Here is a 56699-nt window from a genome sequence, read left to right as displayed (position 1 = left end):
AAACTGAAGATCGGCGCCACGGTCGTCGTGAAGGCCAATCCGCCCGCGGGCTCGCGCAACAAGGGCTTCGAGGACATCGTCGTTCAGGAGTTGAGCCTCTCTCCGCAGGTGACGCGATATCGCCGCGAACGCTTCGAGACGCCGGGCGGCGAGACGATCATCGCCGCTTGTCGATGGCGGTGAAAATCCGCGCATAGATGGCGCGGTCGTGGTCTGGCCGGGTTTCCTCCGGGGCCTGCCGAGATGATTATGGCGTCTGGTTGAGGTCTATGCGGCGGCGCGCGGTCGCGGCCTGCCGTGGCGGGGAATGCTGGGGTAAGCTTGGCCTTTTCGAAGGCAAGCACGGCGTCGATCTCGACTTGCCGGTTCCGTTCGACGCCGTGCCCCACACCGTGCCGGGCACGCATGTCCGATCAATATCGCGGAAAGCTGGGCGTTCGTCCACATGGCGCCAGCCAATCCGACCATGCCGACGCGGGGTCGGCGAGGCTGTTTTTATGCGCCGGGTGTCAGGAGCCATTTTGGCGTGAGAATACGTTTTAAGGGAAATCAACGAGTTAACTAAAGCCATGATGCTTGAGAATATCCATTTAATTCGATAATATCGCTTGCCGAAGCCAGCTAATTTGAGAATTTGCTGTTCCAACATTTCTATAGAATTGCGAACGGCGACGCACGACACGGCCCAGTTTTCCGGCCAAAGCGACGTGGGAAGCCGTCAAACGTGAGAATATTATCGGTCAATATTATCACGTTCGATGGCTTTTTGGATTCGGATTCGGATATTCTCAAGCCAAGATGGCTCCTGACACACGGATCGACACTGCGATCGATTGCTGTCGGAGCATTATCGCCTGACCGACCTTCGCCGGCATGCGATAGGACCAAGAGGCTTCGACGATCAGTCGCCGCGCGACGATGCTGCCGGCTTTGGTGATGCCGGTCAATTTCCGCTTGCTTCCGCTCGAATGCTCGCCGGGAACGAGGCCGATGAAGGCCATGAGCTGGCGGGGATTGTCGAAGCGCCGCATGTCGCCGATCTCGGCCACCACACCGGCGGCGACCACGAGCGCGACGCCGCGTAGCGCCTGGAGAGCCTCGACGACGGGGCCGAGAGACCATTCCGGCACGAGCGTTTCGATCTGCGCTTCGATGAGATCCTTGCGGGCGATCGCCTGATCCATGGCGTTGAGATAGGTCTGAAAGGCGATTTGCTGCGCCGGATGATCGAAGCTCTGATTGGCGAGCCAGACCCGATGCTTCTTTTTCCATACCGCGCCGGCATAGCGACGACCATGACGGAGAAGGAAGCCCTGGATGCGCTGCCGAGCCTGGCGCAGGTCCTTCGTCGCGGCCTCGCGGGCGCGAATGAGATCGCGCATCGCCTCATGCGCTTCGTCTGTAAGCCGTGCGAGCGTCCCACCTCGAAAAGCTTCGAGCGGCGCGCGATCCTCCTCGAGTGATTTGGTCATGAGGAGGGTCGGGCGATGGATCATTCCATGCTTGAAGCCATGCATGAAGGCAGGACTTATCAACGGGTGGAGCTGATCACCGGCGGCCGGCGCCGGCGCAGCTGGACGTCCGAGGAGAAGGCCAGGATCGTCGCGGAGAGCGCGGAGCCGAACGCCAACATTTCGGACGTCGCTCGACGCAATGGCGTAAGCCGTGGACTGTTGACCGTCTGGCGTCGGCAGGCCTGGGAGGCGCGAAGCACGTCCGAGCATGAAGCGCTGTTCGCTGCGGTGCGCGTGAGATGCGTCGAGGAGCGCGACGCGGTCTCTGTCGCGTCCTGTACGATCGAGGTCTCGATCGCCGATGCGACGGTCCGTGTGCCGATGGGCGCGGACAGCGCGACGGTCGATGCGGTGATTTCGGCGCTGCGTCGTTCGCGATGATCTCTATCGGCGCGCAGCGACGCGTGTTCGTATCGACGCGGCCGGTCGATTTCCGTAAAGGGGTGCATGGGCTCGTCGCTCTGGTGGCGGAAGATTTAAAATGCAATCCGTACAGTGGCGACGTCTATGTGTTCCGCGCCAAGCGCAAGGACCGCTTGAAGCTTTTGCTATTCGACGGCTCGGGAACAGTTCTGGCGACCAAATGGCTGGAGGACAGCGGATTCGCCTGGCCGCCAGCGCAAGACGGTGTGGTGTCTCTGACGCCGACGCAGTTCGCTATGTTGTTCGATGGCTTCTCGGAATGGTCGCGCATCACGCTGAAGACGGTGAAGAGGCCGAACAAAACTGCGTGATATTGCTTGTATTCTCTGGAGCTTTAGCGAGCGCAGTGGTACATTCTCGTCATGGCGCTTCGCTCCACGCCCCTTCCATCGGACCCAGCTCTGCTGACGGAGCTGGCGCTTGCGCTCGAAGCGGAAAACGAGACGCTGCGGACAACGATCGTGACTTTGAAAGCGCTGATTTTCGGCTCGCGCTCCGAGCGATTGTCCGGGCTGAGCGCGGAGCAGCTCGCGCTCGACCTTTTGGATGGTCGCGCCAAGGAGATTTTGACGTCGACGTCGGCGAACGACGACATTCCGGCGGCCGAGGAAACCGCGAAGGCGCCGCGCAAAAGAGCTGAGCGCAACATCGGGAAGCTGCCCGAGCATCTTCCTCGCTGCGACCGCGTGATCGAGCCGGCGACGACGCAGTGTCCTTGCTGCAAAGGACAAATGAATCGCATCGGCGAGGACGTGAGTGAAGTGCTCGACCGTGTGCCGGCCGTGCTGCGCGTCTTGCTCACGATCCGTCCCAAATATGCGTGCCGAGCTTGTGAAAGCGCTGTCGTGCAAGCGCCGGCGCCGGCGCAGCTCATCGAAGGCGGCATGGTCTCGACGGCGCTCGTCGCCCATATCGCCGTCGCCAAATATGGCTGGCTCTCGACCCTCTATCGTCAGACCGCCATCCTCGCCGGCCTGGGCGTTGTCCTCGATCGACAGACGCTGGCGCGCTGGATGAAGCAGACAGCCTGGATGCTGAAGGGGCTCTACGATCTGCAATTGGAGGTGATGCATCGCTATCCGCGGCTCTTCTGCGACCAGACGCCGATGCCTGTGCTCGCGTCCGGACATGTGAAGCTCCGACAGTTCTGGGCGCATGCGACCGACGACCGCCCCTGGGCGGGACCGGCTCCGCCGGCCGTCGCCTATGTGTTCGCGGACGGCCGCAGCAAGAAGGAGATCGCGTCGCAGCTTTCCGGCTTTACCGGAATCTTGCAGGTCGACGGCTACGCCGCCTACAAGGCGCTGGTCAAGGACGAGGGCGCCGAGAGCCGTATCACGCTCGCCTTCTGCCTCGCGCATGCGCGCCGCAAGTTCGTCGCCGTGTTCAAAACGACGAGCTCGCCATTCGCCAAAGAGGTCATCGACACGATCGCAATGGTCTATGCGATCGAGAAGCGCATTCGCGGCAGAAGCGCCGACGAACGGCGCGCTGTCCGGCAGGCCGAGACAACGCCGATCATGGACGCGCTGCATGCCCGCTTGATCGCCGTGCGCGACGGGCTGTCGCAAATCTCGCCGCTGATCAAGGCGATAAACTATACGCTCGCGCATTGGAGCGGATTGACGCGCTTTCACGAAGACGGCCGCATCGAGCCGGACACCAATATCGTCGAGCGCCCCATTCGATCGATCGCGATCGGCAAGCGCAACTCGCTTTTCGCCGGCGACAATGGTGGCGCCGAAACATGGGCGATCCTATCGACGCTGATTCAAACGGCGCGGCTCAATGGCGTCGATCCGGAGACATGGCTCGCGGATGTGCTGGAGCGCATGGTCTCCGGCGCGACCACCAACAATCGGCTCGCCGAGCTTCTCGTGTGGAACTGGAAAGCCGCGCGTGACCAGGCCGAAGCGGCGGCATGATCCACCATCAACGCAACAGGCTCGGCTCGCTCGCCGTCTCCGCGTCCCTCGTATCGGAGCAGATCGACTCTTTGATCAGCCGCTCCGTCGTCTGCTCGAAATAGATCCAAAGGTCCGTGTGCAGATCGGAAAACTGCCGCCACACGACGCTGTCGAAAAAGCGCCGCGGCGCCCTCACCATGATCGTCGTGCGGCGTTGCCGCGAATAGCGGAACGGGCGCACGCCGTAGCGTCGGCATAGAGCGATGAACAAGCGCACCGACCATTCGTCCGGGAGACTGAACTTCATCTCGACGGGAGGATCGCTGCGCGCCGCCTCATCGAGCTTTGCCCTCAGCCGATCCGCCGCCGCGCTGGCCGCCTCGCGCTCTCCGGCGCTCGTCGCGCCGAAATGCAGCGCCTCCACCTTCCGCAACCGCTCCCGAAGCTGGTCTTCGATCGTCATCGGCGTCGCTCCTCAAAAGCACGACGCCATCCCTCCGATCAGAGGTCAACTGCCCAGCCCCCGCCGTCCACAGCCGATCGGTGTGGCACGGCCGCACCGCTTACCTTCGTCTGGAACCCAGACCGATGTGAGCTCTCCGGCGCGGGACAAGCGCGCCAGCATCACCGAGTCGCGTCGATCCGTTTTGACGTGATCGCCGGCGCGTCTCGGCGTGTGCGCCGGCGACACGACTTCGCATGCATGGCCGGCCGCGACGATCTGACGGTAGAGACCATAGCCACAAGGGCCGGCCTCATAGACGAAGTGCAGCTTGCCATGCCGACCGCCGAGCTTCTTCAATAAGCTGCCGACCGCGTCGGGTGCGTTGGCGATCTCACCATAAAATCGGACTTCGCCATCTCGGCCAGCATCCGCGATGGCGACGGCAATTGTTTCCTTATGGACATCGAGCCCAATGTAGCTGTTAAACTCCATGGCGGTCCGTCTCCCTGTGCATGAGGATAGGCGCTTATGGCGCAACCCTCGCTGCTTGCACATTGTGGAGACGGGCCACCCCGTCCGCCACCAAAACGGTCATATCGTCTGGCCCGTATCATTTCGGCCATGATGACCCCTCCGTGCCAACGATGTTGAGACAAACACCCCGCGGGAGTTTACCCTTGAGGGCCGAGGTCGAAACATCCCATGGTTATGCGCCCTATCACTGATGGAAAGACTCTTGCGGCGTCTGGCGCCGAAGCTGAGGAAGGCGGGAGGCCGACGATTGTTTCGGCGCCAGACGCCGCGTCGCCGGAACTCGTCCTTCGCCCGCGTCGGCGCACGTTTACGGCCAAAGACAAATTGCGCATCCTCGATGAAGCGGATCGCGCGGCTGGGGTTCCTGGAGGCATCGGGGCGATCATACGCCGCGAGGGGCTCTATTCATCGGCCCTGACGGACTGGCGTCGCCAACGCGCCGCCGGGGCCTTTGAAGCGCTGAGCCCTGTCAAGCGCGGCCCCAAGGTCGTAGAGCCCAATCCGTTGGCGGCCGAACATGCGCAATTGCAGCGCGAGAACAGGCTCCTGACAAAACGCCTGGAGCGCGCCGAGGCGATCATCGAAATCCAAAAACGTATGGCCCGCCCCGTCTGCAAGCAGTTTTATCGAGAGCGCCTTCTGATGGGTCTGCGTCAACGTATCCGGCCTCGGGGCGAGCCCCCGGCCAAGATGGAGATACGCGCGTTCCGGTCCTCATAAAAGTCTCGGCGTCGAACGCCGTTTTTTGAACCAGGTTTCCAGAACGCCGTTCGACTATCAGTCAGGCCATCTTTCGATCCACCACCCGCAAACATCGTCGGACGATCAGCAGCACATGCGCCGAACGACCAGTCTCACGCCGCCAGGATCGCCTCCTTGTCGGCAAATGTTTCTCCACGCCGCAGCACCGCCCAGGAGATCCGCGCCAGCTTGTTGGCAAAGGCGACGACCGCGACATTCTGATGCACGCGGGCGAGCAGCGTCGTCAGCCACCGCCCGAGCGACGTGTCGCGTTTGGCGACATGGGGGAGCGCCGCCCGCGCGCCATGGATGAGTTGCCTGCGCAAATATCGGTTGCCCCGCTTGCTGATCCCGAGCAGTTTCGGCTTGCCCCCCGTCGTCGCCTGACGGGGGACCAGGCCGAGCCAGGCCGCAAGATCGCGACCATGCTCGAACGTCTCGGCCTTTCCGATCGCCGCCAACAAGGCCGAAGCGATCAGGGCGCCGACGCCCGGTATTGTCGCCAGTCGCCGGGCGTCCTCGTTCTCTTTGGCGAAAGCCGTGAACTCCGCGTCGAAGGCGGCGATGCGCTTGTCCAGCTCGCGCCATTGCGTGCGAGCGTCGTCGACGAGCCTGTACATCCGGTCGCTCAAAGTGTGTCGGCCCCCTTCGTCCAGCATGACGGCGAGATAATCCGCGAGATGACGTTTACCCTTGGGAACGACGATTCCGCGCTCCAGAAGGATCGCCCGCAGTTGGTTGATCAGCGCCGTCCGTTCGCCGACCAGTCGGTCGCGAGACCGATGCAACGTCTGGATGTCGAGCTGATCCTGCGTTTTCAGTTCCACAAAGCGCATGGTCGGCCGCGTCGCCGCCTCGGCGATCCCTTCAGCGTCGCGATCGTCGTTCTTCTGCGCTTTCACATAGGGGCGAACATATTCGGGCGACATCAGCCGAACCTCGTGGCCATGAGCCGCGAAGACCCGCCCCAGATGATGAGCGCCGCAGCACGCTTCCATCGCGACGACACAGGCCGGCAGCTTCGCTGCCAAGCCGATCAGCGTCTCCCGCGTCGCCCGCCGCCGCATGACCACCGTCCCGGCCGCGTCGAAGCCAACGAGACTGCAAATATTCTTGCCGATGTCGATCCCGAGCACGGAAACCTTCGTCTGAGCTATGGCCGAAAGTGGGTGATGACGGCGTGAGGCAGGCGGCGTAACGGGGTTGGTGACCAAACCTGCCCGAACCTCCCGAAGGAGCGTTACGCCATGACCGAGAATAATGTTGTCGCCTTCAAACAGGAAGGCGCAATCGACGACCCGCTCACGGAAATCCTGCGTTCCGGCGCGAAGCGGCTGATCGAGCAGGCCGTTGAGGCGGAGTTCGCCGCGTTTTTGGCGCAGCACGCCGATCTGAAGCTGCCGGATGGGCGCCAGCGCGTCGTTCGTCACGGCCATGACCCTGTCCGCGCGATCCAGACGGGCGTTGGGCCTGTCGAGGTGGAAAAGCCAAAGGCGCGCGACCGCGGCGCTGGCGACGACGAGCGCATCCGCTACGCCTCGTCGATCCTGCCGAAATGGGCGCGGCGCACGAAGAGCCTCGACGTTCTCTTGCCGGCTCTTTATCTGCGCGGCGTTTCAACCGGCGATTTCCAGGATGTGCTGACGGCCTTGCTCGGCAAGAGCGCGCCCAATCTTTCGCCCGGCGTGATCGCGCGGCTGAAGGGCGACTGGGATGACGATTATAGCCGCTGGCAAAAGCGCGATCTGTCGGCGCGGCATTACGTGTATATCTGGGCCGACGGCGTCTATTTGCAAGCGCGAATGGAGCCGCAGGCCGAATGCATGCTGGTGATCATTGGCGCGACGCCAGAAGGCAAGAAGGAACTGCTCGGCCTCTCAGCGGGCATGCGCGAGAGCGCGCAGAGCTGGAAGGAATTGCTCGTCGATTTGAAAGCGCGGGGGCTTGTCATCGCGCCGGAAATCGCCGTCGGCGACGGGGCGCTCGGCTTCTGGAAAGCGCTCGACGAGGCGTTTCCGTCGACGCGCCATCAGCGCTGCTGGGTGCATAAAACGCTGAATGTTCTCGACAAGCTGCCGAAGGCCTTGCACAGCGCCGCGCATAAGGATTTGCGCGAGATCTGGCTGTCGGAGAGCCGCGCGGCGGCGCAGACGGCGATGGATGTTTTCGCCGAGAAATTCGCGGCGAAATATCCGAAGGCGGTCGATTGCCTGACGAAAGACCGCGATGCGCTGCTGACGTTTTTCGATTTTCCTGCCGAGCATTGGACGCATTTGCGAACCTCGAATCCGATCGAAAGCGCCTTTGCGACGGTGCGGCACAGAACCGTGCGCACGAAAGGCGCGCTCTCGCAGGACACGGCGCGACTGATGGTGTTCAAGCTGGTGATAGAGGCGTCGAAAAGCTGGCGCAGGCTGCAAGGACAAAAGCTGTTGCCGAAGCTCATCAGCGGTGTAAAATTCCGCGACGGAATCGAAATCGCGCCCGATCAAAAGTCCGCCGCTTGATTCACGCCGTCACCCACATTCGGGCATAGCTCCCTTCGTCTTCATGACCAATCCCTCCGTTCTATCGCCGGCGAGCCTACTACGCCGGAAGGAGGGGCGGGCCATTCCATAAAAGTTGCTCTGTTGCTGGGGCTCCCGATCGTGAACGACGAGGACTCCTGATGGACGCCGTAGCGGCGCTGGCGCCACGCAGTGGCCTGATCGCTGCGGCCTGCGCAGCGCTGGGCCTTTCGCGCGCCAGCCTGCACCGCCGCGAGGCTGCGCGTAAACAGCCGCCGGCCGTCGCGAGGGCGCGTCCGAAACCTCTGCGCGCGCTGACCGACACCGAGCGACAGCATATTCTCGAGATGCTGCGCGGGCCGCGCTTCGTCGATCTCGCGCCCGCCGAAATCTACGCCTGCCTGCTCGACGAGGGCGTCTATCTGTGCTCGATCCGAACCATGTATCGCATCCTCGCCGAGCACGGCGAGGTCCGCGAGCGACGGCGGCAATTGCGCCATCCCGCCTATCAAAAGCCCGAGCTTCTGGCGACCGGACCCAATCAGGTCTGGTCCTGGGACATTACGAAGCTGATGGGGCCGGTCAAATGGACCTACTTCTACCTCTATGTGATCCTCGATATCTTCAGCCGTCGCGTCGTCGGCTGGCACATCGCCGACGCGGAAACCGCCGCGCTGTTCAAACCTCTGTTCAACGACGCTGTCGAAAAGCACGGCGTGGAGCCCGGCCAGCTCACTCTGCATGCCGATCGCGGCGGACCGATGAAAGCCAAGGCCACCGCCCTGCTGCTCGCCGATCTCGGCGTCACCAAATCGCATAGCCGACCCTATACATCGAACGACAATCCATTCTCCGAAAGCTGCTTCAAGACACTGAAATACCAGCCGCAGTTCCCAAATCGCTTCGGCTGCGTCGAGGATGCGAAGACATTCGTTCGCCACTTCTTCACTTGGTACAATCGCGACCATCACCACGCTGGCATCGGATTGATGACTCCGAATCAGGTTCATTTCGGCCAAGCCGAAGAAATCTATGACGCCCGCCAGAAAATCCTCGATCGCGCCTTCGAGGCCAATCCCGAACGTTTCGTCAGAATACCGCCGAGCCCACCCCGAAAGCCAACCGCCGCCTGGATCAATCCACCGCTCAAAACACAAGAACTCCAAGCTTAAATTCCAAATCCCGCTGTCTCAAAATCGTTGACACGCTCCGCGGGCTTTTGACCCACGCCGCTCACGGTGGTTTGCCACCTGCTCCTGCAAGCCGATGGCGAGGGACCTACCCTCATCTCTCACGCCGCTTGCTGCGGCACACTGAAGTCGGACAGCCACAGCGCATTTGGCCGCGCCGCTCGAAATTGCCGGTTCACCTTGTCGAGCGGGCATGGAGCCTTCGGCGCGCTGCGCAACGGCGCGCCCTTCGGTGAACTGCCATCCGCCTTTCGGACACTGCAACAGTTCATGCTCAAGAAGCCGGGCGGCGACCGTGAGATGGTCGAGATATTGGCTCTGGTCCTACAGCACGACGAGCAGGCTGTGCTGACCGCCGCCGAACTGGCGCTGGCGGCCGGCGCGCCGACCAAGATGCACATCTTGAACCTGCTGCACCGCCTGGTCGACGGCAAGCCGGTCGACGCGCCGCCCGTGAAGCCGCCCAACGCGTTGACGCTCACTACTGTTAGCGGCGGCGAAAATCCGCGCATAAACGGCGCGGTCGGGCTGGGTCCGAACGGCTGGAGGCGTCAGAGCGCTTTCTCTGGCGCGGCCCGGTAATTACGGGCTGGATATGTTGATTTGGCGCGAGCTGCGGTCGGAACAGGAACACGTCAATCGGCGCGAATGGATTCACATGGGGATCGATGCGCGTGGCGGTGACGTCCCTCCACGCCCATGATGCTGTCGTGCTCGCGACCGTCAAGGACGCTTCGCGCCGCGCCGCGGCGCCCTTCGGGCGTCCTTGACGGCCGCTGCGCGCGCGTGCGCGACCGCGATGTGCCGGTGCGGCCGCATGCGCTCGAAACCTATGACCAGCTAAAGGACGATCGAGATGAATGAATCCGACACGCGGCGCGCTCGCGCCGGCGCCCTCAATCTGCATGGACTTCTGGCGCATTGGAACGAGGTCGCCAGCGAAGCCTGGGTCGATACGCTGCTGGGCTGGGAAGAGCGGGAGCGAGGCCGCCGCGGACTGGAGCGCCGATTGCGCGCCGCCCATATCGGTCGCTTCAAGCCCCTCTGCGACTTCGATTGGAACTGGCCCAAACGCTGCGACCGCGCCGCCATCGACGCGCTGATGACGCTCGAGTTCCTCGAGGACGCCACCAACGTCGTTCTCGTCGGTCCGAACGGCGTCGGCAAGTCGACCATCGCGCAAAACATCGCCCATCGAACGCTGATCGAGGGACATGCCGTCCTGTTCACCAGCGCGGGCCAACTGCTGGGCGATCTCTGCGCGCTGGACAGCGACTCCGCCTTGCGCCGTCGCCTGCGCCACTATGCCCGGCCCCAACTGCTGGTCATCGACGAGGTCGGATATCTCTCCTATTCCAACCGGCACGCCGATCTGTTGTTCGAATTGATCTCGCGCCGCTATCAGAACAAGAGCACGCTGGTCACGACCAACCGACCGTTCGCAGAATGGCGAGAAGTTTTTCCCAACGCGGCCTGCGTGGTCTCTCTGGTCGACCGTCTCCTTCACCACGCTGAAATCGTCTCCATCGAAGGCGACTCCTGGCGCCTCAAGGAAGCCCGCGACCGCGCCGAGCAACGAACCCGCCAGCGCCGCGAGGTCAAATCATGAGAAAGCCGAGGAGATCGCCGGCGCATCTTCGTCCGCTCTCGATCGATATTCCCCGGACCTGGACGCCCGAGCAGGCGCTGGCCTTGTTCGAGCTGATCGACGATCTGCGCGACAAGATCTGGGCGCTCTATGGCGACCGAATGCAGGAATTGCTCCGGGATCAACGTGGCGACGACGGCGCCAGCGACGAAGGATCTCTCTGAACCGCCGAATATCCCGTGGTTCGATCGGGACGGCCATCCCGTCGTCCCGACCTGAGCGCTGCAATGCTGGCGCGCGCAGCGGCCGTCAAGGACGCCCGAAGGGCGCCGCGGCGCGGCGCGAAGCGTCCTTGACGGTCGCGAGCACGACAGCATCATGGGCGCGGAGGGACGTCACCGCCACGCGCATCGATCCCCATGTGAATCCATTCGCGCCGATTGACGTGTTCCTGTTCCGACCGCAGCTCGCGCCAAATCAACATATCCAGCCCGTAATTACCGGGCCGCGCCAGAGAAAGCGCTCTGACGCCTCCAGCCGTTCGGACCCAGCCCGACCGCGCCGTTTATGCGCGGATTTTCGCCGCCGCTAACATCACGCCGAGCGAATGCGCGAATTACTTTGCGGCATCCGGCTATGATGCAGTTTGATCGGATTCCGCTCTATCACGCTGTGTCCGGCAATCTGAAAAGGCTCGGAATGTTCCGCGCCGAAGTCTGCCGGGCTTGGATGCGCGCTCTGCGACGGCGTAGTCAGCGTTCGCGCCTGACCTGGGAGCGCTTCCAACGCCTCATCGCGCTCTACATCCCCAAGGTCCGCGTTCTGCATCCCTATCCGAACCAGCGCTTCGCGTCTTGACTCAAGGCAAGAGCCGAATGCGGTAATTCTGCACGTACGGATCTGTGCGGGGGGCGTGGGGCAACCCACGTCCCTGCCGCGACCCTACCACATCCATGGGCTCAGAAAGCAAGTCGCCTATGATTGCGGCGATGACCTCCCATATCGCGTCGAGGTGACGCTCGCCAATCTCAATTACGTTACCATCGGCGATGGCGAGGTCGCGCTGGTGAGCAACGGGCGATAGCAAGCCGCGGGTGCGCCTCCATTGCATCATCGAGCGCGACGCGGCGAGCAGGGCCGCAGCCGCAGATTTCGAGGTGATCACCAACGACGTGACGTGCGAGGCGGCCGAGATCACTGCCCTTTATGAGGCGCACTGGCGGATCGAACTCTTGCTCCGCTGGCTGAGCAGCATCTCTCGATCCGCACAGGTTCTTGGGCAAGAACGAGAACGCCATCAAGGCTCAGCTGCTGGCGACGATGATCGCCCTCCTACTGCTGCGCATCGCCGCGCACGGCCACCGCGTCGCTCTGCCGGCGCTGCGCTCGCGGGTTGTTTCCTGTTCGCGCGCCCATCCGTCGCTTCGATCGACGAGCCCCCCTCCCCAAAAAAATACCACGTGCCGACGCGCGTCCTCTCGAATCAAAGAATCCATCAGGAGCGCTCGCCGATGAACTGGACGCCACGTACGAGGAGATTTTCCAAATCGTACCCTCGCGCGCGAGCGGCTTCGTAAATCTCTGGATAACGCGATGCATAAGGGTCCAATTGCGGGGACTTCGACCAATAGTCGAAATGCCATTTTGAAAAATGCTTAGCCGCTTGTCCCTCGAATAAATCCCTGTAGATTTGAAAGCGCTTGCCGTTCATCTCGTGAAGAAAGATCTCAAAGTCATTGGCGTTGCCACCCTTGTCATAGATGAGCCGCTCGAATTCTTCTCTGTTGGTCAAGAGATGCGCCCAAGGATCGAGATTCAAATGGAAAAGGTGATGGCCGTAGGCGGAATGCCACAATGGATCGAACTGAATGAGCACGAGACTACCTGGTGCAGTGACGCGGATCAGCTCGTCATAGGCCTTGGCCGGCTCGGGAATATGCTCGAAGGCGTTGACGCTGAAGACGAAGTCGAAAAGCCCGTCCCTGTAGATCAGATCCTGCGCGTCGACCGTGTGAAACTCGACCCGACTCGGATCGTATGGAATATTGTTGCGAGCGAATTTGGCGCTTATGCCGGCGAGAAGCGTCCCTTCGTATTGGGTGGTGTAACGGACGATATCTGTAATATATATTTCTTCTACGATGTCCAGTAGAAACGGCGCATGAAGCCCGAGCCCCCCCCCGAGATCGATGCCTCGACGATATTTCGTGACCCTGAAACCAAGGTCTTCGGCGGCTTGTCTTAAGTTTCCAACATCGAGTCTGTGTTGCACAATGTCCGCTAGCTCGTCATACATTGCTCTGCTCGCCTTTCCGACTTGGTCCTGCTTTGCTTTGGGTCGTTTTCCGCTAGTTTAGGAGAATTAAAAACCGATGAAAAGGGTGCGGTGCAAATTGCGCGAATGGCCGAGCGATCTGGGTTTGATATTGCACCGGGATCAGGCAACGCGCACTGCGCTCCAGTTTTCGGGGTAAGCATTCGGTGAGGCACGCAGATTGATCATTTTCGGCCAGCGACGGCTGCGCGAGAATCAGGCGGCGACTTTTTTGGCCTGCTAATCGGCGGCCCAGCGTCACGACAGCAAGGTGGCAAGATCATTGATCTTGTGATCGTTGATACGGGCGAGCGCCTCGGTGAGCCAAGCCTGTGGGGCGACGCCGTAGGCGATACTCTTGTAGATCACGGCGGCGTCAGAGCTTTTCTCCGCCAAGCCCTCAATATGCCAGCGCTCGTCGCCTGCCGCTTCAATCCGCAGATGAAGGCTGGCTATGTCAGGCTCGTGGAAGCTGGGGAGCCCGCCAAGGTCGCCATCACCGCCGTCATGCGCAGAATGATCGTCCTCGCCAACGCATAGTTGCGCGATGATCGCATTTGGGCCGAAAAAGCCATTGTCCATAACGGATACTCTAGCAGCCTCTCAAATTCTCGCGGCTGGCTTCAACCGCTCGAGATCGGCGTCGACCATCTCGCGGATGAGCGCATCGAGCGAGGTCTCGGGCGCCCAGCCGAGCGCCTTGCGTGCCTTGGAGCTGTCGCCGAGCAGAATGTCGACCTCCGCCGGGCGGTAGAATTTCGGATCGATCACCACATGCGCCTCCATGTCGAGGCCGGCATGGGCGAAAGCGATGCGGCACATGTCGCGCACTGTGGTCGTGACGCCCGTCGCCACGACATAATCGTCCGACGTCTCCTGCTGCAGCATCAGCCACATGGCCCGCACATAATCGCGCGCATGGCCCCAGTCGCGCTTGGCGTCTATGTTGCCGAGGCGAAGCTCCTTGGCGAGGCCGAGCTTTATGCGCGCCACGCTATCCGTCACCTTGCGGGTGACGAATTCTATGCCGCGCAGCGGGCTCTCATGATTGAAGAGAATGCCCGAGGAGGCGTGCATGCCGAAGCTCTCGCGGTAATTGACCGTGATCCAATGGCCGTAGAGCTTGGCGACGGCGTAAGGCGAGCGCGGATAGAAGGGCGTCTCTCGCTCTGCATCGGCTCCTGAATGAGGCCGTACATCTCGGAGGAGGAGGCCTGATAGAAGCGCGCGCCGGGGGCGCCGAGACGCAGCGCCTCGAGCACCTTGGCGACGGCGACGGCGGTGATGTTGGCGGTGAGAATGGGCTGGCGCCAGGAGGAGGCGACGAAGGATTGCGCGGCGAGATTGTAGACCTCGTCCGGCTTCACCTCCTGGACGATGCGCAGCAGGCTGGAGAGATCGCTAAGATCGCCGTCGAGCAGCTGCACGTCATTGGCGACGCCGAGCCAGCGCAGGCGATGGTCCTCGACGCCGCGGTGCGAGGAGCGGCGGATCACGCCAGAGACTTCATACCCCTTGCTGAGCAGAAGCTGTGCGAGATAGGCCCCATCCTGTCCGGTAATGCCCGTCAGCAGCGCGCGTTTCGTCATGCACCCCTCTAATTCAAATCCACGTTCGCGGCTTTCATCATCGGTCGAACGGCCCTCTATATACGATCTAGGCGTAGCTGGCGATGTCACATAACGGAGGGTAACGCGAGAGGGACGATCTTCGGGCCATGAGACAGTCGCCCGTGAGCTACAAGCGCCGTCGCTTCCCGCCGTCGATCATCGCCCAGGCCGGTGGGCTTTATTTCTGATCTCCACTTAGCCTGCACCTCGTCGAGGAAAAGCTCTTCGAAAGGGGGATCGATTGGTGCCTCCGGATGCAGTGAGGGCTGTGCGCGGCGTCGCTCGCCGCAGCCTGCCCCGTATCGCGAGCCTCCTCAGCCAGCGCAGCTCATGCACAGTCACGTAACGATTTAGTCCGTTCGTGTCCATCCGCGAACAACCGCGGGGTGTCTATCTCGGCGCGTGGGCGTGGATCGTCAGGGCGATTGCGTTCCAAGATCGCCAATGCTGGCCGCGCGCGCCACGGCATAGCAGGCGACTTCTCGGAGTTCGTATCCGTTGAACTCGACCGTGGTGACGTCATCCTGCTACCGGCGCGACGTTTCCGGGTTCCCATAACGCCCGTTCCGCGAGTTCGCGCGCATGGGGGCCGAACGCGCTCGCCGCCTCTCGTCACAGCCGCGGCGCGATGGGTACCCTCGACCGTTGTATCCGCGCTTGGCGCCGCGCAGCTCAGAATAATTCACGTACCTGTCGAGCAATGGCCCGTTCCAGCGTGCGAATTTCGATGCAGATGATTTCGTAGGCGAGCGCTGGCCACCTCTCGGCAACAGAGAGACGACGGCAATCGCGCCAATCCTCCAGCCTCTGGTGGAGGCGCACGACCTCGAGGCCCCGTGCTTCGTCCTGCGGGCTGGCGTGCATCGCTCGGCGTCCCGAGGTCACTGTCGTCGCCCTGTTGTCGTTCGCCGACGGGGCGCTCTCGTTCAAGTCTTGCATTTTCACGCGCCCGTCTCGTTCCTGTCTCTGACGCAGGACCCGGCGTCGCGTGCTCTCCGCCGGTGCGCCACGTCGGTAGTCGATTTCAAACCTTCAACCACTCCTTCAGCTTCGTCCATCGCTTTCGCCCGGCGCCGCTTCTCACCGCGATCGCCAGCGCGCGGCGCTGGCCGACGAGGACGACGAGGCGCTTGGCGCGGGTCACAGCCGTGTAGACGAGATTGCGCGCCAGCATGGTGTAATGCTGCGTGGCCAGCGTGATGACCACGGCAGGATATTCCGAGCCCTGCGACTTGTGGATCGTCGTCGCATAGGCCGGGACCAAGGCGTCGAGCTCGGCGAATGGATACACGACCTCTCGACCGTCGAAGTTCGCGACGAGTGAGGCCTCGTCGTCGTCGATGCGCAGGATCGTGCCGAGGTCGCCGTTGAATACGTCACGATCGTAATCGTTTTCGGTCTGCATGACCTTGTCGCCTGGCGCGAAGATCGAGCCGAATTTCTCCACCTTCGCCGGCGGGTTGGGATTGAGCGCCTTCTGCAGATCGACATTGAGCGCTCGCGCCCCGAGCGCGCCGCGCTGCATCGGACAGAGCACCTGAATGTCGCGGATCGGGTCGAGACCGAAGCGCCGCGGAATTCGGTCGCGAACGATTTCCACCACCGTGGCGGCTCCCCTCTCGGGATCTTCGGCGTCGACGAACCAGAAATCCGATTCCTCGCCGCGCCGCGGCAATTCCGGCATTTCGCCGCGATTGATCCGATGGGCGTTCACGATGATGCGGCTTTCGGCGGCCTGCCGGAATACTTCGGTCAGGCGTGCGACCGGCACGGCTCCGGATTCGATGATGTCCGCGAGCACCTGGCCTGGTCCGACCGACGGCAATTGATCGACGTCGCCGACCAGCAAGAGCGCCGATGGCCCGGGGATCGCCTTGACGAGCGCGTACATGAGCGAGATGTCGACCATGCTGGTTTCGTCGATGACGAGCAGGTCGCAGTCGAGCGGATTGTCCGGACCCCGCCGAAATCCGCCGGTCTTGGGATCGATCTCCAACAGACGGTGGATGGTCTTCGCCTCTATCCTGGTCTGTTCGGCCATGCGCTTGGCGGCGCGGCCGGTCGGCGCGGCGAGCAGAATTTTCGTTCCCTTGGCGACCAGAATGCGCAGAACCGCGTCGAGCAAGGTCGTCTTGCCGACGCCGGGACCGCCGGTGATCACGGCGACTTTGGAGCGGAGCGCCATCTTGATCGCCGCGCGCTGCGACGGCGCCAGGGTCTTTCCCGTCCGCTTCTCGACCCAGGGGGCGGCCTTTTCCACGTCGATCTGCGGCCAGGGCGGCGAGCCTCGGAGCAGCGCCCGCAGCCGCTCGGCGACGCCGCGCTCGGCGGTGTGAAGCCCGCGCAAGAAGATGCAGGGCTCCCCGCCGATCGTGTCGCCGACGACTTCCGCGCCCGCGAGCTCGTGATCGAGCGCCGTCCGCACGATCGCCTTGTCGACGTCGAGCAGCTTGACCGCCAGTGTGAGAAGGCTTTCGATAGGAAGCCCGCAGTGACCGTCGTCGGTCGCCTCCTGCAGCGCGAAGGATACGCCGGCGCGCACGCGTTGCGGCGCTTCTTTCCCGACGCCCATCTTCATGGCCATGGCGTCGGCGGTCCGAAAGCCGATGCCTCGAATATCCCGGGCGAGCCGATAGGGATCTTCGGTCATCACCCGAATGGCGTCGAACCCATAGGTCTTGAAGATGCGCACCGCTCGCGAAGTCCCGACACCATGCGAATGCAGGAACACCATAATGTCGCGGACGGCCTTCTGCTCGGCCCAGCCGGCGGCGATTCTTTTGGCGCGGAACTCTCCGATCCCCGAGACCTCCTTCAGCCTTTCCGGGGTCGCTTCGATGGTTTCGAAGGTGGCCACGCCGAATGCGGCGACAATTCTCGCGGCGAGCTTGGGACCGATGCCCCGGACCATGCCGGAGCCGAGATATTTCTCGATGCCCGCCGCCGTCGTCGGAGGCGTGGTCTTCAGAAAATCCGCTTTGAATTGAAGCCCATGAGCGCGGTCGTTGATCCAGACGCCGACGGCATGAATATATTCGCCCGCGGAAATTGACGCGGCGTGGCCGACGACCGGCACGAGGTCGCGCTTGCCGCGCGCTTTCACCTTCAGAACCGCGAAGCCATTCTCCTCATTGTGGAACGTCACGCGCTCGACCGAACCGACGAGCGTTTCCCGCGAGGTGCCGCTCTGCGATGGCTGTTCAGGTTTCAAGGCGAGGCTCGGGCGCTTCGAGAGGCTTCGGACTGTTCGATAATCTGACCGTCGCCAAGAGAGGCTGCGCCGCGGGCGAGGCGTCGACGACGCGATACTCGACGCCACAGCGCCGAACAGCGCCTTTCCGACGGCGCAGCCCGTCGCGCACATAGGCGCGAGCCTCGTCCTCCGACGCGAATTCGCGCGCGAATGTTCGCCCCCGACAGCCGATCCGGCCGAAGGAGACGCGCACGATCCACGCTCCGAACAGATCGCGCCCGGCCTCGACGCGCCAGGAACGATGGCGGTTCGCCTCCGGATTTCGGCCCTGCAACGCAATCGCGATCTCGTCCATCGCCGCCATGCCGGCCCTCCACGCCGCCGCTTCGCATTCGCACACGAATGAATCACGAATGGGAATCCGGAGCAAAGGGAGAGGAAGCATGGCTACCGCTAGCGCCGTCCGCGCCGACAAGGGTGCGTCGCTTTGCTCCCGCGCGTTCCGCGCGCCCTTGCAGCCCGGCCGTCTCGCGGTCGGCCGACGGCGTTTTGGGAAAGGAGAAGGAGAAATCGAGCTCTCCGCTCCGCCCGACCCGAGAAAGGGACGGAACGCCATGAGCCATGACCCGGAAATCGAACAGCTGCGGGCGAAGACCAATTGCGCCGCGCTGCTGGAGCGCTCGACGCCGCCCTGGCGGCTCGATCGCCGAGAGAGCACGAAGAACTGCCTCAAATATCGACGTGGAGAGGGAGAAATCCTGATCGTCAATCACGAGGGCCGCGGCTGGTGGGATCCGCAGAGCGAGGCGAAGGGCGACGTCTTCGATCTCGTTCAGCATCTCGAGCCCCGTCTGAATTTCGGCGAGGTCCGCAAAGTGCTGCGCCGCTTCACCGGCGTCGTCCCGCGATTTCCCAGCTTCCAGCGCTCCCGAGGAGAGTCGAGGCCCGCGCTCGCGCTCGCCAAGCGCTGGGAGCGACGCCCCCGGCTGCAGACGGGCTCGACCGTCTGGCGCTATCTCGCCGGCGCGCGTGCTCTGCCGCGACGCGTCCTCGAACGGGCGCGCGCCGCCGACGCGGTGAGAGAAGGCCCCTATGGCAGCGCCTGGTTCGCGCATCGCGACGATCACGGCGCCGTGACCCATATCGAAATCCGAGGCCCCGATTTCAAAGGATCGGTGAAGGGCGGCGACAAGATGATGTTCCGCCTTCCCGGCGGTTCCGCGCCACTGACGCGCTTCGTGCTCGCGGAAGCGCCGATCAATGTGCTGAGCGTCGCCGCATTCGAAGACGTCCGCGACGACACGCTCTACGCCGCGACCGGCGGCGGCATGGGGCCGAAAACCATCGAAGCGATCGAGACGATCGCCGTCCGCCTCGCGAGAACCCCGGTGTCAGGAGCCATTTTGGCGTGAGAATACGTTTTAAGGGAAATCAACGAGTTAACTAAAGCCATGATGCTTGAGAATATCCATTTAATTCGATAATATCGCTTGCCGAAGCCAGCTAATTTGAGAATTTGCTGTTCCAACATTTCTATAGAATTGCGAACGGCGACGCACGACACGGCCCAGTTTTCCGGCCAAAGCGACGTGGGAAGCCGTCAAACGTGAGAATATTATTGGTCAATATTATCACGTTCGATGGCTTTTTGGATTCGGATTCGGATATTCTCAAGCCAAGATGGCTCCTGACATCCTGGCTGCTGCTCGTCGAGGCGATTACCGCCATTCAGCTCACCGGCACGGCCCTCGTGCCATCGGCGTGCGTGAAGCTTCCAGGAGCCCTTCCCGTTGAAGGGCGAGTGGAAATGCCAGTCGCCGCCCGGAAGCTGAACCGCGGGTCACCGCCCGATTTGAACGGGATCGTCGAGGAGGCGCCGGATGGAGGGTTGGCCGACGGCTGATGGCTATCATATCCGGATCAGCGGCGCGGGCGATTCCGCCAGTAGCCGAACTCGTCCTCATGAATCTCGACATCCAGCTCCGCTACGCGGGCTTGCAGCCTGCTCTGCACATCCGCGACCGCCTTGTTGTAGATAATCGGACCGATCTCTTCGACGAAGAATTGGAGCAGCCCCTCCGCCGCTAGATTGCCGATCTCATTATCCATCTTCTCTTCGAAATAGCGTCGAATCGACAAGACCGCTTCCTTCGCAGACTCTTTCGGTATCTCGATCGCCACCGCGCGTTCCTTTCACGCATAGAGCTTCGCTACTTCCGAGCCGATCGACGCATTGCCCTGGTCGACGCCGTTTGGCGCATCGCGCGGGAAAACGTCTGGCGCGTCGATTGGAGACCCGTCCTTGGCGGCCGGTCGCGCTGAGCGCCAGACTCAGCAATCGGCCGATTGATATCCATCCCCGTCGGCGAAGTCGGCGGCGTCTTCGTCCGTCTCCCGCTCTTCGTCGCACAGTCCCAGGATCCCGTCGAGATCGCCGTCGGTGCCCGGGCGCTGCAGCAGGCCCTCATCCTCCAGCCTTTCGATGTCGGGCAGCTCGCGCAGGCTGGCGAGGCCGAAGGCCTCCAGAAATTTCCGTGTCGTGACATAGGCGAAAGGCGCGCCAGGCTCGGGCGCGCGCAACGCCCCATCGATGAGATCGAGACGCTTCAGCCGGCCGATGACGTCGCGGATGATCTCTCGGCCGGCGAGTCGCGAGAGTTCGGCCCGGGTCGCGGGCTGCAGATAGGCGATGGCGGTCAGCGCCAGCAATTCGGTGGGCGTCAATTCGGGCGCGCCGCCGTCGCGCGGAACGCCCGAGCCCGCCACGCGGATCGCGCCGGCGAAACGCGGCCGCGTGCGAAACTGCCAGCCACCAGCGACGACGACGATGTCGTAGGGACGCCCGCGCAGCTCGTCGACGATGTCGGTGAGAAGATCGTCGAGATTGCACCCCTGCCCGACCAGCCGCGCGAGCGTCTCGCGCGGCACCGGATCGCGCGCGGAAAAAATCGCCGCCGCGACGCGGCCCATCCATTCACGCCAGCGCATCGGCTCGGGCAAGTCGGCGAGATCCGCGTCGAAAGACATATCGGGTCCGGCTTTCCGGGATCGCCTCATTGGCGGTCCTCAGAGTCCGTAGAGACGAAAAGTCGGGCGGCCCGACAATTCGCGCACGGCGCCGAGTTCGACGAGCCGATCGAACAGCCGGCGCGCGGCGCGATCTGAGAGCCGCGCAGACCGCGCCGCGCGGGCCGGCGAAACGGCGTCGTCGGCGAGCAGCAGCTCGACGACGCGGCGGGCGCCCTTGGTGCGCAGTTTCGGCGCGACCGCCAGCAGCCGATCCGCGCCGCGCGCCAGGTCGACGGCGAGCGCTGACGCGTCCCGCGCCGCCAACGCGATGGCGCCGGCCAGCGCGTCCGGCCACTCCGGATCGCTCGGCCGCGGGCGCCGGCTTGAAGCGCTGCGCAGCTCCGGGCGCAGAAGCGTCGTGGCGGCGAGCGCGACCGGCCGCTCCCACCCCAGGCGCTCGGCGAGCGCGACATCGGCCGCCCACCAGGCGAGGATTTCCGCTTCGGCGCGCCGTGTCGTCGGCAGCTCTCGCGCCAGCATGACACCCGCAGTCGCCGCGGCGGCGAGCGGCTGAGCGCAACCTGCGAGAGCGCCCTGCAACGCGCCGGCGAGCGCCAGCCACCCGAGATCGGGCGGCAATTCGAGAAGCGCGGCGGCGGCCGCGAGGGCGGCGGCATCCAACGTCGCCGGGCGACCGGCGAAGTCGCGCCACAGCCGGTGAATGCGGCCGGCCGGGCTGGTCTCACCCGCGCCGGAGGAAAGATGCTCGGCGTCGCGCAAGGCGGCTTCGTCCTCGCGCAAGCGCAACGCCGCCGCGGACGCCGCCGCGGCGCGCAACGCCAGCCGCTGGCGCAACGCGTCGGCGAAGGGCGGGGCGTTCCGCAGGACTTGATCGACGAGCGCCAGGCCGACGCCGGCGGAGAATTGCGCGCCGCCCGGTGCAAGCCGCGCCCAGCCAGGAAAAATGATATCAGATAGGGTGTTAGATGGGTTCGTCGACGCAGCAGAAGAGCGAGGGCGCGTCGATCTCCGCGGGGATTTTTCCGCGGCGACGGCGGTCGCATCGGCCGCGATGAGCGGTTCGGAGTCGAATCGGCGCATGGCGCAATCGCAACCGATGGCGGCGCTTTGTCACGCGCGTTCGTGTCGTAAGCGCCGCACCTGTCGGTTCCTTTTCGATGTCCGATAAGGTTGGTTTATCGGACATGAATGCGCGGCCCCGGATTTCCGGGCGATCGGCGTCGTTTCCGGCGCGTCCGAGCGGATCGGGGGAGCCGATGACGTTCCGGGCGTCGCTCGGGCATCGCCACCCGCTGTCGCTGCGCAGCGACAGAACCGGCCGCGCGGTCCCCAGAACGTCGAGGGGCGCCCAGAGCGTCGCTAGGGCCGGGTCGTGCCGCGATCGGCCCTCCGGTGCGCCGTTCACGATCGCGCTGATCCGACCCTGGAACGAAGGGGGCGCGTCGACGAGAGCGCCCTCCTCCTCCCGCGCCGATCGTTCGGCGAACTCCTGCTCGCAGTGACCGCAGACGAGCCGCGCGCACCCGTCACGCAGGCGAAAACCGACATGACGCGGCCCGTTGCAAGTATGGCCGTGATTCGACAACAATCCGTGATGCTCGGGGCAGGCGTAGCGCTCCGCCAGCATCCGCTCCGTTCACAGACGCTCGTCGCGCCGGGCGACGGCCAGGGTAGCGCCGCGACAGCGTCAAGCGCCGCAAGCGCGCCGGATCGACGTCGCCGGCCTGCGCCCAAGACGCGATGCGCTCTCGCGGCGGCGCCCCGTCGTCGATCGGACCGCGATGACCCGCCGCCACCGGCGCAAACGCGATCGGTTCGAGCTGAATCTTACCGGAGCTGTGGGGCGATAAAAATCCACTGGCTCGTTCGAGTGGGAGCGCCGTGTCGGATCGACATTGGATTTTCTCGCTCCATCATATAACCTGTCCCCAATTAGGAACTGATTTAGAGGCGAGCATGACCCGCACGGAAGCCGATCTCACGCCGCGCGAAGTCGCCGAGCTCGCCGGTGTACCCAAACGGGCCATCGAAAAGGCGATCGAGGAAAAAGTCCTGCCGGTTCATACCGGCAAAATTCCCGCCCTGCGCTCCGGCAAGGCGATGGGCACGCGCCGCTTCCTCGGCGTGGAGAGCGTCGCCTACGCCACGTTGGTCCGTCGACTGACCAGTGACGTCACGCTGACGATCGCAGGCAAGCGCAAATTGATAAAGGCTCTCAAGAGCCACGAGTTATCGCGCCTGAAGACCGCGCAGGTCGAAATCGCGCCATCTGTAACCGCCGATATCGGCGAACTCGCCGGTGAGGCGCTCGAGCGCACCGATCGGTATCTGAGAGCGCGCGAGACTTGGATCGACAGCGTCCCGGGCATCAAAGGAGGACTGCCTGTAATTAAAGGCACGCGCCTCACGGTGCATTCCATCGAGGCTCGCGTCGAACACGGCGACAGCATGGACGACATCGTCGCCGAAAATCCGGATCTGCCACGCGAAGCCCTCGAAGCGGCGCTCCTGTTCGCCAGATCGCATCCACTTTCCGGACGCCCCCAAAACGTCTCGCGACGGCCGGCGGCGTGATCGAATGCGATTGTTCATCGACGAGTGTCTGTCGCCGAGTTTCGCCATCGAGCTCGCCCATCTCGGCCATGATGCAATTCACCCGCTTCATGTCGGCCGACGCGGTCAGCTCGACCACACAGTAAAAGATTTCTGCATCGCCGAGGATCGTGTCATCGTCACCGAAAACATCGGCGATTTTCGCGGCCTACTCGGCCGTGAACCGATCCATCCGGGACTGATCGCCCTGCCCCAGACAAGTCGCGCGCGCGGATGGGCTCTGATCGAAGCGGCCCTCGTTTTCCTCGAAACGCGCGGCGGCGATCCGATGGACACGATGATCAATCACTGTCTCGACTTCGACGCCGACGGTCGACCCGCGCTCCGCGCCCTATCCGCCTCGGGATGACCGTCAGTGTCAGCCGAGCGGAACTGTCGAGATGCGAGGGGTGCTGAGGGGCAGGCGCAACGCACAACCGCCAAATTATCGGGCGGCTTTCCGCGCGGAACGCTCGTCTGTGCGCCTTTTCGTTTTGGCGCCTCTCGGGCTCTTCGAACCCGAATTTGCACCTCAGAGGCTCGCGAAATCGCTCGATAATGCACGTGCGCTTACAGATGGTTCAAAAAGTCTGCGATGGGCCCCGACTTGAACGATGACGGCACCCTCCCCTGCTCCGATCCGGCTGCTGCCTCATTCGCCACATGGCCATCACGCGCCGCAAGGGTTTCGTCGTCAGCGTGGGTGTGGCGCGCCGACAATTCGTTGCTCCGGTGAACGCATGACATGCCCACGCTCTCTTTTTGACAGCCGTGCAGAAGCTCTAAAATACTAGTAAAAGCATGTAATTAGCGCAGCCTGTGAGGCAGGTTCGTCGCTGGGGTAGTCTGCGATGTTAACCTGTCGTTAACCAAAAACCCGTTGCGGAGCAAAGAGAATCAGGATTAATTCCCGCTTGTAGGCGAGCTTGGCGTGGAAAAGCGTTATTTCGGGAATTGGCGCCGATGAATGTGACGACAGCTATCGACGAGACGGGCGATTTCAGCTTCTACGAGACTATTCTCCAACAAGGAGAATTGATCTCGGATAAGCTAAACATGCTCCGGTTGGAGCATTATCCGCCCGACGCCATTAAGAACCTTCGCTCCTTCTCCTTGGCGGAGACCGCATATTTTCTGGGCGTGACGTCATCTAACATCAAGAAGCTTCATCTCGAAGGCAAGGGCCCTACTCCCACCACCTCGGTGTCCGGACGTAGGAGCTACACGGCCGAGCAAATGTTAGAGTTGCGGCACTATCTCGATCGTCACGGACGGGCGGATTACAAAAAATATGTGCCGCATCGACGTGGGGGGGAACAGCTCCAGGTCATCGCCGTCGTCAATTTCAAAGGCGGCAGTGGAAAGACCACTACGGCGGCTCATCTGGCCCAGCACCTCGCTCTCACCGGCCATCGCGTGCTCGCAATTGACCTCGATCCACAGGCCTCCCTATCTGCGCTTCACGGTATTCAGCCAGAGCTCGATCGTAATCCTTCACTCTACGAGGCCCTACGTTACGATGGCTCGAAGAAGCCAATTTCCGAGGTCGTTCGGCGTACCAATTTCCCTGGGCTCGACATCGTTCCTGCGAATTTAGAACTGCAGGAATACGAATATGAAACGCCTCTCGCCGCTTCGGACAAATCGTCGGCAGAGGGGCGGATGTTCTTCACTCGGATCACCGACGCTTTGAAGGAGCTCGATCACGATTATGACGTCGTGGTGATCGATTGCCCTCCGCAGCTCGGCTATCTCACCTTGACCGCTTTGGCGGCTTCCACCGCCGTTCTCATCACCATCCATCCTCAGATGCTGGACGTGATGTCGATGAGCCAATTCTTGCTGATGCTAGGCGGCGTTCTTCAGTCGATCAGCGGAGCCGGAGCTGAGGTTCGCCTCAAATGGTTTCGCTATCTCGTAACACGCTATGAGCCGACCGATGGCCCGCAGGCTCAAATGGTTGGCTTCATGCAATCTTTGTTTCCTAAGCAGATGCTCAAAAACCCGATGGTGAAATCGACCGCTATTTCGGACGCGGGGATCACCAATCAGACGCTGTACGAGGTCGAGCGCGCCCAATTCACGCGCGCAACGTATGACCGCGCATTGGAGGCGTTGAATGCAGTCAATGAGGAGATCACGGCTCTCGTCCATCAAGCGTGGGGACGGAAATGATCGTCATTTTGACAGCCGTGCAGAATTGCCGAACCGCTAAATTCCTCAAGAGATTAGCGCAAGGGAGAGGAGCCTGATATGGCCCGTAAGAACCTCTTGGCGACTATCACGGGGACGGAGACGTCAAAGGCCGATGTTGCCGCGCGGCATGATTATGCGCTTCGCGGAGCGTCTCGCTCGATGATGCTTTCGATCGATGAGATGGCCGAGAACGCGAAGAAAATGCTGGCGGGGGAGACAGTCGTCGAACTTGATGTCTCAGTTCTGGATCGCTCTTTTGTCGCGGATCGCATCGAAGACGATGATACGGATTTCGCCGATCTACGCGAGGCGATCAGGGAGCACGGACAATCGACGCCGATTCTTGTGAGACCCCATCCGCAGAGCAAGGGTCGCTTCATGATCGTGTTTGGCCACCGTCGCGCGCGCGTCGCTAAAGAGCTGGGTATTCCTGTTCGCGCGGTGATCAAGAACCTAGAGGATATTGCGCATATCATAGCGCAAGGTCAGGAGAACACGGCCCGAGCAAATTTGTCTTTCATTGAAAAGGCGCTGTTCGCCAAGAAGCTCCTCGACATGGGGCAGCGGAAGGAGACCATCAAATCCGCACTGACAATCGACGACAGCTTGCTGTCGAGGATGCTTTCTGTGGCGGAGACGGTTCCGGTGCCCGTGATCGAAGCAATCGGCGCGGCCAAAGCCATTGGCCGTGACCGGTGGGAAGAACTCAAGAAGCAGGTGAAGTCGCCGAAGGCCGCGGAGGCGGCGATTGTCGTCGTGGCGTCAGACGAATTCCGTTCCAAAGGCGCAATGGAGCGGTTCAATTTTTTGCTCGCACAACTGCAGGCGCTCGGACGCAAGCCACGGAAGTCTGCGCGCGGGAGGATCGACCCGGCATGCTGGGAATCTGAAAGCAAGGCCGTGTCTGCAAGCTACCGGAATAACGGAAGCAGCTTCAGCCTCTCGCTCAAATCGAAAGAAGCGAGTGAGTTCGGCCGATATATCTCGTCTAATCTCGACGCACTCTACCGGGCGTTCAAGGAGACGAAGATCACAAGTGAAGCAGGAGATTGACCCCGCAAAAGAAAAAAGCCCCCGAACGTCGCCGCCCGGAAGCCTTTCTCTGATTTAAGCACTCCGAGAATCACACTTCCGCGAATCGCTGTCAAGCATTTTGGCGCCCATATCGGCGAGCGGATTTCTTTTGCCTGAACGAGGCAAAGGATCATGCAGACACGTCCAACGACGCCCTTCGGGCGGCGGCCGTTGTCGCTCGCCATGATGGCGAGCCAGACCGCGACCGAAAATTTCGCCGCAAAGCAGGGCGCGTCCGAAACCGTCGTGCACAAATGGCGGCTGTTTCGCGCGCTCACCGAAGCCAAGGAGCCGCTCGGCGTCACCGAGCGCGCGCTATCCGTATTGCACGCGCTGCTGAGCTTTCACCAGGAGACAGCGCTCAGTCTGCCGGAGATCGATTCGATGTCCGCCGAGGCGGGCTCGGCCGGCGCCGGCATCGTCGTGTTTCCCTCGAACAAGGAACTCTCGATCCGCGCTCATGGCATGGCGCCGGCGACGCTGCGGCGGCATCTCGCCTGCCTCGTCGACGCCGGACTGATCATCCGCCGTGATTCTCCGAACGGCAAACGCTTCGCCCGGAAAGGGCAGGGGGGAGCCATAGAGGACGCTTTCGGCTTCGACCTCGCGCCGCTCGTCGCGCGCGCTGAAGAAATCGAGAATCTCGCCGAGGAGGTGCGGGCCGAGAACCGGGCGATCGCGCTGCTGCGAGAAAAAATCACGCTCACCCGACGCGACATCGTCAAAATGATCGAGACGGGATTGGGGGAGAGCGTTTCCGGCGACTGGGACGGCGCGCATCAGCGCTATGCGGCGCTCTCGGGGCGCTATGGGCGGGGACTTTCCCGCGCCGATCTGGAGGCTCTGGCCGGCGAGCTGGCGGAGCTGGCCGCCGAAATCCACAAGCTACTAGAAATTCACATAAAAGCTCAGAAAATGAGCGGCAATGAGTCTCAAACTGAGCGTCACATACAGAATCAAACCACAAACATTTCTGATCTTGAACCTAGCCTTCAAGAAGGCAGGGCCGATCCATCGCAGCCAAATCTCGAAGAGGGCAGGGAGCCGATCGTTCGAGCGCCAGAAACCTCCCCGGATGGCTCTCGGACTATCGATCCCAAGCCAGCGTTTCGAGCCTATCCGCTCGGCATGGTGCTGGAGGCCTGTCCAGATATCGTCGATTACGGTCCGGGTGGCGAGATTTCCTCATGGCGAGACTTGGCTGCAGCCGCAGCGACGGTGCGCTCGGCGCTTGGCGTTTCGCCAGACGCCTGGTCGCAGGCGTTGGACGTCTTGGGCGAGCAGAATGCTTCGATCGTCATCGCCGCGATCCTGCAACGCGGCGATGAAATCAAGAGCGCTGGCGGTTATCTCCGCGTTCTGACTGAAAAGGCGAGGGCCGGGGAGTTCTCGCTCGGGCCGGTGCTGATGGCCCTGTTGCGCGGCAAGGCTGGGAAGGCGGCGCGAGAGCGCAAGAGAACGGGGTGACGCGAGGTGTGTTTTCGGACGCGCCTCGGCAATCCGCTCGATCACAGTGTTTCGGCGCTGAGCAGCCGGAGCTTTTCGGCGCGGTCGAGCAGGCTTTTGACGGAGGAGGGCGCCCAGCGCGTTCCGCCACGCGGCGTACGCTCATACATGGCTTCGAGCTGCGCGCCGATTTGCGCGAGCGTCAGATCGGGATTGGCCCGTTTGATCCCGGCGACGAGCGTGACGAGGCGCTCACTGCTGACCTTGCGGCTGGCGGCCTGATGAAGGAGGCGGGGCTCGATCAAACCCTCGGCGACGAAACATTTGACCGCGCGCTTCAGGCGCTCGACGGTCCATTGGGGCAGGGGAGCGCCGCTGACGCCATCACGCTTGGCGTTGAGCACGCGCACGACATCCTGCCAGCGGTGATCCGGGCGCATTTGCCGGACGACCGGCAGCCAATGTTCGGCCGTTCGATTGACGCGCTCGAAATAGTTCGCCGCCTTGGCGTCGACGATGCGCTGGATGGCGTCGGGGTCTCCGGCGCGGAGCTTCGGATTGCCGCCGATGCGGCCGCGCTTCTTGGCGGCGCGCAGGCCGTCCTTGGTGCGCTCCCGGATCAAAGCGCGCTCCAACTCGGCCACGGCGCCGAGAACCTGCAAGGCGAACCGGCCTTGCGGGGTCGTCGTGTCGATGGGATCGGCGAGCGATTTGAAATGCGCGCCTTTGGCGTCGAGCTCGGCGATCACGGACAAGAGATGCGAAAGCGAGCGGGCCAAGCGGTCGAGCCGCGCGACGACCAGCACGTCGCCGCGGCGCACGCGCGAAAGGGCCTTGGCCAGTTCCGGCCGCGAGGCTTTCGCTCCCGACATATGCTCGCGAAAAATCTCGACGCAGCCGGCCGCCTTCAGCACATCGGTCTGGGCGTCCGTGACCTGATCCTCGGTCGAGACGCGGGCGTAGCCGATCAGGGGCATTCGCCCTGGTCTCCTTCCGACGAAATCAGCAACGGACTATTTGCGAGCCGCGCGATAAGCTTCAGGAATCTCGTCGTCCGCAACCGGCGGAACGCCGCCCTCGCGGCGCATGATCTGGTCGAAGGCGCTCCAATCGGTCCGGCCTTTCTTTTCCGCGAAATAGCGAGCCGTCCGTAACGCCGAAACCTTTTCGGCCACCGCCGAAGCAACGAATTGGTTGAGGCTCGTGCCATCCTCGGCGGCAATCTTTTCGGCTTCCGCCTTCATCGAAGCGGGGAGCCGAAGAGCATAAGCGGCAGTTTTGGTTTTCATTGCACTATCCTCATCAGCGTATCTCTCGGCGTCAGAACGTCGATCCCAAAGCGCTCTCGCACAAGTCCGAAGTCCCGCAAATTGAACGTAACGATTGTCGTGGCCCGCCCATTCACAGCCGCCTCGAGCACCAACTCGTCGCCCGGATCTCGCAATTGCGGCCGCCAAAGGAACCAAATTTCGACCGGTTCGATCAGATCGATGATCGCGTCGAGAAACTGACCGACCTCTTTCGTCGACAGGCCGGCCGCTTTGCGGTGTTCGTCGCGCAGACACACGGCCTCATATTCGATTGCGAGGGCGGCGCTGGCCAAGAGATGGACCTGTCCTCGACGCGCAAGCTCGAGAAGCTCGGCAGAGGCTCCGCTTGGGCTTCGGAGTGCTGCGATCAGGGCGTTCGTATCCAGAACCAATCTCATTGCCGCAAACATATCATATCGCCTGTGATGTTATCAATGGGCTCTTAAAATCGAAATTACGATTTCGATTAATATCAATAATCGGTCATTTGAAAACGCATCCGAAGGCCGAAGTTCGCCGCCTCGACATGGGCGACGAGCGGGGAAACGCAGGAAAATAGCCCTTTTCGTCGATTTGTGAGCCGAAAGCTCGTCTCCGGAGCCGTTCTGAGGCTCGCTTCCGGCGGCCGCGGCGACGCGTTTCGATCCGGGCAGCGAAAGAGAAAATAGCATCTTCTATCACTCAAGTTATATTCGATATCCCTTGATATAAATCTTGATTCGCGCGGAATTAAAATGGGGTTAGATCTTCCCAGTTCGGTTTCATTCGAGCGCCTGCAAACGCCCTTCGAGAGCGCGTCGGACGCTCTCGCGCGCTTCGACGAGCGGCTTCGTTCCAGTCACGTCGCCGAGGCGTTCGTACTTCGCGCGCATTTCCACGACGCCTGCGCGGCCTTGTGGCGCGCGGGCGAATTCGTGCAGCTCGAAGACTTGGTGCTCCATGACGCCGGGATGGACGTGCGCACGCCGACGCACGAACTCGTGCGGGCCCACGCCGTTCTGCTCGCGCGCCGTCGCATAGCTGATCGCGAACCGGCGTGGGCGTTGACGACCGAGGGCCTTGCCGGTCTGCGCGGCGCATGGAGACCGAACGGCGCGGCGTGTGAGTCGACGACCGGCTGCCGTGCAATGCGCGATGACGCGGCGGGTGGGGAGCTGGATGAGGAGGACGGCGAGACGATCCACACAGGAGAATTCGACGAAATCGACGAGTTGCTGGCGCGAACGTCACGCGTGATAGAGCGAAGCGAGCCGGCGCCTCTGAAGCGGGACGACTCTGGTTTGGTTTATGATGAAGATTGGGACGAGGAGGACAACATCAAGAACGCCAGATGGCGCGCCGCTCTCAATATCCGAGCTGCCCTCGAAATGGCAGGGGCTCGTTAAGAACTGCACAGCCCTGGATGGCTGCCACCAACGAGGCGGACAAGAAGAAGCAAAAGGAAGGCACCTCTGACGATCAGCGCACTGAGAACCGGACAATGGGACGGAAGCATATTGTGCCTTATGGCCTCTATCGCGCGCATGGCTTTGTGTCTGCGAAACTCGCCGAGCGCACCGGTTTCTCGGAAACGGACATCGCTTTCCTTTGGGAGGCATTACGAAACATGTTCGAGCACGATCGCTCTGCCGCCCGAGGCGAAATGGCGACCCGAAAGCTTATCGCCTTCGAGCATGACAACGCCCTGGGCCGGGCACCTGCGCATGACCTGTTTGCCCTCGTGGTCGTGCAGCGCAAAAATGGCATTGAGGCCTATGACATCTGCGACAACAGGGGCGATAATCTGCCGCCCGCCCGTCGCTTTGCCGACTATCGCGTGACAATAAACCGGGATAGTGTACCTGATGGCGTGATTATACACGAATTGCTATGATCCAGATGAAATGTATCCGTACCCTTTGGGCGGCTTTTCCAAAATCGAGGGAAAAGCGAATGAACTGATGGGGTGGATGCCCCCTTCGACCGGCGTCGTATGATGTCGTAGGGCGCTGTCTTGGCGATCGATTTGGCAAAGCGCAGCTTTCACGTCTGCGGAACAGTTCGCGGCGGGGCGGTTCTATTCAATCGCACAGTTTCGCGTTCGAAGCTCGAGCAGCTCTTGCGCGGGCAGACGCCCTGCATCGTCGCGATGGAAGCCTGCGCCACGAGCCATTATTGGGGTCGCGTAGCGCAAGGCTTCGGCCATGAGGTCCGCCTCATTCCTGCAATTTACGTGAAGTCGGTTCAGGCGTCAAATAATGAGCGTTGAACGGTCCTGGCCGGTGGGGCACGACCGTTTCGGAGGGTTTGCCGATCCGCCACTTAGCGACCATTGGCGGCCGCATAGCCTATGTGCTAATGCACGTCGCTTCTTGTCCGCTTAAGGGGTAGAGCATGGGTCTTCGAATTCTTTATAAGTCCATCCACGAAGTCCTCGAATTCGACGATCTTCGTATGTTCACGTCCAGAGGGCATCAAGTATTCAGTATTGGGTGGTACCATTCGAAATATAACTCGACGGATTTCAGGGTTGGTAGAGACGAGTTCTATCAACAGGATCTAATTGACGCATGGATAGCATCGGCTGGAATGAGCAAAGAGTTCGTCGATTTGTTCGATGTTGTGATCGTGAACCACGATACGTCATGGGTTGTGCAGAATAACGAATTCCTGCGCGGCAAGCCCGTTATCTATCGCACGATTGGCCAGAGCAATAAAGAACTAGAACGGCTATTGAAAGAAATTGAAAACAACGTCTGTATCGTTAGATATAGCGAAAAAGAGTGTGGCCTTTCTGGGTTCGCAAAGACTGATGCAGTAATATATTTTGCTAAGGATATTGAGAGTTATCCTCAATGGGTAGGAGGCGGTAAGCCGCTGACGTTCCACAATAATTATCTGGATCGAGATTGGGCGTCTGTTCCTTCTCTTCGGACGTATATAAATGTCACTTCTGGACATGACGCCAGATTGTTCGGTTTTCGAAATGAAGGAATCCAGAACTGGGGCGGATTGATTTCGGCTGACGCGATGATGGACGAATTTCAAAACTGCTCATGCTATTTGTTCGTGTGGACGTTAGGTCCCTCATACACGCTGAATTTGATGGAGGCGATGCTTGTCGGGGCTCCGATAATCGCGCCTTCGGTATCGATGATCGAAGCCGAGCTACAGGAGCGTGCTGATGGGTGGCATCGAGAGCGCTACGAGGTCGCGTGTTTTCTGTCCGACAAGCACGCTCTCATATACGACACCCCGAAGCAGGCCGCCGAGTTCATCGCGCAAGCCAACGAGCGCGATGATGAAGTAATTGCGATGGCCGAACGCATTCGGGAAAGAGCGCGCTCACTGTTCGATATGCGCATCATTGGGGCGCAATGGGATGATTTATTTTCACGGATCATTCCATGACTCGATTCCCCTCCGTGCCAACGATGTTGAGACAAACACCCCGCGGGAGTTTACCCTTGAGGGCCGAGGTCGAAACATCCCATGGTTATGCGCCCTATCACTGATGGAAAGACTCTTGCGGCGTCTGGCGCCGAAGCTGAGGAAGGCGGGAGGCCGACGATTGTTTCGGCGCCAGACGCCGCGTCGCCGGAACTCGTCCTTCGCCCGCGTCGGCGCACGTTTACGGCCAAAGACAAATTGCGCATCCTCGATGAAGCGGATCGCGCGGCTGGGGTTCCTGGAGGCATCGGGGCGATCATACGCCGCGAGGGGCTCTATTCATCGGCCCTGACGGACTGGCGTCGCCAACGCGCCGCCGGGGCCTTTGAAGCGCTGAGCCCTGTCAAGCGCGGCCCCAAGGTCGTAGAGCCCAATCCGTTGGCGGCCGAACATGCGCAATTGCAGCGCGAGAACAGGCTCCTGACAAAACGCCTGGAGCGCGCCGAGGCGATCATCGAAATCCAAAAACGTATGGCCCGCCCCGTCTGCAAGCAGTTTTATCGAGAGCGCCTTCTGATGGGTCTGCGTCAACGTATCCGGCCTCGGGGCGAGCCCCCGGCCAAGATGGAGATACGCGCGTTCCGGTCCTCATAAAAGTCTCGGCGTCGAACGCCGTTTTTTGAACCAGGTTTCCAGAACGCCGTTCGACTATCAGTCAGGCCATCTTTCGATCCACCACCCGCAAACATCGTCGGACGATCAGCAGCACATGCGCCGAACGACCAGTCTCACGCCGCCAGGATCGCCTCCTTGTCGGCAAATGTTTCTCCACGCCGCAGCACCGCCCAGGAGATCCGCGCCAGCTTGTTGGCAAAGGCGACGACCGCGACATTCTGATGCACGCGGGCGAGCAGCGTCGTCAGCCACCGCCCGAGCGACGTGTCGCGTTTGGCGACATGGGGGAGCGCCGCCCGCGCGCCATGGATGAGTTGCCTGCGCAAATATCGGTTGCCCCGCTTGCTGATCCCGAGCAGTTTCGGCTTGCCCCCCGTCGTCGCCTGACGGGGGACCAGGCCGAGCCAGGCCGCAAGATCGCGACCATGCTCGAACGTCTCGGCCTTTCCGATCGCCGCCAACAAGGCCGAAGCGATCAGGGCGCCGACGCCCGGTATTGTCGCCAGTCGCCGGGCGTCCTCGTTCTCTTTGGCGAAAGCCGTGAACTCCGCGTCGAAGGCGGCGATGCGCTTGTCCAGCTCGCGCCATTGCGTGCGAGCGTCGTCGACGAGCCTGTACATCCGGTCGCTCAAAGTGTGTCGGCCCCCTTCGTCCAGCATGACGGCGAGATAATCCGCGAGATGACGTTTACCCTTGGGAACGACGATTCCGCGCTCCAGAAGGATCGCCCGCAGTTGGTTGATCAGCGCCGTCCGTTCGCCGACCAGTCGGTCGCGAGACCGATGCAACGTCTGGATGTCGAGCTGATCCTGCGTTTTCAGTTCCACAAAGCGCATGGTCGGCCGCGTCGCCGCCTCGGCGATCCCTTCAGCGTCGCGATCGTCGTTCTTCTGCGCTTTCACATAGGGGCGAACATATTCGGGCGACATCAGCCGAACCTCGTGGCCATGAGCCGCGAAGACCCGCCCCAGATGATGAGCGCCGCAGCACGCTTCCATCGCGACGACACAGGCCGGCAGCTTCGCTGCCAAGCCGATCAGCGTCTCCCGCGTCGCCCGCCGCCGCATGACCACCGTCCCGGCCGCGTCGAAGCCAACGAGACTGCAAATATTCTTGCCGATGTCGATCCCGAGCACGGAAACCTTCGTCTTCATGACCAATCCCTCCGTTCTATCGCCGGCGAGCCTACTACGCCGGAAGGAGGGGCGGGCCATTCCATAACGTATGGCCCGCCCCGTCTGCAAGCAGTTTTATCGAGAGCGCCTTCTGATGGGTCTGCGTCAACGTATCCGGCCTCGGGGCGAGCCCCCGGCCAAGATGGAGATACGCGCGTTCCGGTCCTCATAAAAGTCTCGGCGTCGAACGCCGTTTTTTGAACCAGGTTTCCAGAACGCCGTTCGACTATCAGTCAGGCCATCTTTCGATCCACCACCCGCAACGTATGGCCCGCCCCGTCTGCAAGCAGTTTTATCGAGAGCGCCTTCTGATGGGTCTGCGTCAACGTATCCGGCCTCGGGGCGAGCCCCCGGCCAAGATGGAGATACGCGCGTTCCGGTCCTCATAAAAGTCTCGGCGTCGAACGCCGTTTTTTGAACCAGGTTTCCAGAACGCCGTTCGACTATCAGTCAGGCCATCTTTCGATCCACCACCCGCAAACATCGTCGGACGATCAGCAGCACATGCGCCGAACGACCAGTCTCACGCCGCCAGGATCGCCTCCTTGTCGGCAAATGTTTCTCCACGCCGCAGCACCGCCCAGGAGATCCGCGCCAGCTTGTTGGCAAAGGCGACGACCGCGACATTCTGATGCACGCGGGCGAGCAGCGTCGTCAGCCACCGCCCGAGCGACGTGTCGCGTTTGGCGACATGGGGGAGCGCCGCCCGCGCGCCATGGATGAGTTGCCTGCGCAAATATCGGTTGCCCCGCTTGCTGATCCCGAGCAGTTTCGGCTTGCCCCCCGTCGTCGCCTGACGGGGGACCAGGCCGAGCCAGGCCGCAAGATCGCGACCATGCTCGAACGTCTCGGCCTTTCCGATCGCCGCCAACAAGGCCGAAGCGATCAGGGCGCCGACGCCCGGTATTGTCGCCAGTCGCCGGGCGTCCTCGTTCTCTTTGGCGAAAGCCGTGAACTCCGCGTCGAAGGCGGCGATGCGCTTGTCCAGCTCGCGCCATTGCGTGCGAGCGTCGTCGACGAGCCTGTACATCCGGTCGCTCAAAGTGTGTCGGCCCCCTTCGTCCAGCATGACGGCGAGATAATCCGCGAGATGACGTTTACCCTTGGGAACGACGATTCCGCGCTCCAGAAGGATCGCCCGCAGTTGGTTGATCAGCGCCGTCCGTTCGCCGACCAGTCGGTCGCGAGACCGATGCAACGTCTGGATGTCGAGCTGATCCTGCGTTTTCAGTTCCACAAAGCGCATGGTCGGCCGCGTCGCCGCCTCGGCGATCCCTTCAGCGTCGCGATCGTCGTTCTTCTGCGCTTTCACATAGGGGCGAACATATTCGGGCGACATCAGCCGAACCTCGTGGCCATGAGCCGCGAAGACCCGCCCCAGATGATGAGCGCCGCAGCACGCTTCCATCGCGACGACACAGGCCGGCAGCTTCGCTGCCAAGCCGATCAGCGTCTCCCGCGTCGCCCGCCGCCGCATGACCACCGTCCCGGCCGCGTCGAAGCCAACGAGACTGCAAATATTCTTGCCGATGTCGATCCCGAGCACGGAAACCTTCGTCTTCATGACCAATCCCTCCGTTCTATCGCCGGCGAGCCTACTACGCCGGAAGGAGGGGCGGGCCATTCCATAAAAGTTGCTCTGTTGCTGGGGCTCCCGATCGTGAACGACGAGGACTCCTGATGGACGCCGTAGCGGCGCTGGCGCCACGCAGTGGCCTGATCGCTGCGGCCTGCGCAGCGCTGGGCCTTTCGCGCGCCAGCCTGCACCGCCGCGAGGCTGCGCGTAAACAGCCGCCGGCCGTCGCGAGGGCGCGTCCGAAACCTCTGCGCGCGCTGACCGACACCGAGCGACAGCATATTCTCGAGATGCTGCGCGGGCCGCGCTTCGTCGATCTCGCGCCCGCCGAAATCTACGCCTGCCTGCTCGACGAGGGCGTCTATCTGTGCTCGATCCGAACCATGTATCGCATCCTCGCCGAGCACGGCGAGGTCCGCGAGCGACGGCGGCAATTGCGCCATCCCGCCTATCAAAAGCCCGAGCTTCTGGCGACCGGACCCAATCAGGTCTGGTCCTGGGACATTAGTGTGCCGCAGCAAGCGGCGTGAGAGATGAGGGTAGGTCCCTCGCCATCGGCTTGCAGGAGCAGGTGGCAAACCACCGTGAGCGGCGTGGGTCAAAAGCCCAGGTCGTGAGCGTCACGGAAAAGGCGCCACGAGGCGTCAGGTGTGGAACAGGAAGGCGAACACAAGTGAACTGCCGTTCAAGTGTCGAAAGTGATCAGATGACATCGAAAGCGGGGAGTGATGTTGCTCCGCGATCAGTCTGGACGATACCTGCTTACGGTCCAGACGGTGTCCGGCATAGAGGCAGCGCCAGCCTGTTTCGGGCTCTCACGTTGAACTGCGGGAACCTTCGACGGCGATGGAAAGCGAAAGGCGCAAGCCCGCAAGGCGAGGCCGATAGTAGCGATGCGCCGTCAAGGGACGGAGCCGCCTGTAGTAGCGATGAAGCCGCTGTAATGGCGGCGGAGCAAAGGGGCGGCGTCATCCAGGGCCAAGGTGTGGCCAACCGTGTGAGCGGGAGGAGCCACGCATGAAGCCCAAGTCATTCGACATTCCCAAGGCTCTCGTATGGGAGGCGTATCAACGTGTGAAAGACAAGGGCGGAGCCCCTGGGGTCGACCACGAGACGATCGAAAAGTTCGAGGAACGCTTGGGCGACAAGCTGTTCAAGCTTTGGAATAGAATGTGCTCCGGCAGCTATTTTCCGCCGCCGGTCAGAGCCGTTCCGATTCCGAAGAAGACAGGCGGCGTTCGCGTGCTGGGCGTGCCGACGATAGCCGATCGGGTGGCGCAGACGGTCGTGAAGCTGTGGCTCGAGCCACAGCTCGATCCTCTGTTCCATGCCGATTCCTACGGCTATCGACCGGAGCGGTCGGCACATGACGCGATCGCCATCGCCCGACGCCGGTGTTGGGATTATGATTGGGTTGTCGAGTTTGACATCAAAGGTCTGTTCGACAACATCGATCACGAACTCCTGATGCGGGCGTTGCGGAAGCACTGCCAGACGCCTTGGATCTTGTTGTATGTGGAACGCTGGCTGAAAGCGCCGATGCAGACCACGGATGGCGAGATCCGAGCGCGAGATAAAGGCACGCCGCAAGGCGGAGTCGTTTCGCCGCTGTTGGCGAACTTGTTCCTGCACTATGCCTTCGACCAATGGGTGGATCGCCATCTGCGGAGCGTTCGGTTTTGCCGATACGCCGACGATGCGATTATTCATTGCAAGAGCCGAGCGCAGGCGCAGTTCGTCCTGCAACGGATCGATGAACGCTTCCGTGAATGCGGACTCGAACTGCATCCGAGCAAGACGCATATCGTGTATTGCAAGGATATCAATCGTCGACAGGATCACCCCTCGATAGAGTTCACCTTTCTCGGTTATACGTTCCGGCCGCGCAAAGCGGTGGACAAATATGGCCGGGTCTATGTGAACTTTTCCCCGGCAGTCAGCCGCGCGGCGTGCAAGGCCATGCGGCAGACGATTCGGGGTTGGCATCTGCAATTGAAGTGCGACAAAGGACTGGCCGATCTTTCGGCCATGTTCGATCCGATCCTCACGGGGTGGCAGCAATATTATGGCCGCTTTCATGGGTCGGCGATGTCGACGATCTGGAAACATGTCAACGCCTATCTGACGCGTTGGCTGATGCGCAAATACAAAAGCCTCGCTCGACATAAGATGCGAGCGAGGCGCGCCCTCGGGCGATTGGCGCAACAGTTCCCGCGCGCCTTCGTCCATTGGAGATTGGGATTTGTTCCAGCGGCCGGATGATGGGAGCCGGATGATTCGAGAGGATCCTGTCCGGTTCTGCGAGGGGCCGAGGGTGGAACTCCCTCGGCCTACTCACCCGAAGCTGATGGGGCCGGTCAAATGGACCTACTTCTACCTCTATGTGATCCTCGATATCTTCAGCCGTCGCGTCGTCGGCTGGCACATCGCCGACGCGGAAACCGCCGCGCTGTTCAAACCTCTGTTCAACGACGCTGTCGAAAAGCACGGCGTGGAGCCCGGCCAGCTCACTCTGCATGCCGATCGCGGCGGACCGATGAAAGCCAAGGCCACCGCCCTGCTGCTCGCCGATCTCGGCGTCACCAAATCGCATAGCCGACCCTATACATCGAACGACAATCCATTCTCCGAAAGCTGCTTCAAGACACTGAAATACCAGCCGCAGTTCCCAAAGCGCTTCGGCTGCGTCGAGGATGCGAAGACATTCGTTCGCCACTTCTTCACTTGGTACAATCGCGACCATCACCACGCTGGCATCGGATTGATGACTCCGAATCAGGTTCATTTCGGCCAAGCCGAAGAAATCTATGACGCCCGCCAGAAAATCCTCGATCGCGCCTTCGAGGCCAATCCCGAACGTTTCGTCAGAATACCGCCGAGCCCACCCCGAAAGCCAACCGCCGCCTGGATCAATCAGGGCCGTTCAGTTCTCTATACTTTATAGCGGACGGGCGATTCCCGTCGCGACGGATGTGTGAATCTATAGGCGACAACCCGAATCGGAGGTTGTCGCATGCAGGTGTCGCTTCTGGAGATTTTGCGGGACATTCCGGATCATCGTCGCCGAGAAGGCAAGCGGTTCGATCTTTCGACGGTGCTGCTCTACGCGATCATCGCCATGGTCGGCGGCGCCAATTCTTATCGGCAGATGCATGAGTTCATTCGCGCGCATCGTCTGCGATTGAACGACGCCTTCGGCCTGAAGCTGCCCTACACGCCATCCTACACCGGTCTGCGGCTGATCCTGCAAGGCGTCGATCCGGCAGCGTTGGAGGCGGCGTTTCGACGTCATGCCGCGAGCATGCCGGCGCCGCCCGCCGTGCAGGGGCTGACGGCGATCGCCGTCGACGGGAAGACTCTGCGCGGCAGCTTCGATGCGTTCAGCGACCGGAAGGCCGCGCACATGATGTCGGCGCTGCGACACGCCGATCGGATCGTGCTCGCGCATGTGATGGTCGCCGAAAAGAGCAATGAGATTCCCACCGCTCCGGAGCTGATCGAAGCGCTGGGATTGAAGCGCTGCCTGTTCACGCTCGACGCAGAACACTGCCAAAAAAACTGTTCGAACGCGTGATCGCGTCCGGCAATCACCTGCTGACGCAGGTGAAGGACAATCAACCGGGCCTGCGTCGCCGGCTCGAACTCGGCGCGGCGGGCCGCAAGCCGAGCGGCTCTGCGACGAGCCAGTCGAAAGGCCGCAACCGCTGGGAGACGCGAAAGCTTTCTGTCTTTCCAGCGAAGGCGTGGTTCCGCCATACGGCGTGGGAGCCGCTCATAAAGACCGTGCTGCGGCTGGAGCGCACAATCTACCGCCGCGATCCGGCGACCGGTCTTTTGAAGCAGACGATCGAGACCGTCTATTGGGTGTCCTCGGCGACCGGCCCGACGCCCGAGCGTTGGAACGAATGGATCAGAGGCCATTGGCGCATCGAGAACGGCAGCCACTATGTGCGCGACGTGGCGTTCGCGGAGGACGCTTCGCGCATTCGCAAGAACCCGGACATCGTCGCGCGGCTCCGCTCCTTCGCCTATAATCTCCTGCGCGCCGATGGTTGCGACAACATCAAGAACGCCAGATGGCGCGCCGCTCTCAATATCCGAGCTGCCCTCGAAATGGCAGGGGCTCGTTAAGAACTGCACAGCCCTGCTGGATCAATCCACCGCTCAAAACACAAGAACTCCAAGCTTAAATTCCAAATCCCGCTGTCTCAAAATCGTTGACACGCTCCGCGGCTTGCCGGCCGCGGCGCTGCGCGCCTTCAACGTCTCGAGCAGCGCCGCCAGAGCCGGCCCGTTCGGCTCGACCGTATATTTCGTGTGCTTGCGCGAGCCCGGGACTTGGACCGCGAAAACCCATTTCTTCGAGCTCAGCTCCAATGCTCCGATCAGCGTGTTATCGTAATCCAGAGCGGCGGCCACAGGCGCTTGATCCACAAACGGGCGCATCTTCGGGGTTCCTTTCGGTTCGAACGACAAACCGAAGCCTACCCCGTCTCGGCCGTCGCTCGCCCCCATAAGGTCTGTTGACCTGCGTCAGCCCTATTGCGATATCCCCCTCTTCGGGCGTATCTAGACGAACATCCACGGCGGTTCCACTCACGCCCGGAGTTAACGCTATAGGGGTCAAGAGAGCCACAAACACGCAACGGATCAGATCGATAAAGAGGCGCGATGTGCGTATTCAGGTTATGGGATGGTACGGTCGAAGGAATAGCGGCGACGAGGCGTTCAAACTCGTGCTTAGAGCCCTATTGCCTGAACATTCAATAAACTGGTCGCACGGCAATCTGCCGAATAATTATGCCTCAGGCGACGTAATCGTTCTCGGCGCGGGTGACGTGCTGAGACCGTATTACCTTGAGCACTTACCATCAGACGCACGTTTTTTCGTCTACGGTGCAGGATTAGATGGCGACGAAGATGTAAGCTACGCTGCATCTCTGAAGGATAGAATTATTGGCGCCTGGTTTCGTAACCGCAGCGACGTAGACACGTTGCGCAAGCGCGGTCTCGACGTTAATTACACACCTGACATTGTTTTCCAGCTGGGAGACCAGCTCCGGCGGCAAGCATTCGCTCCCGAGCAAGGAACGAAGAAAGTAACGGTTTGCCCTTCGGCAAACCTCGATCAGCACGCGCTACTAACCAACGACGCTGCGCTGTCCATGTATTCTAATTTTTTTAAATTACAGCTAGCGTCAATTATTGATATCTTGCTAAAACGCGGCTACGAGGTAGTGCTCGTTCCGATGTCATTCGACTACAATGATTACGACCTAGGTTATTGCTGCCAGCTATATTCGGCAATCAAGGGGGATCGCTCACGTGTGAGAATAATTGAAGCGGAGCCTTCAATGTCGGCTATAGCAGGCGTGATTGGATCAAGCGAGTTTACAATCACAACGAAGTTTCACGGAATGATATATTCCGTCATGATGGGGCGGCCGTTCATTAGCATTGGTATGGGAATGAAAAACGAGCGCTTTTGCGTCGAGAACGGGTTATCATCCCTGCATGTCCCGAGGTTTAGCTTGCACGCATCTTCTTTCCTGAATGCATTGGATGCGGCGCTCTCCTCCGATGCTTCCCAAAGGATTCAATCTGTTGCGCAGCGATTAGAGGCGGAGGCGAGCCAGGCAGGACAGAGCTTTCGGCACTTTTTGGTGACACACAGCGGACAGCAATGATGATTGAGTGCATGCAACGCGACTTTCATAAGTCACTCAAAGCTACAGCCAGCAGCGTGGCGATGCGGATTGAATTTACGCAGCTTGAAACCGTGCTCGATCGGCATGAATACATTACCAGAGACGACGTTGTCGAAGTCGCACTCGGCAAAACAATTACGCTTTTACAAAAAGGCTCGATGAAACGGTGCGTGCTGATCGATGACCCTTTTGCCGAAGGCGTGGAACATCCCGGTGCCGTCCGCTTGTTCGACGCCATCGTGGAGTGTGACGACATCATCGCAGTCGGTGTCGATGCTCTGACAGCTTCACAAACTTATTTTCCGCGCATTCCTGCGCGACATTTCGAACGCCCGCCGATTGCGAAGTTCCAAGCGCGGGCATCGGCGAAAGACATACTGGTCGTGGTGGCGCCAGGCTGGACGCAGGAGGGCAGGGAAATACAGCATTTGCTTGCGCAGCGATCAATTGGCAGCACACAGGTCGACCCCTGCAGTGGCCAGCAGCAGGAACTCCGAGATTGCAGTTTCAGCGCTGCTGTTCTCGTCGGCTGGTCTAGAACTTTACCCACAGGATACCGCCTCGTTGATCTTTGGGCGGGCGATCTGGCGGTGGTCCAGGTCATGCACAAACTCAGCTGTCACGAAGACCTGATCGGCGAAGCGATCCTCGTGAGTGATCGGCACAGCGGGATCCTGGCGGATGACAGTCAGCAATGCGTGGCTGAAGTTGCCAGAATTTCCACGGACTTCGTGCTCAGCGCCAAACTCGCCAGCGGAGCAAATATAAAGCAGTTTGCGAGGCTCGGCTGGGCAAAAATTACTGGGGCGGCATTCTCATGAGCGAAAGTCAACTCAAACTTGGATGGGTCACGCCATTCAGTGCCGCATCGGATGTTTCGGCATTCAGCCGGAATCTTCTTACCCACGTCGCGAGGCCGGACGTTGACGTGACTTTGTTCGTTAATGAAAATGGTGCCCGATACGGGACGACTTTACGGACAGTGCCCCTGTCCGAGAAAGGCGAATTCGCCGAGCTGATGACGGGTCTGGACGCTGTCATCTATAACATCGGTAATAATTCGGAAAGTCACGGCCGCATTTTCGAGCTGATGCGCCGTCATGCAGGAGTTGCGATACTTCATGATTACACCTACCAGCATCTTTTTGCCTGGCGAATATTCGAACGGAATTGCGGCAGGCAAAGCTACGCCAGGCTTCTGCGCGATCTTTATGGGTCTCGAGGTTTCAATGCAGCGATTAGCTCCGGAATCTCATCCCGAGAGCGAGCATTTTATGGTCCCTGGGACACGGATTACGTCACCGAATTTCCGCTGCTAGAACCGATCTGCAACTTGGCGTCTGCGGTGGTCGTGCATTCCGAGTTTCTGGAAGGGCTGGTCCAATCTTTTTTTGACGGCCCCATCTTAAGATTGTTCTTGCCGTGGGATCAAAAACCTAGTCTTTCCGCGTCTCAGATCGCGGCTTGGAAAAGCCGAACGGCATCCCAGACAGGATGCACGTTCGTGATCTTTGGACATATCTCCAGAGCCAAGTGCATTGAGACGGTTGTCGAAGCAATGTTTTCGTCGAAGATACTTCGTGAAAGCGCCAGACTAGTCGTTGCTGGAGCCACCTCAGGCCACGAATATATCGATCAACTTAAGCTTATGGTCGATGCCGCGGGCCTTCACAACAACATTTCCTTCGAACTCAACGTCTCCGACACTCGTCTGTTGGCAATCAAGGAAGCTGCAGACGCTTTCGTCAACCTCCGCTGGCCGAACACCGAGGGTGCGTCGGGGTCGCTTGTTGAACAGCTGAACGCCGGCAAGCCTGTCATCTGCTATAAGGGTGGCTGCTATGGAGAAGTGCCGGAGGGCGCTGTCAGACACGTTGACCGAAAAGATGGCATCGGTGCTGTGAGGACTGCTCTGGAGCAAATCCTGGAAGATCGCGGTTACAGGATCAACGTCGGCGAAGCAGGACTCAAGTGGGTCAGGACACGCGGTAGTGATGAATACGCGAATCGTCTCATTTCGTTCTTGCTGCAGCATCGAGAAGAACTGGCGGCGCGGGCAGCATATTTGGATCCGCTGAGAGCCACCCTGCTCGGCAATATGCCATTGTCCCTCGAGCGAGCTCAATGGCGCACAAATCTACGCAAATCGAGGCGAATCATCAAAAACCTCGATCTCGATCCCTATGTATTCTCCCCCGAACCATTCTTAGAATGGTCAGACGCAGACTTGATCGAATACGTTGTACGGGTTTTGATTCCGTTTGATCTACGCGCCTCGTCAAAACCTGAGATCGCCCGGACACTTGCGAGTATGGGACGACTACACCTACATCGGGTCGTTTCGCAGCTGCGTTTTTTTTCACAAGCTGACCCCGTCGCAGTCGGCACCAGAGTCTCACGCATTAACGATGTGAGATTTTGGGAGTTATTGACGTATTGCGATGTATACACCCAAGCCGCTGCCTTATACGGAGCCGTCCTCGGGCGCATATGCAGCCTCGAGGAGCGAGAAGCAGTCGTCAATGCGCTTGGGTCGGACCACGAACGACCCAGCCTAGCGTTGCACTTTATCGAATTTGCGACTTCATTCGAATACATCATGAACTTTGGGGCGGACCCGCTGATGGATGGCATCCGGGACTGGGCGGAGAGGCAGATTCTGTTTTCCAAGAGCCGATTAGTGGAGCTTGAAATCGATTCAACCGTACAGTTCCAGATTTCAAATCCCATTCTCAACAGTGTGCTGGAAGGGGGTGGCTGGCATCCGGTAGAAGAGAACGGCGTATGGTCCCGATCGAGAAACGCAGCTGTGATGTTCAGAGCCGCGTGGGATAACAAAATAAGTGTCGATCTTGAAGTATCTCTCGCAATCGCAGACAAGTCTAGTCAGACTGTGAGTATCTTCGATGATGAAACCTGCATCGCGACCGCTATCCTGGCTCCCGGTTCGCACACGCTCAAAGCTCCGCTTCGAAGTCGAGAATGCACAGAAATCCGTATCGGTTTTCGCCTAGCCAGAGGGTACAATCCCCAACTGCAGTCGGGCTCTGATGACGGGCGCTGGCTAGGCGTCTACCTAAAGGAGATCGCGATCAGAGCGCAACGTGCCGAGGAGGACACCGCTGATCCAATTTCGGGGGCTGATGACGTCGACCAAATCACGATAGTTCCAGCTAAGCCAGTCTCGATGGTAGCGACCCAGCGAACAGCAACGGCTGCCGCTGACGAAGCCTCTGTTGGTTGAAAGACTATACGTTCGCCGGTACCTGCGGCCGAACATTGCTGGCCTCCCGAGGGTTTAACACATGACTCATCTATTCGACTCAGAACAACAGTCTTCTCGGCAGCAGACCACACCTGCCGCGACCGTCACGATTGCGCCGGGACTGGCGCCGATTCCGAATGAAGACTATAACGAATCTGTCTTTCAGATCCTGAGCAGCCGCAAGATATTGGAGAACGAGTATCTGCGGGGACACGCGAGAAGGTATTTTCACTGCGTACGCCATATGCCGCACGGCAAGTGGCTCACCGACGGAAAGAACGGCGCCGCTCTAGAATTGGGTACGAGTTTTGTATTCCCCTTTGTATTGAAGGACATGTTCAAATTTGGGCGCGTCGACTTCACTGATTTTGGGCAACCTGGTGAGAAAAGCCAGAGCCGGAAAATACCAGGAGATTGGAAGATCAGGGAATGGACGAGCTACAACGTTAACCTTGAAGAGGAGCCTATTTCAGTTCATGACGAGTCGTATGACCTTGTTATCTGCTTTGAGGTCATTGAACATATGGAAAAGGATCCCATGTATATGATCGCGGAGATAAACCGCATTCTCAAGCCTAATGGCGTCCTTTTCATGACAACCCCTAATTCGACAAGCGCTCGCAATGTTTATAAAATACTACACGGCTATGCGCCTCATTTTTTCATGAAATACTCCAAGGCAGCGACGCTCTACCGCCATAACGTAGAGTATGCGCCACATCAGATAAAGGCGATCGTCAACGCGGGTGGATTCTCGGTCCGGAAGATGTGGTCCGAGGATTTGTTCGAAGCGCCTATGCCGGAGATAATCGATCTCCTCTCTGCACTCAAGATGCCGGTTGAGTATCGCGGGGACAATATCTTGGTGATTGCCGAAAAGGCTGGTCCCGTGAAGGAAAGATACCCAGCGGAGATCTATTTCTAGAGCGAGGTTAATGATGGGCGCCTTAACCCTAGCGGCGAATTTGCTCGCATTTTTGGCTTTAACGATACTGAGTGCCAATGATACTTGGAGTTCAACCCGGGTGCCCCGCGCTCCTATAGTTGAAGTTGTTCCTTATCTTTGGGGAGGGCTATTGAACGGCGGATCAAGGCACGAGCGATTTAGGGACTCGGTTTCGTTCTTGTTGGATAAAGGATTCCGACGCATACGTTTTACGATAGGCGCCCGCGCGGCATCCGAATACGGGGTTACGGACGAATGCCCCCAAAATAGAACGACACTCAAATGTTATCTAATGCAGTACCTCGACGATCGAGTTTTTGATGACGAAAGGCTGACTGGGCTATACATTACCATCGAGGACGTCCTGGATGAGGGTCTAAATGTAAATGCCACCCGTCTTGTGCAGCGTCGGAACGCCCTGGTTGAAGAATACAATCAAGCCTTCGACTACTTAGCTGAAAGATTTAAAGCGCGTGACCACTTTCAAATCTTCGTGCTGAACTGGGAGGCCGACAATCGCATTTACTGTGGGCATGCCTGGTCGTTTGCGACCTCACCGCAGGAGCGAGGCGCTTGCGAAGCTAGCGTAAACCTGTACGATCGAATTCAAGCTTACAGGGAGTGGAGCCGACTGCGCCAAGAGGCCGTTAGCGCGGCTCGCAGTCGACACACGGGCTTGGATATAACGGTGGTCCCGGAAATCAATAACGTCAGCATGTTCGCGCAACAATGCAACCCTGCAAAGGCGTGCGATCACTATAAAACGGCGCTTGAAATACTGAGCGCGGGCGGCACTCTTCCTCTTTGCTCCTACTCGGCCTATGAGGCTCTGAAGTCGCCCCTGTTTTCCCAAATTATCCAAAGGCTATTGACAGTGTGCGATCGCGTGATCTTCGGCGAAGTGGGGTTCAAACTTACCGACGTGCCCGCAGAAAAGTTTTCAAAATTTGCGGGTCAGATTCAGCCCTTCCTCCCACGAATCGAATCAGTCGTCATTTGGAATTCCTTCGAGGAAGAGTCGAACCGCGAGCGAGGTTATGGCCTATTCAGTGGCGATGGTGCCCCGTTGAACTTCAGAAATTTGCCCCAAGGTCTCGGGCCGGAGTAGAAGTCGAGCTATACCGACCAATTTTTCGACGCCGGCATCTCGATGTTTTTCTCGCTCGATACTGGCTTTCTTTTTGCCAGAAGGTACAAAATACCAGCTACTTAGATTTGCTTCCTAAACCCAACGTTTTGACGAGCTTCAACCGACAATGTTACACGCATTCTTTTTATGTGCGCTATATTTTTAAGTCTATAGTTGGAATATATTCCTAGATAGAACCTTCTCCCGAGCGTGAAAGTGAAGGACTAACACGATGACGAAACCGACAAAGCATAATTCAATCCCGTTTTATGACCGCTCGGAAGCGGAACGCACCGCTATTACCAAGGAAGCGATCGACGAAAACCGAACGGTTATGGAGCGCTGGGCAGCTCTGACTGCCGCCGAAGCGGAACCGTGGTCTGCTCGTGCGGCAATGGCAGCAGTATGGTTGGCCGATGAATGCAGCGTCGCCGATTTAGGCTGTGCCACTATGACCCTTGAGCGTTATTTGAAACCCAAGCAAAAATACATCCCCGTGGACGTCGTCGCCCGCGATCACCGTACGGTTGTATGCGATTTCAACCTAGAAGCACCACCACCAACGCCAGCAATCGCCGCTGCATGTCTTGGACTCATTGAATATATCCATACGCCAACCAACTTTATGGCACTTATAGGCGCGCAATACCAAACGACCGTCGTGAGTTATTGTGTAACCGATGCCCCAGCTGCACCGCAAAACAGGCGCGCAAACGCATGGGTCAATGATTTTGATACGGCCAGTATCGAAGGAATATTTCATAAGACCGGTTGGACAATCTCTCAGAGCCGATGGGTCGATGATTTGCAGCGTATATGGCTACTCCACAGGACGCTGGCGACAGATGATACATCGGAGCTGGAGCCGAAGCTGTTATTCGGCGCGTCACATTGACCCCCCAATCGGCGTGGAGGCCATAAAAATATACCGGAGCAAACAACGGCTTGGCTTTGCGACCCCGTAACCGGGGCAAATTTCCGGGCGGGAGGGGGTGTCGCAATCTGAAAAATGTGATTCAAGCTGCGGATGACCGCGGCGCCGCCTGATTCGCTCGAACGCCTGACACAAGCCGAACTGATCGGCGTGGTGCGCGATCTCATCGGCGAAGTGACGCGGTTGCGAGCGGAGAATGAGAAGCTCGGCGGGGCGTTGGCGCAGCTTCGGATCGAGCATCAGGCGACCAAGGACGAGCTTGCACGGCTCAAAGGCCTGCCGCCGCGTCCTCCGTTCAAGCCGTCCGGCATGGATAAGTCGACAGATGCGAAGGCGGCGGAGAGCGGCGGCGGCAAGAAGCGCTCATTGCGCCGGCGCGGCAGCCAGCTCGACAAACTGAAGATAGGCGCCACAATCGTCGTGAATGCACAGCAACAATTATGAAGGCCGCTTACCGACAATTAGACAGGCCATGTCTGCCAAGCGTCGAGTAGCGATCAGGACGCTATCTGTGTAGTTGTCGTTTGGAAAGAGGGTATTGTTGCGACAATTACATTAATTGACGCTGGCTGTTTTGGGTCCTTGTGAGGGTAATTGTCGCTGGCGCTTCGACCGCCGGCGATTACCGGGAGTGAGGCGACGTGTTTCTATGGCAAGCTCAAGCCGAGGACGGCGGTTCCTCGCTTTCGGCTCTGCGGGCTGCGGAGCGCTCCCTGTAGCTTTCTCCATTCAGTGCGCCCCGATGGCGCGTATCACCAGTGGAGGTAGGTTCCACCCAGATAATTGTCGATAGGTCGTAAGGCTCCGCCGAGGGCCGTCTGGCGATCGGTGCCGACGTTGGCGATAGTCGCGCGCGTGGCGCGGGGATCGTGTCCACTGTAAGCGTAGCTTTGACCCCACATTCCGATTTTTCGCGTTATTTGCGAGGCTTTGGTCTCTGATAAGGAGATCGGCTTGTGCATACGCATGATGATAAGCTCGAACCGAAAGCCATTCGGCGGCTGGAGTTGATCACGGGGACTGGGCAACGGCGAGCCTGGTCGCACGAGGAGAAGGCGCGCATTGTCGAAGAGACGCTGGCGCCGGGGGCGATCGTTTCGCATATCGCTCGCCGGCATGGATTGACGCCGCAGCAGCTATGTCAACGGCGGAGAGATTTCCGGCCGGCGGGGCGGCGCAAAATCAGGCCAGTGGGGCGGGATCGCCGACATGCAAAAGGGCCCGATCGGGCCCTTTTGCATGTCGGCGGCGAAAATTTCTCGGAGGCCCTACGAGGGAAGGATTTCGCCCGTGTCGGCGTCGACGCTCGCCTCGTCGATCGGCGTGGGGGTGACGCGTCTTCGCGCCTTCGATTGTCGGAGCCTGTAGCTCTCCCCGTTCATCTCGAGGATGTGGACATGGTGGGTGAGGCGATCGAGCAGCGCGCCGGTCAGACGCTGATTGCCGAATATGCTCGTCCACTGTATTCGTCCGGCGGCGGCCGCCTTACGAATCAGCGCGTCGGATAAGACACTGTGACTAGCCACAGGTTAGTCACAGAGAGCCATGGATCGCATCGAGATCATCACGTCGGTCGAGCGACGTCGCAAGCACTCTCTCGCTGAGAAGGAGCGATTGGCCATGGCGGCCGCGGCTCCGGGGGCGAACGTCGTGGAGATCGCGCGGGCGGCCGGCGTCGACCCGAGTCTTGTCTATCGGTGGCGAAGAGCGCTTTCGGCGGCGCCATTGATATCGAGCGAAGTCGACACGCGAGACGAGCCGACCTTCGTTCCCGTGACGATCGCATCTCCGATGCCAGCGCCAATGCCCGCGTTGGAATACTTGAGGGTTCAAATAGGTTCCGCGTCACGAGTCATGCAGCTGCTCGACCGCGGAACCTATTTGAAGCCGGATTGAACGAAGCCGCGGTGGCGTTAGCCACGATCTATGGGCGCTCGATGCGCCAGGCGGGATTTCGACGGCGCCATCGGAGATGGGAACAGCCGCGGCGTTCGAGCAGCGAACGGCCGAAAGGGCGCCGATGCTCGATGACGCCGTAGCTTCGCGGGGATCTGCGATCGGCGTTGCGCTCGCGATCTATGGATGGCGGCGGTGAAATGCGCGCTGCGCCGATCGCTCCCGTTCGGCGCAGGAGTGTGTCCGTCGAAGTCGGCGAATAAGAACGGGGGGCGATCCATTGGCCTCATGAGGTGTCGCATCTTGGCGTCGAGTGGCGTGGCGTCGAAGGACGCGGCCAAGGGCCGAGATCGACCATGCGGCCGCCGCAACAGGGGCAGATGTCGATCCTCTTGCCGGTGAGCATGGCGTAGCGTTCGCGATAATCGGCGGGTTCGACGCTCGGCGGCGGATCGGCAATATCGAGAGCGGCGCGGATATGGGCGAGCTTCTGGGCGCGGCGGGTGTTGGCGAGAAAGCCGAAATGACGAATACGCCGAAAGCCCTTGGGCAAGACGTGCAGGAGGAAGCGGCGCATGAACTCGTCGGCGTCGAGGGTCATCGCCTTGGATTTGTCGTTGGCGCGATAATCTTTCCACCGAAAGCGCACGACGCCGTCGTCGCAGGCCAGCAGCCGGCCATTGGCGATTGCGACACGATGCGTGTAGCGGCCGAGATAGTCGAGGACCTGTCGCGCGCCGCCGAACGGGCGCTTGGCTGCCGCGCGCCAAACAAGGTGAGAGTCCAGCGTCAATCTGGATGAGAATCGCGGGGGTGTCGGCGTGACGAAGGGAGGTGTGCCAGGCACGGGCAGGAAGAAGCCGGGTCGGCAGGCGACCCAGCGTCCATCCGGCCCGAGACCGCCGCCCGGCACGATGCAATGGACATGCGGATGATGCGTGAGAGTCTGCCCCCAGGTGTGCAGGACGGCGATCATGCCGGTCTCGGCGCCGAGATGCCTCGGATCGGCGGCGATGACGCGGATCGTCTCGGACGCCGCCTTGAACAGAATATCGTAGACGAGGGCCTTGTTCTGGAGAGCGATCGCAGCGATCGGCGCCGGCACGGTGAAGACGACGTGAAAATACGGAACCGGCAGGAGCTCGGCGCGACGATCGGCGAGCCACTGCGCACGCGCGAGCCCTTGGCACTTGGGGCAATGTCGATTGCGGCAGCTATTATAAGAGACGCGAACTTCTCCACAGTCCTCGCACTGCTCGACATGCCCGCCGAGCGCCGCCGTTCGGCACGCCTCGATGGCCGCCATCGCGCGGCGCTGGTCGATAGACAGTCGGACGCCTTGCGCCGCGCGAAACGCGGCGCCATAGCGGCGGAAAATATCCGCGACCTCGATCTTTTGGCGCATGCGCGCCGACTATTCGGGCGGCATCACCCTGAGCGAGAGACGGTCGAAGGGGCTCGGCGTGGCGGCGATGAGATCAGCGGCGACGCGTGTGTAGCGCGACGTCGAGGACAGATCGGCGTGACCCAGCAGAACCTGGATGACGCGAATGTCGACCCCGCTCTCCAGAAGATGGGTGGCGAAGCTGTGTCGCAGCATATGCGGCGTCACGGGCTTTCCGAGTCGGGCCCGGCGACGCGCCATCCGGCAGGCGTCCTGCAGGGCGCCGCGGCTGACGGGTTCGCTCGGCTCCTGGCCAGGAAACAGCCAGAGGCCGGGGCGCGTGCGTCGCCAATAGGCGCGCAGAATCTCGAGGAGCGCCGGCGACAGCATGGCGTAACGGTCTCTGCCGCCCTTACCGTTTTCGACGAGGATCAGCATTCGCCGGCTGTCGATCGCGGCGACCTTCAGACGCGCGACCTCGCCGACCCGCAGCCCGGCCGCATATGCCGTCGTCAAAGCGACGCGGTTGCGCAGTCCGACGACTGCTTCCAGAAACTGCGCGACTTCTTCCGGCGCGAGGACCGGCGTCAGCTTCTCCGGCTCGCGGCCGAAGACGATCCGCTCCAAGGCGTCCTTTTGACCGAGCGTGACGCCGTAGAAAAACCGCAGTGCGCAGGCGACCTGGTTGATGTGCGTCCAGGAATATTTTTGGGTGACCAGATGTAGCTGATAGGCGCGGACGTGCTCCGTGCCGAGCAGGTCCGGCGAACACTCGAAATGTCGGCTGAAACGCGCTACCGCATAGAGGTAGGATTGCTGCGTCGCCGGCGAGAGATTGCGGATCGTCATGTCTTCGGTCATGCGCTGACGAAGAGGGCTCGTGGCAGCCATCTGGGGCTCCTGTCTCGAGAGGGGTGATGTGGCAATCACATCCTCTCAGACAGGAAGCTTCACTTCACCGATCTCGCCGCCCCTCCCGCGTAGCGGGTTCGTTCAATACGCAATTTTCAAGCCGCGCAGGCTCGCGGCCATGGCTTCCCGGAGCTTGTGCGCCAGCACGAAGGCCGTCTTATATTGAACGCCCAGATCTCGGGACAGGGCGAGCATGCTCTTGCCCTTCACCTCGTTGCAGAACAAGACGATCGACAAGAGATAGGCTTTCAGTGGCAGCTTATGCGAAGAGAACAGCGTGCCCGAGGTCAGGGAAAAGTCGCTGCCGCAGGCCTGGCATCGCCAGCGCAGATGAGCGCCGCGCCGACAGTCATAGCAGGCCGTGCAGCCGCAGTTCGGACATACGGGCTTGCCATCGGTCGTCGCCCAGCGCAGCCGCGCGAAAACATTCGCGGCGCCGCGGTCGGACATGCGCATGACCTTGCCGATGCTGAGAGATCGCGCGGCGGCGGACAGGAGGAAATGCTGAGCCATGGCGCCTTCGCCAGATAGAACATAACAAGAACACTCTTGGCGAGATCGCGACCGATGTCAAGCGGCGGTGGCGGTTGCTACATAAGACCGGAATTATGCATAAGGCTCCGTTGACAAATACGATGCGTTCGACTAAAGACGTTTGCATTCAACTTGCTATTTGGCAAGTTATGGAGGGTTGGGCCAGCAATATTTTCATAGTCGCTCACGTCGACGGGGCTGAGCATATCCAACGTCGGGCGCTTTGTGGTCGACGAGGACGGGCTTTGTAGGTGAAACGGGGTGGCCACTCGGTATATGGGAAGATTACGAAATGAGCGCAAGCGGCACGGCAACGCCACTGGAGAATTGGTCTCGTTCGTACGGGAGCCGTTCTGTATCTTCGGGCGCGCAGGCAAAGCCTGAGGCGGCGGTCGTGAAGAGAGAGGAAGTGGTCGCTTCGTCCACGTATGAGCCATTCACCGCTGCCCATTTTGCGGTATTCGGCTGCCCGCCTGACGAGCAGGCGCAGAGATATTGGCAGTCGATGAATATCGAGTCTCTCCCTTTTACCGCCATTGTTGATTTACTTCTCTCCCGACGTGACCTTGACAGTTCGGAGGCTTGGGCAAAATTCGGGCTCATTCACGCGATTCAGATCGATCCGGATCAATGGCCCGAGCTCGGTCCGCTCCCCTTCATCGTCGCCACGTATGACCGGCTCGCCGGCAAATTGCCCCAAATCGAGCAGGTGGCGCGCTTGCTGGAACACATGATCGGCAAGTCGCTGTCGCCGCGCAGCGTGATCGAGCAACTTGCGGCCGAGCTTGAGGTCGCCGGCCCATCAGTCAAAGGCTTGATAGAGGCGTGCAAGCTGGAGGGGAGCGGACCTTTCTGGCGCTTGGCTTTGGCGCGCCGAGCTCCGTTCTCGAAGAGAGAGATTTACGCGGCTCTCGTTGACGTCAAGACGATGCAGACGTTGTGGCGCACACAGTGGGGACTTCAGGCTTATGAGGCAGCGTACCGTCTATCCGCTCGCTGATATGGTGGCGGTGAAGATCGTTGGAGCGCCGGGCAAGATGAGCAAGGCGAAGGTGGTGAAAATCCACTGAATACAAGGAGGTGAACTGGTGGGGTGGATGCCCCCTTCGGCCGGCGTCGTATGAAGTCGGAGGGCGCCCGGATGGGAGGCGCGACGAAGGAGGTCATTATGGCGGAGGTCCATGTCTCGGCGATTGATTTGGCGAAGCGCAGCTTTCAGGTCTGCGGAATAGCTCGCGGCGGGGTGGTTCTATTCGTTCGCACAGTTTCGCGTTCGAAACTTGAGCAGCTCTTGCCTGGGCAGACGCCCCGCATCGTCGCGATGGAAGCCTGCGACACGAGCCATTATTGGGGTCGCGTAGCGCAAGGCCTCGGCCATGAGTTGCGCCTCATCCCTCCAATTTACGTGAAGCCCTTCGTCAAGCGCCAGAAGAACGATGCCGCAGATGCAGCGGCCATCGCCGAGGCGGCTCTGCGACCGAATATGCATTGCGTGGCGGTCAAGAGTGCTGAGTATCAGGCGCGGGCAGTCGCCCTACGGACGCATCAGTGTTTCTTCAGACAGCGAACGCAATTGATAAATTCGCTGCGCGGGCACCTGGCGGAGTTCGGGACCGTCGAGATGCACCGTCTATGCACGGTTCCCGGCGTCGGTCCCATCACGACGGGCGCGGTCCTCGCCTTCGCGCTCGATCTGCGCGCTTTTTTCAGCGGCAGGAATTTCGCCGCCTGGCTCGGCCTCGTGCCGCGCCAGCATTCGGCCGGCGGAAAAACGCGGTTGGGCTCAGTCAGCAAAATGCTGCAACATAACATTCGAAAGCTGCTGATTGTCGGCACCATGAGCCGGATCCGCTGGATTGTCCGCAAGGGCGTGCTGCCCGACCATTGGCTGGGCCGCATTCTCGGGCGCGAGCCGCGCATGGTGGCGGTCGTCGCATTGGCTAACAAGATCTTATGACCTTTTTCAAGCGGAATCTGCGTGCGCGATCCACCCCGCACTCCTATGAGGCGAGGGTGAACATATTCGGCGAGGCAGAGGTCAGGACGCCGGCGTGATTTCGACGGTTGAGCCGTTTCTCATTCGCGGGTTGGATACCGCATACGGAGCTTTCGTCGTAGGGGGGCCTCGGTCCGACCCGCGGAGATCGGTCGTGCCGCTCCTAAACTTGACGGAGGATCCCTTGACCGGCGCCGACGCCCTGGCCGCTGCCTCGATGTCCTTGTGTACGCGTTACGCGCCGATGGTCTTCGGTTCGACTTGTCGCGCGATCGCCCACATGAAGCCGACGAGCTCGCGCGCGATGGCGGTGATCACGATCGGCGCCTTCTTGCCGCGCGCCAGCATGCGACGGTATCGCCCGCACAAGCGGACCTGCGCCTTCCATGCGATCTCACGGTGTCAGGAGCCATTTTGGCGTGAGAATACGTTTTAAGGGAAATCAACGAGTTAACTAAAGCCATGATGCTTGAGAATATCCATTTAATTCGATAATATCGCTTGCCGAAGCCAGCTAATTTGAGAATTTGCTGTTCCAACATTTCTATAGAATTGCGAACGGCGACGCACGACACGGCCCAGTTTTCCGGCCAAAGCGACGTGGGAAGCCGTCAAACGTGAGAATATTATTGGTCAATATTATCACGTTCGATGGCTTTTTGGATTCGGATTCGGATATTCTCAAGCCAAGATGGCTCCTGACACCCGGGATCCGTTTTCTGCAGCGCCGCCGACGCCGATCGCGCCGGCGATTGTCAATCGGCATCGAAAATTGACCCCCGATCGGCGTTCAAAATTGACCCCCTTTTGGCGTAGGGCGGAACGCGAGCGCTCGCCCGGCGGAGCTGGCGGGGTTGCGCAGCCGGGGCGAGTGCGTTTCGGTTCGCGATGTGATCGGGAAGCGTCAGGCGCGGTTCTTGAAGCGCCAGCTTTCGTTGCCGGTCTCGACGATGTCGCAATGGTGGGTGAGGCGATCGAGCAGCGCGCTGGTCATTTTCGCGTCGCCGAACACGCTCGGCCATTCGCCGAATGCGAGATTGGTAGTGATGATGATAGAGGTGCGTTCGTAGAGCCGGCTGATCAGATGGAAGAGCAATTGTCCGCCAGATTGCGCGAAGGGCAAGTAGCCGAGCTCGTCGGAGTATGATTGAAGTCCATTCTCGTGAGATATTCCGCGAAGCGTCCCTGACGACCTCCTCGCGCTTCGGTCTCGAGCCTGGTGACGAGTTCGACGGTGTTGAAGAAGCGGCGCGTTTTCCAGCGCGAATGCAATTTCTTGCAATCGCTATCGAAAGATGGCTCTTCCCCGTACCGGTTCCACCGACGAAAACACAATTACGTTGTTGGTCGAGGAAGCCGCCGTTCGAGAGATCGCACCAACCCTTCATTGATCGGCGTACCGTTGAACTGGAAGCCGTCGAAGTCCTTCGCCAGCGGCAATTTGGCGATCGTCATCTGATATTTGATGGAGCGCGCGTGCTTTTCGGCGATTTCCGCCTCGAGAAGATCGCCGACGATGCGTGGCGGCTCATGCTGCCTCTTTATGCCACTCGACATCACCTCGTCATAGGCGTTCCTCATGCCGA

52 protein-coding genes and 13 pseudogenes (1 of these 65 running past the window's edge) are annotated in these 56699 nt (G+C 60.5%); 39 read left to right on the top strand and 26 right to left on the bottom strand.

Annotated features, from left to right (window positions below):
* Positions 1–183, top strand: the 3' end of a protein-coding gene (locus K369_RS00305) for a hypothetical protein (protein WP_051948615.1). The gene continues 300 nt to the left of window position 1, outside the view; only the last 183 of its 483 coding nucleotides appear in the window; the start codon falls outside the window, past its left edge; it ends in the stop codon at positions 181–183.
* 605 nt (positions 184–788) lie between these two features.
* Here K369_RS00305 and K369_RS00300 read toward each other — a convergent pair.
* Positions 789–1472, bottom strand: a complete 684-nt coding sequence (locus tag K369_RS00300) for an IS110 family transposase (RefSeq protein WP_051948613.1) — start codon at positions 1470–1472, stop codon at positions 789–791.
* Between the two features lie 15 nt (positions 1473–1487).
* On the opposite strand from K369_RS00300, the gene K369_RS00295 reads away from it, so the two are divergent.
* From K369_RS00295 to K369_RS00285, 3 genes are read left to right on the top strand one after another with little or no spacing between them, the layout of a single operon-like run.
* Positions 1488–1895, top strand: coding sequence for a transposase (locus K369_RS00295; RefSeq protein ID WP_036286172.1), 408 nt, complete (start codon positions 1488–1490; stop codon positions 1893–1895).
* Positions 1892–2248, top strand: coding sequence for an IS66 family insertion sequence element accessory protein TnpB (tnpB, locus tag K369_RS00290; RefSeq protein WP_036286165.1), 357 nt, complete (start codon positions 1892–1894; stop codon positions 2246–2248). Before K369_RS00295 ends, tnpB begins: the two co-directional genes overlap by 4 nt.
* Positions 2249–2299: 51 nt before the next feature.
* Positions 2300–3862 (top strand): IS66 family transposase, encoded by a 1563-nt coding sequence (locus tag K369_RS00285; RefSeq protein ID WP_036286162.1) that lies wholly within the window; start codon positions 2300–2302, stop codon positions 3860–3862.
* 7 nt (positions 3863–3869) lie between these two features.
* Here K369_RS00285 and K369_RS00280 read toward each other — a convergent pair whose 3' ends face one another.
* Both K369_RS00280 and K369_RS25075 read right to left on the bottom strand, forming a co-directional pair.
* Complete coding sequence (locus K369_RS00280) at positions 3870–4307, bottom strand: hypothetical protein (RefSeq protein WP_036286160.1); 438 nt, start codon at positions 4305–4307, stop codon at positions 3870–3872.
* A 102-nt stretch (positions 4308–4409) separates the two neighbouring features.
* Positions 4410–4781, bottom strand: a pseudogene (locus K369_RS25075) (transposase); the annotation flags it as partial.
* 366 nt (positions 4782–5147) lie between these two features.
* Between K369_RS25075 and K369_RS25070 the strand changes: the two are divergent.
* A complete protein-coding gene (locus tag K369_RS25070) occupies positions 5148–5543 on the top strand; it encodes a hypothetical protein (protein ID WP_210165038.1) in 396 nt (131 codons plus the stop codon).
* Positions 5544–5677: 134 nt separating this feature from the next.
* Here K369_RS25070 and K369_RS00270 read toward each other — a convergent pair whose 3' ends face one another.
* Complete coding sequence (locus tag K369_RS00270; protein WP_156967614.1) at positions 5678–6700, bottom strand: IS110 family transposase; 1023 nt, start codon at positions 6698–6700, stop codon at positions 5678–5680.
* A gap of 111 nt (positions 6701–6811) precedes the next feature.
* On the opposite strand from K369_RS00270, the gene K369_RS00265 reads away from it, so the two are divergent.
* The 7 genes and pseudogenes from K369_RS00265 (at position 6812) to K369_RS25905 (ending at position 11933) form a co-directional block, all read left to right on the top strand.
* A complete protein-coding gene (locus K369_RS00265) occupies positions 6812–8071 on the top strand; it encodes an IS256 family transposase (RefSeq protein WP_036286158.1) in 1260 nt (419 codons plus the stop codon).
* A gap of 131 nt (positions 8072–8202) precedes the next feature.
* A pseudogene (locus K369_RS00260) lies at positions 8203–9243 on the top strand (IS3 family transposase); the annotation flags it as partial.
* Positions 9244–9462: 219 nt separating this feature from the next.
* Positions 9463–9843: pseudogene (locus K369_RS27420) on the top strand (hypothetical protein); the annotation flags it as partial.
* A gap of 274 nt (positions 9844–10117) precedes the next feature.
* Positions 10118–10870 (top strand): IS21-like element helper ATPase IstB, encoded by a 753-nt coding sequence (gene istB, locus K369_RS00250; protein WP_036286151.1) that lies wholly within the window; start codon positions 10118–10120, stop codon positions 10868–10870.
* A complete protein-coding gene (locus K369_RS00245; protein WP_036286149.1) occupies positions 10867–11073 on the top strand; it encodes a hypothetical protein in 207 nt (68 codons plus the stop codon). The genes istB (K369_RS00250) and K369_RS00245 overlap by 4 nt, the downstream gene beginning before the upstream one ends.
* A 412-nt stretch (positions 11074–11485) precedes the next feature.
* Positions 11486–11707, top strand: coding sequence for a hypothetical protein (locus K369_RS00240; RefSeq protein WP_036286147.1), 222 nt, complete (start codon positions 11486–11488; stop codon positions 11705–11707).
* A gap of 55 nt (positions 11708–11762) precedes the next feature.
* Positions 11763–11933: a hypothetical protein gene (locus K369_RS25905; RefSeq protein ID WP_156967612.1), complete on the top strand. Its 171-nt coding sequence runs from the start codon at positions 11763–11765 to the stop codon at positions 11931–11933.
* A 411-nt stretch (positions 11934–12344) separates the two neighbouring features.
* Here K369_RS25905 and K369_RS00230 read toward each other — a convergent pair whose 3' ends face one another.
* The 6 genes and pseudogenes from K369_RS00230 to K369_RS00210 form a co-directional block, all read right to left on the bottom strand.
* The gene (locus K369_RS00230) at positions 12345–13145 is read right to left on the bottom strand and encodes a methyltransferase domain-containing protein (RefSeq protein WP_036286143.1); all 801 of its coding nucleotides are present in this window, start codon (positions 13143–13145) and stop codon (positions 12345–12347) included.
* Between the two features lie 276 nt (positions 13146–13421).
* The gene (locus K369_RS25900; protein WP_156967611.1) at positions 13422–13745 is read right to left on the bottom strand and encodes a hypothetical protein; all 324 of its coding nucleotides are present in this window, start codon (positions 13743–13745) and stop codon (positions 13422–13424) included.
* 21 nt (positions 13746–13766) lie between these two features.
* Positions 13767–14752 (bottom strand): annotated as a pseudogene (gene gmd, locus K369_RS00225) (GDP-mannose 4,6-dehydratase).
* A gap of 693 nt (positions 14753–15445) precedes the next feature.
* Positions 15446–15703 (bottom strand): hypothetical protein, encoded by a 258-nt coding sequence (locus K369_RS26895; RefSeq protein WP_210165039.1) that lies wholly within the window; start codon positions 15701–15703, stop codon positions 15446–15448.
* A gap of 94 nt (positions 15704–15797) precedes the next feature.
* Positions 15798–17984, bottom strand: coding sequence for an ATP-dependent RecD-like DNA helicase (locus K369_RS00215; RefSeq protein ID WP_036286138.1), 2187 nt, complete (start codon positions 17982–17984; stop codon positions 15798–15800).
* Positions 17974–18321 carry a WGR domain-containing protein gene (locus K369_RS00210; RefSeq protein ID WP_084570365.1) on the bottom strand — a complete coding sequence of 116 codons (348 nt, stop codon included), beginning with the start codon at positions 18319–18321 and terminating at the stop codon, positions 17974–17976. The genes K369_RS00215 and K369_RS00210 overlap by 11 nt, the downstream gene beginning before the upstream one ends.
* Positions 18322–18580: 259 nt before the next feature.
* Between K369_RS00210 and K369_RS00205 the strand changes: the two genes are divergently transcribed.
* Together K369_RS00205 and K369_RS00200 are read left to right on the top strand one after the other, a co-directional pair.
* Positions 18581–19378 carry a DUF3991 domain-containing protein gene (locus tag K369_RS00205; RefSeq protein ID WP_245278033.1) on the top strand — a complete coding sequence of 266 codons (798 nt, stop codon included), beginning with the start codon at positions 18581–18583 and terminating at the stop codon, positions 19376–19378.
* Positions 19379–19584: 206 nt separating this feature from the next.
* The gene (locus K369_RS00200) at positions 19585–19869 is read left to right on the top strand and encodes a hypothetical protein (protein WP_036286136.1); all 285 of its coding nucleotides are present in this window, start codon (positions 19585–19587) and stop codon (positions 19867–19869) included.
* A 17-nt stretch (positions 19870–19886) separates the two neighbouring features.
* On the opposite strand, the gene K369_RS00195 is transcribed toward K369_RS00200, so the two are convergent.
* From K369_RS00195 to K369_RS25895, 4 genes are all read right to left on the bottom strand, one after another.
* Positions 19887–20147: a DUF2164 domain-containing protein gene (locus tag K369_RS00195; RefSeq protein ID WP_036286134.1), complete on the bottom strand. Its 261-nt coding sequence runs from the start codon at positions 20145–20147 to the stop codon at positions 19887–19889.
* Positions 20148–20297: 150 nt separating this feature from the next.
* Entirely contained in the window at positions 20298–20993 is a 696-nt protein-coding gene (locus K369_RS00190; protein WP_245278031.1) for an SMC-Scp complex subunit ScpB, read from the bottom strand.
* Between the two features lie 39 nt (positions 20994–21032).
* Positions 21033–22076, bottom strand: a complete 1044-nt coding sequence (locus K369_RS00185; RefSeq protein WP_084570361.1) for a DUF1403 family protein — start codon at positions 22074–22076, stop codon at positions 21033–21035.
* Positions 21958–22623 carry a hypothetical protein gene (locus K369_RS25895; RefSeq protein WP_051948600.1) on the bottom strand — a complete coding sequence of 222 codons (666 nt, stop codon included), beginning with the start codon at positions 22621–22623 and terminating at the stop codon, positions 21958–21960. The genes K369_RS00185 and K369_RS25895 overlap by 119 nt, the downstream gene beginning before the upstream one ends.
* Positions 22624–22952: 329 nt before the next feature.
* Between K369_RS25895 and K369_RS24300 the strand changes: the two genes are divergently transcribed.
* The 5 genes from K369_RS24300 (at position 22953) to repC (ending at position 28325) form a co-directional block, all read left to right on the top strand.
* Positions 22953–23570: a DUF433 domain-containing protein gene (locus K369_RS24300; RefSeq protein WP_051948597.1), complete on the top strand. Its 618-nt coding sequence runs from the start codon at positions 22953–22955 to the stop codon at positions 23568–23570.
* Positions 23571–23574: 4 nt separating this feature from the next.
* Positions 23575–23958: a DUF5615 family PIN-like protein gene (locus tag K369_RS00175; protein WP_051948594.1), complete on the top strand. Its 384-nt coding sequence runs from the start codon at positions 23575–23577 to the stop codon at positions 23956–23958.
* 593 nt (positions 23959–24551) lie between these two features.
* Positions 24552–25763 carry a plasmid partitioning protein RepA gene (gene repA, locus K369_RS00170; RefSeq protein ID WP_036286131.1) on the top strand — a complete coding sequence of 404 codons (1212 nt, stop codon included), beginning with the start codon at positions 24552–24554 and terminating at the stop codon, positions 25761–25763.
* Between the two features lie 78 nt (positions 25764–25841).
* Entirely contained in the window at positions 25842–26837 is a 996-nt protein-coding gene (gene repB, locus K369_RS00165; protein WP_036286129.1) for a plasmid partitioning protein RepB, read from the top strand.
* Between the two features lie 153 nt (positions 26838–26990).
* On the top strand, positions 26991–28325 hold the full coding sequence (gene repC / locus K369_RS00160) for a plasmid replication protein RepC (protein WP_084570360.1): 1335 nt from the start codon (positions 26991–26993) through the stop codon (positions 28323–28325).
* Between the two features lie 41 nt (positions 28326–28366).
* Here the strand turns inward: repC and K369_RS00155 are convergent, their stop codons facing one another.
* Genes K369_RS00155 through K369_RS00145 form a run of 3 tightly spaced genes read right to left on the bottom strand, consistent with a single transcriptional unit; the run spans position 28367 to position 30012 of the window.
* Positions 28367–29281 (bottom strand): recombinase family protein, encoded by a 915-nt coding sequence (locus K369_RS00155; RefSeq protein WP_036286127.1) that lies wholly within the window; start codon positions 29279–29281, stop codon positions 28367–28369.
* Between the two features lie 36 nt (positions 29282–29317).
* The gene (locus tag K369_RS00150) at positions 29318–29548 is read right to left on the bottom strand and encodes a toxin-antitoxin system HicB family antitoxin (RefSeq protein ID WP_245278030.1); all 231 of its coding nucleotides are present in this window, start codon (positions 29546–29548) and stop codon (positions 29318–29320) included.
* Positions 29549–29589: 41 nt separating this feature from the next.
* The gene (locus K369_RS00145) at positions 29590–30012 is read right to left on the bottom strand and encodes a putative toxin-antitoxin system toxin component, PIN family (RefSeq protein WP_036286256.1); all 423 of its coding nucleotides are present in this window, start codon (positions 30010–30012) and stop codon (positions 29590–29592) included.
* 336 nt (positions 30013–30348) lie between these two features.
* Here K369_RS00145 and K369_RS00140 point away from each other — a divergent pair, with 336 nt between their 5' ends.
* The 5 genes and pseudogenes from K369_RS00140 (at position 30349) to K369_RS25065 (ending at position 33637) form a co-directional block, all read left to right on the top strand.
* A complete protein-coding gene (locus tag K369_RS00140; protein ID WP_245278029.1) occupies positions 30349–30999 on the top strand; it encodes a hypothetical protein in 651 nt (216 codons plus the stop codon).
* A 17-nt stretch (positions 31000–31016) separates the two neighbouring features.
* Positions 31017–31487, top strand: a pseudogene (locus K369_RS00135) (type I CRISPR-associated protein Cas7); the annotation flags it as partial.
* Between the two features lie 120 nt (positions 31488–31607).
* Positions 31608–31832: pseudogene (locus K369_RS28065) on the top strand (IS110 family transposase); the annotation flags it as partial.
* Positions 31833–31987: 155 nt separating this feature from the next.
* The gene (locus K369_RS25890; protein WP_198032976.1) at positions 31988–33004 is read left to right on the top strand and encodes a glycosyltransferase; all 1017 of its coding nucleotides are present in this window, start codon (positions 31988–31990) and stop codon (positions 33002–33004) included.
* A 237-nt stretch (positions 33005–33241) separates the two neighbouring features.
* Positions 33242–33637, top strand: a complete 396-nt coding sequence (locus K369_RS25065) for a hypothetical protein (RefSeq protein WP_210165038.1) — start codon at positions 33242–33244, stop codon at positions 33635–33637.
* 134 nt (positions 33638–33771) lie between these two features.
* On the opposite strand, the gene K369_RS00115 is transcribed toward K369_RS25065, so the two are convergent.
* Both K369_RS00115 and K369_RS00110 read right to left on the bottom strand, forming a co-directional pair.
* Positions 33772–34812 carry an IS110 family transposase gene (locus K369_RS00115; protein ID WP_036286117.1) on the bottom strand — a complete coding sequence of 347 codons (1041 nt, stop codon included), beginning with the start codon at positions 34810–34812 and terminating at the stop codon, positions 33772–33774.
* Positions 34813–35356: 544 nt separating this feature from the next.
* Entirely contained in the window at positions 35357–36397 is a 1041-nt protein-coding gene (locus K369_RS00110; RefSeq protein ID WP_036286117.1) for an IS110 family transposase, read from the bottom strand.
* Between the two features lie 86 nt (positions 36398–36483).
* On the opposite strand from K369_RS00110, the pseudogene K369_RS00105 reads away from it, so the two are divergent.
* From K369_RS00105 to K369_RS28060, 4 genes and pseudogenes are all read left to right on the top strand, one after another.
* Positions 36484–36918, top strand: a pseudogene (locus tag K369_RS00105) (IS3 family transposase); the annotation flags it as partial.
* 508 nt (positions 36919–37426) lie between these two features.
* On the top strand, positions 37427–38671 hold the full coding sequence (gene ltrA / locus K369_RS00100) for a group II intron reverse transcriptase/maturase (RefSeq protein WP_036286114.1): 1245 nt from the start codon (positions 37427–37429) through the stop codon (positions 38669–38671).
* A 79-nt stretch (positions 38672–38750) separates the two neighbouring features.
* A pseudogene (locus K369_RS00095) lies at positions 38751–39353 on the top strand (transposase); the annotation flags it as partial.
* Positions 39354–39422: 69 nt separating this feature from the next.
* Positions 39423–40540 (top strand): annotated as a pseudogene (locus tag K369_RS28060) (ISAs1 family transposase).
* Positions 40541–40573: 33 nt separating this feature from the next.
* Here K369_RS28060 and K369_RS00080 read toward each other — a convergent pair.
* Positions 40574–40828 (bottom strand): hypothetical protein, encoded by a 255-nt coding sequence (locus K369_RS00080; protein ID WP_156967608.1) that lies wholly within the window; start codon positions 40826–40828, stop codon positions 40574–40576.
* 254 nt (positions 40829–41082) lie between these two features.
* Between K369_RS00080 and K369_RS00075 the strand changes: the two genes are divergently transcribed.
* The 8 genes and pseudogenes from K369_RS00075 to K369_RS28055 all read left to right on the top strand — a co-directional run.
* Complete coding sequence (locus K369_RS00075) at positions 41083–42096, top strand: polysaccharide pyruvyl transferase family protein (RefSeq protein ID WP_156967607.1); 1014 nt, start codon at positions 41083–41085, stop codon at positions 42094–42096.
* A gap of 11 nt (positions 42097–42107) precedes the next feature.
* On the top strand, positions 42108–42938 hold the full coding sequence (locus K369_RS00070) for a hypothetical protein (protein ID WP_198032974.1): 831 nt from the start codon (positions 42108–42110) through the stop codon (positions 42936–42938).
* A complete protein-coding gene (locus K369_RS25055) occupies positions 42935–45361 on the top strand; it encodes a glycosyltransferase (protein WP_084570355.1) in 2427 nt (808 codons plus the stop codon). Before K369_RS00070 ends, K369_RS25055 begins: the two co-directional genes overlap by 4 nt.
* A gap of 61 nt (positions 45362–45422) precedes the next feature.
* Complete coding sequence (locus K369_RS00055) at positions 45423–46307, top strand: methyltransferase domain-containing protein (RefSeq protein ID WP_036286094.1); 885 nt, start codon at positions 45423–45425, stop codon at positions 46305–46307.
* A 313-nt stretch (positions 46308–46620) separates the two neighbouring features.
* The gene (locus K369_RS00050) at positions 46621–47436 is read left to right on the top strand and encodes a hypothetical protein (protein ID WP_036286092.1); all 816 of its coding nucleotides are present in this window, start codon (positions 46621–46623) and stop codon (positions 47434–47436) included.
* A gap of 253 nt (positions 47437–47689) precedes the next feature.
* The gene (locus tag K369_RS25885) at positions 47690–48352 is read left to right on the top strand and encodes a hypothetical protein (RefSeq protein ID WP_156967606.1); all 663 of its coding nucleotides are present in this window, start codon (positions 47690–47692) and stop codon (positions 48350–48352) included.
* 132 nt (positions 48353–48484) lie between these two features.
* Complete coding sequence (locus tag K369_RS00045) at positions 48485–48835, top strand: hypothetical protein (RefSeq protein ID WP_036286090.1); 351 nt, start codon at positions 48485–48487, stop codon at positions 48833–48835.
* A gap of 512 nt (positions 48836–49347) precedes the next feature.
* Positions 49348–49554: pseudogene (locus K369_RS28055) on the top strand (transposase); the annotation flags it as partial.
* Between the two features lie 105 nt (positions 49555–49659).
* Here K369_RS28055 and K369_RS27410 read toward each other — a convergent pair.
* A pseudogene (locus tag K369_RS27410) lies at positions 49660–49851 on the bottom strand (ATP-binding protein); the annotation flags it as partial.
* An 85-nt stretch (positions 49852–49936) separates the two neighbouring features.
* Here K369_RS27410 and K369_RS24295 point away from each other — a divergent pair.
* Positions 49937–50287 (top strand): transposase, encoded by a 351-nt coding sequence (locus K369_RS24295; RefSeq protein WP_051948584.1) that lies wholly within the window; start codon positions 49937–49939, stop codon positions 50285–50287.
* 286 nt (positions 50288–50573) lie between these two features.
* Here K369_RS24295 and K369_RS00030 read toward each other — a convergent pair whose 3' ends face one another.
* The 3 genes from K369_RS00030 to K369_RS00020 form a co-directional block, all read right to left on the bottom strand.
* Positions 50574–51692, bottom strand: coding sequence for an IS91 family transposase (locus tag K369_RS00030; RefSeq protein ID WP_036286085.1), 1119 nt, complete (start codon positions 51690–51692; stop codon positions 50574–50576).
* A 9-nt stretch (positions 51693–51701) separates the two neighbouring features.
* Complete coding sequence (locus tag K369_RS00025) at positions 51702–52562, bottom strand: site-specific integrase (protein WP_036286082.1); 861 nt, start codon at positions 52560–52562, stop codon at positions 51702–51704.
* 102 nt (positions 52563–52664) lie between these two features.
* Positions 52665–53096, bottom strand: coding sequence for a transposase (locus K369_RS00020; RefSeq protein ID WP_051948581.1), 432 nt, complete (start codon positions 53094–53096; stop codon positions 52665–52667).
* Positions 53097–53409: 313 nt separating this feature from the next.
* Here K369_RS00020 and K369_RS00015 point away from each other — a divergent pair, with 313 nt between their 5' ends.
* Positions 53410–54117, top strand: coding sequence for a hypothetical protein (locus K369_RS00015; protein ID WP_156967605.1), 708 nt, complete (start codon positions 53410–53412; stop codon positions 54115–54117).
* Positions 54118–54285: 168 nt separating this feature from the next.
* Positions 54286–55074, top strand: coding sequence for an IS110 family transposase (locus K369_RS00010; RefSeq protein WP_036286211.1), 789 nt, complete (start codon positions 54286–54288; stop codon positions 55072–55074).
* Positions 55075–55347: 273 nt separating this feature from the next.
* On the opposite strand, the pseudogene K369_RS25880 reads toward K369_RS00010, so the two are convergent.
* Positions 55348–55512, bottom strand: a pseudogene (locus K369_RS25880) (IS110 family transposase); the annotation flags it as partial.
* A 505-nt stretch (positions 55513–56017) separates the two neighbouring features.
* Positions 56018–56699 (bottom strand): annotated as a pseudogene (istB, locus tag K369_RS00005) (IS21-like element helper ATPase IstB); the annotation flags it as partial.

The organism is Methylosinus sp. PW1, assembly GCF_000745215.1.
GTDB lineage: Bacteria > Pseudomonadota > Alphaproteobacteria > Rhizobiales > Beijerinckiaceae > Methylosinus.
The sequence above is the reverse complement of the archived record's forward strand: the minus strand, read 5'-3'. Positions and strand labels throughout refer to the sequence as shown.

Coding starts and splice junctions, on each gene's coding strand:
- K369_RS00285 (WP_036286162.1), top strand. CDS start 2,300: ATGGCGCTTCGCTCCACGCCCCTTCCATCGGACCCAGCTCTGCTGACG.
- K369_RS00025 (WP_036286082.1), bottom strand. CDS start 52,562: ATGGCTGCCACGAGCCCTCTTCGTCAGCGCATGACCGAAGACATGACG.
- K369_RS00145 (WP_036286256.1), bottom strand. CDS start 30,012: ATGAGATTGGTTCTGGATACGAACGCCCTGATCGCAGCACTCCGAAGC.
- istB (WP_036286151.1), top strand. CDS start 10,118: ATGAATGAATCCGACACGCGGCGCGCTCGCGCCGGCGCCCTCAATCTG.
- K369_RS25900 (WP_156967611.1), bottom strand. CDS start 13,745: ATGGACAATGGCTTTTTCGGCCCAAATGCGATCATCGCGCAACTATGC.
- K369_RS00020 (WP_051948581.1), bottom strand. CDS start 53,096: ATGGCTCAGCATTTCCTCCTGTCCGCCGCCGCGCGATCTCTCAGCATC.
- K369_RS00055 (WP_036286094.1), top strand. CDS start 45,423: ATGACTCATCTATTCGACTCAGAACAACAGTCTTCTCGGCAGCAGACC.
- K369_RS25890 (WP_198032976.1), top strand. CDS start 31,988: ATGGGTCTTCGAATTCTTTATAAGTCCATCCACGAAGTCCTCGAATTC.
- K369_RS00185 (WP_084570361.1), bottom strand. CDS start 22,076: ATGCGCCGATTCGACTCCGAACCGCTCATCGCGGCCGATGCGACCGCC.
- K369_RS00295 (WP_036286172.1), top strand. CDS start 1,488: ATGGATCATTCCATGCTTGAAGCCATGCATGAAGGCAGGACTTATCAA.
- ltrA (WP_036286114.1), top strand. CDS start 37,427: ATGAAGCCCAAGTCATTCGACATTCCCAAGGCTCTCGTATGGGAGGCG.
- K369_RS00175 (WP_051948594.1), top strand. CDS start 23,575: ATGCGATTGTTCATCGACGAGTGTCTGTCGCCGAGTTTCGCCATCGAG.
- K369_RS00230 (WP_036286143.1), bottom strand. CDS start 13,145: ATGTATGACGAGCTAGCGGACATTGTGCAACACAGACTCGATGTTGGA.
- K369_RS00150 (WP_245278030.1), bottom strand. CDS start 29,548: ATGAAGGCGGAAGCCGAAAAGATTGCCGCCGAGGATGGCACGAGCCTC.
- K369_RS00110 (WP_036286117.1), bottom strand. CDS start 36,397: ATGAAGACGAAGGTTTCCGTGCTCGGGATCGACATCGGCAAGAATATT.
- K369_RS25055 (WP_084570355.1), top strand. CDS start 42,935: ATGAGCGAAAGTCAACTCAAACTTGGATGGGTCACGCCATTCAGTGCC.
- K369_RS25885 (WP_156967606.1), top strand. CDS start 47,690: ATGACGAAACCGACAAAGCATAATTCAATCCCGTTTTATGACCGCTCG.
- K369_RS00155 (WP_036286127.1), bottom strand. CDS start 29,281: ATGCCCCTGATCGGCTACGCCCGCGTCTCGACCGAGGATCAGGTCACG.
- repC (WP_084570360.1), top strand. CDS start 26,991: ATGCAGACACGTCCAACGACGCCCTTCGGGCGGCGGCCGTTGTCGCTC.
- K369_RS00015 (WP_156967605.1), top strand. CDS start 53,410: ATGAGCGCAAGCGGCACGGCAACGCCACTGGAGAATTGGTCTCGTTCG.
- K369_RS00280 (WP_036286160.1), bottom strand. CDS start 4,307: ATGACGATCGAAGACCAGCTTCGGGAGCGGTTGCGGAAGGTGGAGGCG.
- K369_RS24295 (WP_051948584.1), top strand. CDS start 49,937: ATGGATCGCATCGAGATCATCACGTCGGTCGAGCGACGTCGCAAGCAC.
- K369_RS00070 (WP_198032974.1), top strand. CDS start 42,108: ATGCAACGCGACTTTCATAAGTCACTCAAAGCTACAGCCAGCAGCGTG.
- repA (WP_036286131.1), top strand. CDS start 24,552: ATGAATGTGACGACAGCTATCGACGAGACGGGCGATTTCAGCTTCTAC.
- K369_RS00010 (WP_036286211.1), top strand. CDS start 54,286: ATGGCGGAGGTCCATGTCTCGGCGATTGATTTGGCGAAGCGCAGCTTT.
- K369_RS00205 (WP_245278033.1), top strand. CDS start 18,581: ATGAGCCATGACCCGGAAATCGAACAGCTGCGGGCGAAGACCAATTGC.
- K369_RS25895 (WP_051948600.1), bottom strand. CDS start 22,623: ATGCTGGCGGAGCGCTACGCCTGCCCCGAGCATCACGGATTGTTGTCG.
- K369_RS00050 (WP_036286092.1), top strand. CDS start 46,621: ATGCAGTACCTCGACGATCGAGTTTTTGATGACGAAAGGCTGACTGGG.
- K369_RS00115 (WP_036286117.1), bottom strand. CDS start 34,812: ATGAAGACGAAGGTTTCCGTGCTCGGGATCGACATCGGCAAGAATATT.
- K369_RS00245 (WP_036286149.1), top strand. CDS start 10,867: ATGAGAAAGCCGAGGAGATCGCCGGCGCATCTTCGTCCGCTCTCGATC.
- K369_RS24300 (WP_051948597.1), top strand. CDS start 22,953: ATGACCCGCACGGAAGCCGATCTCACGCCGCGCGAAGTCGCCGAGCTC.
- K369_RS00045 (WP_036286090.1), top strand. CDS start 48,485: ATGACCGCGGCGCCGCCTGATTCGCTCGAACGCCTGACACAAGCCGAA.
- tnpB (WP_036286165.1), top strand. CDS start 1,892: ATGATCTCTATCGGCGCGCAGCGACGCGTGTTCGTATCGACGCGGCCG.
- K369_RS00190 (WP_245278031.1), bottom strand. CDS start 20,993: ATGTCTTTCGACGCGGATCTCGCCGACTTGCCCGAGCCGATGCGCTGG.
- K369_RS00240 (WP_036286147.1), top strand. CDS start 11,486: ATGATGCAGTTTGATCGGATTCCGCTCTATCACGCTGTGTCCGGCAAT.
- K369_RS00140 (WP_245278029.1), top strand. CDS start 30,349: ATGGGGTTAGATCTTCCCAGTTCGGTTTCATTCGAGCGCCTGCAAACG.
- K369_RS00030 (WP_036286085.1), bottom strand. CDS start 51,692: ATGCGCCAAAAGATCGAGGTCGCGGATATTTTCCGCCGCTATGGCGCC.
- K369_RS00210 (WP_084570365.1), bottom strand. CDS start 18,321: ATGGACGAGATCGCGATTGCGTTGCAGGGCCGAAATCCGGAGGCGAAC.
- repB (WP_036286129.1), top strand. CDS start 25,842: ATGGCCCGTAAGAACCTCTTGGCGACTATCACGGGGACGGAGACGTCA.
- K369_RS00265 (WP_036286158.1), top strand. CDS start 6,812: ATGACCGAGAATAATGTTGTCGCCTTCAAACAGGAAGGCGCAATCGAC.
- K369_RS00300 (WP_051948613.1), bottom strand. CDS start 1,472: ATGACCAAATCACTCGAGGAGGATCGCGCGCCGCTCGAAGCTTTTCGA.